At 53.9% G+C, this 49139-nt stretch carries 44 protein-coding genes, 1 rRNA gene and 1 other RNA gene (1 of these 46 only partly in view); 24 read left to right on the top strand and 22 right to left on the bottom strand.

Translation table 11 applies throughout. The features are described from left to right. A 16S ribosomal RNA gene (locus E0L35_RS16870) occupies nt 1-117 on the bottom strand; the annotation flags it as partial. Between the two features lie 420 nt (nt 118-537). Between E0L35_RS16870 and E0L35_RS16865 the strand changes: the two genes are divergently transcribed. Beyond that, nucleotides 538-1710 (top strand): aspartate carbamoyltransferase, encoded by a 1173-nt coding sequence (locus E0L35_RS16865; RefSeq protein ID WP_138800908.1) that lies wholly within the window; start codon nt 538-540, stop codon nt 1708-1710. Between the two features lie 38 nt (nt 1711-1748). Here E0L35_RS16865 and ruvX read toward each other — a convergent pair whose 3' ends face one another. From ruvX to E0L35_RS16845, 4 genes are all read right to left on the bottom strand, one after another. Beyond that, the gene (gene ruvX, locus E0L35_RS16860; protein ID WP_022520995.1) at nt 1749-2204 is read right to left on the bottom strand and encodes a Holliday junction resolvase RuvX; all 456 of its coding nucleotides are present in this window, start codon (nt 2202-2204) and stop codon (nt 1749-1751) included. Continuing rightward, complete coding sequence (locus tag E0L35_RS16855; RefSeq protein ID WP_027958466.1) at nt 2204-2761, bottom strand: YqgE/AlgH family protein; 558 nt, start codon at nt 2759-2761, stop codon at nt 2204-2206. Before E0L35_RS16855 ends, ruvX begins: the two co-directional genes overlap by 1 nt. A gap of 72 nt (nt 2762-2833) precedes the next feature. After that, nucleotides 2834-3790: a glutathione synthase gene (gene gshB, locus E0L35_RS16850; RefSeq protein ID WP_027958467.1), complete on the bottom strand. Its 957-nt coding sequence runs from the start codon at nt 3788-3790 to the stop codon at nt 2834-2836. A gap of 77 nt (nt 3791-3867) precedes the next feature. Then, a complete protein-coding gene (locus E0L35_RS16845) occupies nt 3868-4560 on the bottom strand; it encodes a S1-like domain-containing RNA-binding protein (protein WP_138800907.1) in 693 nt (230 codons plus the stop codon). Between the two features lie 438 nt (nt 4561-4998). On the opposite strand from E0L35_RS16845, the gene E0L35_RS16840 reads away from it, so the two are divergent. Then, a complete protein-coding gene (locus E0L35_RS16840; protein ID WP_138800906.1) occupies nt 4999-6627 on the top strand; it encodes a sodium:solute symporter in 1629 nt (542 codons plus the stop codon). Then, the gene (locus E0L35_RS16835) at nt 6620-7168 is read left to right on the top strand and encodes a hypothetical protein (protein WP_138800905.1); all 549 of its coding nucleotides are present in this window, start codon (nt 6620-6622) and stop codon (nt 7166-7168) included. The genes E0L35_RS16840 and E0L35_RS16835 overlap by 8 nt, the downstream gene beginning before the upstream one ends. Before the next feature lie 25 nt (nt 7169-7193). On the opposite strand, the gene E0L35_RS16830 is transcribed toward E0L35_RS16835, so the two are convergent. Genes E0L35_RS16830 through E0L35_RS16820 form a run of 3 tightly spaced genes read right to left on the bottom strand, consistent with a single transcriptional unit; the run spans nt 7194 to nt 8938 of the window. Further along, the gene (locus E0L35_RS16830) at nt 7194-7970 is read right to left on the bottom strand and encodes a 16S rRNA (uracil(1498)-N(3))-methyltransferase (protein WP_138800904.1); all 777 of its coding nucleotides are present in this window, start codon (nt 7968-7970) and stop codon (nt 7194-7196) included. Nucleotides 7971-7973: 3 nt separating this feature from the next. Beyond that, a complete protein-coding gene (gene secB, locus E0L35_RS16825; protein WP_027958471.1) occupies nt 7974-8474 on the bottom strand; it encodes a protein-export chaperone SecB in 501 nt (166 codons plus the stop codon). Nucleotides 8475-8515: 41 nt separating this feature from the next. Beyond that, complete coding sequence (locus E0L35_RS16820) at nt 8516-8938, bottom strand: rhodanese-like domain-containing protein (RefSeq protein ID WP_027958472.1); 423 nt, start codon at nt 8936-8938, stop codon at nt 8516-8518. A 367-nt stretch (nt 8939-9305) separates the two neighbouring features. Here E0L35_RS16820 and gpmI point away from each other — a divergent pair, with 367 nt between their 5' ends. The 3 genes from gpmI to E0L35_RS16805 all read left to right on the top strand — a co-directional run bounded on the left by gpmI (nt 9306) and on the right by E0L35_RS16805 (nt 13448). Continuing rightward, nucleotides 9306-10883: a 2,3-bisphosphoglycerate-independent phosphoglycerate mutase gene (gene gpmI / locus E0L35_RS16815; protein WP_138800903.1), complete on the top strand. Its 1578-nt coding sequence runs from the start codon at nt 9306-9308 to the stop codon at nt 10881-10883. Between the two features lie 23 nt (nt 10884-10906). After that, nucleotides 10907-12025 (top strand): peptidoglycan DD-metalloendopeptidase family protein, encoded by a 1119-nt coding sequence (locus tag E0L35_RS16810; RefSeq protein WP_236614921.1) that lies wholly within the window; start codon nt 10907-10909, stop codon nt 12023-12025. A gap of 106 nt (nt 12026-12131) precedes the next feature. Continuing rightward, nucleotides 12132-13448, top strand: a complete 1317-nt coding sequence (locus tag E0L35_RS16805) for a S41 family peptidase (RefSeq protein WP_138800901.1) — start codon at nt 12132-12134, stop codon at nt 13446-13448. Nucleotides 13449-13460: 12 nt separating this feature from the next. Here the strand turns inward: E0L35_RS16805 and E0L35_RS16800 are convergent, their stop codons facing one another. The 4 genes from E0L35_RS16800 to E0L35_RS16785 form a co-directional block, all read right to left on the bottom strand. Continuing rightward, complete coding sequence (locus E0L35_RS16800; RefSeq protein ID WP_138800900.1) at nt 13461-14741, bottom strand: UbiH/UbiF/VisC/COQ6 family ubiquinone biosynthesis hydroxylase; 1281 nt, start codon at nt 14739-14741, stop codon at nt 13461-13463. A gap of 35 nt (nt 14742-14776) precedes the next feature. After that, nucleotides 14777-16006, bottom strand: coding sequence for a 2-octaprenyl-6-methoxyphenyl hydroxylase (ubiH, locus tag E0L35_RS16795; RefSeq protein WP_138800899.1), 1230 nt, complete (start codon nt 16004-16006; stop codon nt 14777-14779). A gap of 94 nt (nt 16007-16100) precedes the next feature. Next, a complete protein-coding gene (gene pepP, locus E0L35_RS16790) occupies nt 16101-17441 on the bottom strand; it encodes a Xaa-Pro aminopeptidase (protein WP_053857153.1) in 1341 nt (446 codons plus the stop codon). Nucleotides 17442-17481: 40 nt separating this feature from the next. Continuing rightward, nucleotides 17482-18060 (bottom strand): YecA family protein, encoded by a 579-nt coding sequence (locus E0L35_RS16785; RefSeq protein ID WP_022521010.1) that lies wholly within the window; start codon nt 18058-18060, stop codon nt 17482-17484. Nucleotides 18061-18241: 181 nt separating this feature from the next. Between E0L35_RS16785 and E0L35_RS16780 the strand changes: the two genes are divergently transcribed. From E0L35_RS16780 to E0L35_RS16770, 3 genes are all read left to right on the top strand, one after another. After that, nucleotides 18242-18541 (top strand): cell division protein ZapA, encoded by a 300-nt coding sequence (locus E0L35_RS16780; protein ID WP_022521011.1) that lies wholly within the window; start codon nt 18242-18244, stop codon nt 18539-18541. Nucleotides 18542-18633: 92 nt separating this feature from the next. After that, a non-coding RNA gene (ssrS, locus tag E0L35_RS16775) (6S RNA) lies at nt 18634-18816 on the top strand. A gap of 47 nt (nt 18817-18863) precedes the next feature. Further along, the gene (locus E0L35_RS16770; RefSeq protein ID WP_009286373.1) at nt 18864-19520 is read left to right on the top strand and encodes a 5-formyltetrahydrofolate cyclo-ligase; all 657 of its coding nucleotides are present in this window, start codon (nt 18864-18866) and stop codon (nt 19518-19520) included. 403 nt (nt 19521-19923) lie between these two features. Here the strand turns inward: E0L35_RS16770 and ilvA are convergent, their stop codons facing one another. Continuing rightward, the gene (gene ilvA / locus E0L35_RS16765; RefSeq protein WP_009286372.1) at nt 19924-21438 is read right to left on the bottom strand and encodes a threonine ammonia-lyase, biosynthetic; all 1515 of its coding nucleotides are present in this window, start codon (nt 21436-21438) and stop codon (nt 19924-19926) included. A gap of 175 nt (nt 21439-21613) precedes the next feature. Here ilvA and rpiA point away from each other — a divergent pair, with 175 nt between their 5' ends. Further along, a complete protein-coding gene (gene rpiA, locus E0L35_RS16760; RefSeq protein WP_027958479.1) occupies nt 21614-22288 on the top strand; it encodes a ribose-5-phosphate isomerase RpiA in 675 nt (224 codons plus the stop codon). Between the two features lie 23 nt (nt 22289-22311). On the opposite strand, the gene waaA is transcribed toward rpiA, so the two are convergent. The 3 genes from waaA to E0L35_RS16745 are packed head-to-tail and all read right to left on the bottom strand — an operon-like array spanning nt 22312 to nt 26132. Then, nucleotides 22312-23604 (bottom strand): lipid IV(A) 3-deoxy-D-manno-octulosonic acid transferase, encoded by a 1293-nt coding sequence (waaA, locus tag E0L35_RS16755; protein ID WP_138800898.1) that lies wholly within the window; start codon nt 23602-23604, stop codon nt 22312-22314. Between the two features lie 10 nt (nt 23605-23614). Then, nucleotides 23615-25045, bottom strand: coding sequence for a bifunctional D-glycero-beta-D-manno-heptose-7-phosphate kinase/D-glycero-beta-D-manno-heptose 1-phosphate adenylyltransferase HldE (hldE, locus tag E0L35_RS16750; RefSeq protein WP_138800897.1), 1431 nt, complete (start codon nt 25043-25045; stop codon nt 23615-23617). Further along, nucleotides 25035-26132, bottom strand: coding sequence for a glycosyltransferase family 9 protein (locus tag E0L35_RS16745; RefSeq protein ID WP_053856930.1), 1098 nt, complete (start codon nt 26130-26132; stop codon nt 25035-25037). Before E0L35_RS16745 ends, hldE begins: the two co-directional genes overlap by 11 nt. Here E0L35_RS16745 and E0L35_RS16740 point away from each other — a divergent pair. The 8 genes from E0L35_RS16740 to E0L35_RS16705 all read left to right on the top strand — a co-directional run bounded on the left by E0L35_RS16740 (nt 26131) and on the right by E0L35_RS16705 (nt 34966). Continuing rightward, nucleotides 26131-26850 (top strand): 3-deoxy-D-manno-octulosonic acid kinase, encoded by a 720-nt coding sequence (locus tag E0L35_RS16740; protein WP_022521015.1) that lies wholly within the window; start codon nt 26131-26133, stop codon nt 26848-26850. The two genes, E0L35_RS16745 and E0L35_RS16740, sit on opposite strands and share 2 nt — an antisense overlap. Nucleotides 26851-26952: 102 nt before the next feature. Further along, complete coding sequence (locus E0L35_RS16735) at nt 26953-28326, top strand: O-antigen ligase family protein (protein ID WP_022521016.1); 1374 nt, start codon at nt 26953-26955, stop codon at nt 28324-28326. Further along, nucleotides 28323-29267, top strand: a complete 945-nt coding sequence (locus E0L35_RS16730) for a glycosyltransferase family 8 protein (protein WP_138800896.1) — start codon at nt 28323-28325, stop codon at nt 29265-29267. Before E0L35_RS16735 ends, E0L35_RS16730 begins: the two co-directional genes overlap by 4 nt. Next, complete coding sequence (locus E0L35_RS16725) at nt 29264-30418, top strand: glycosyltransferase (RefSeq protein WP_138800895.1); 1155 nt, start codon at nt 29264-29266, stop codon at nt 30416-30418. The genes E0L35_RS16730 and E0L35_RS16725 overlap by 4 nt, the downstream gene beginning before the upstream one ends. Further along, nucleotides 30415-31197 (top strand): glycosyltransferase family 2 protein, encoded by a 783-nt coding sequence (locus E0L35_RS16720; RefSeq protein WP_138800894.1) that lies wholly within the window; start codon nt 30415-30417, stop codon nt 31195-31197. The genes E0L35_RS16725 and E0L35_RS16720 overlap by 4 nt, the downstream gene beginning before the upstream one ends. 3 nt (nt 31198-31200) lie before the next feature. Beyond that, entirely contained in the window at nt 31201-32238 is a 1038-nt protein-coding gene (locus E0L35_RS16715) for a glycosyltransferase family 4 protein (protein ID WP_171051177.1), read from the top strand. Beyond that, nucleotides 32238-33215, top strand: a complete 978-nt coding sequence (locus E0L35_RS16710; RefSeq protein ID WP_022521021.1) for a glycosyl transferase family 90 — start codon at nt 32238-32240, stop codon at nt 33213-33215. The genes E0L35_RS16715 and E0L35_RS16710 overlap by 1 nt, the downstream gene beginning before the upstream one ends. A 170-nt stretch (nt 33216-33385) precedes the next feature. After that, nucleotides 33386-34966 (top strand): sulfatase-like hydrolase/transferase, encoded by a 1581-nt coding sequence (locus E0L35_RS16705; RefSeq protein ID WP_101148389.1) that lies wholly within the window; start codon nt 33386-33388, stop codon nt 34964-34966. On the opposite strand, the gene waaF is transcribed toward E0L35_RS16705, so the two are convergent. Both waaF and rfaD read right to left on the bottom strand, forming a co-directional pair. Continuing rightward, entirely contained in the window at nt 34956-35999 is a 1044-nt protein-coding gene (waaF, locus tag E0L35_RS16700) for a lipopolysaccharide heptosyltransferase II (protein ID WP_022521022.1), read from the bottom strand. The two genes, E0L35_RS16705 and waaF, sit on opposite strands and share 11 nt — an antisense overlap. Continuing rightward, a complete protein-coding gene (gene rfaD / locus E0L35_RS16695; protein WP_138800892.1) occupies nt 35992-36948 on the bottom strand; it encodes an ADP-glyceromanno-heptose 6-epimerase in 957 nt (318 codons plus the stop codon). Before rfaD ends, waaF begins: the two co-directional genes overlap by 8 nt. A gap of 109 nt (nt 36949-37057) precedes the next feature. Between rfaD and glyQ the strand changes: the two genes are divergently transcribed. From glyQ to gmhB, 3 genes are all read left to right on the top strand, one after another. Then, entirely contained in the window at nt 37058-38029 is a 972-nt protein-coding gene (gene glyQ / locus E0L35_RS16690; protein WP_022521024.1) for a glycine--tRNA ligase subunit alpha, read from the top strand. Next, complete coding sequence (gene glyS / locus E0L35_RS16685) at nt 38029-40095, top strand: glycine--tRNA ligase subunit beta (RefSeq protein ID WP_138800891.1); 2067 nt, start codon at nt 38029-38031, stop codon at nt 40093-40095. The genes glyQ and glyS overlap by 1 nt, the downstream gene beginning before the upstream one ends. 169 nt (nt 40096-40264) lie before the next feature. After that, the gene (gmhB, locus tag E0L35_RS16680) at nt 40265-40813 is read left to right on the top strand and encodes a D-glycero-beta-D-manno-heptose 1,7-bisphosphate 7-phosphatase (RefSeq protein ID WP_138800890.1); all 549 of its coding nucleotides are present in this window, start codon (nt 40265-40267) and stop codon (nt 40811-40813) included. 250 nt (nt 40814-41063) lie between these two features. On the opposite strand, the gene gyrB is transcribed toward gmhB, so the two are convergent. From gyrB to dnaA, 4 genes are all read right to left on the bottom strand, one after another. Next, complete coding sequence (gyrB, locus tag E0L35_RS16675) at nt 41064-43484, bottom strand: DNA topoisomerase (ATP-hydrolyzing) subunit B (RefSeq protein WP_009286362.1); 2421 nt, start codon at nt 43482-43484, stop codon at nt 41064-41066. A 57-nt stretch (nt 43485-43541) separates the two neighbouring features. Next, complete coding sequence (gene recF, locus E0L35_RS16670; RefSeq protein WP_022521027.1) at nt 43542-44645, bottom strand: DNA replication/repair protein RecF; 1104 nt, start codon at nt 44643-44645, stop codon at nt 43542-43544. Between the two features lie 125 nt (nt 44646-44770). Continuing rightward, nucleotides 44771-45874, bottom strand: a complete 1104-nt coding sequence (dnaN, locus tag E0L35_RS16665; RefSeq protein WP_022521028.1) for a DNA polymerase III subunit beta — start codon at nt 45872-45874, stop codon at nt 44771-44773. A gap of 60 nt (nt 45875-45934) precedes the next feature. Beyond that, nucleotides 45935-47401: a chromosomal replication initiator protein DnaA gene (dnaA, locus tag E0L35_RS16660; protein ID WP_022521029.1), complete on the bottom strand. Its 1467-nt coding sequence runs from the start codon at nt 47399-47401 to the stop codon at nt 45935-45937. A gap of 532 nt (nt 47402-47933) precedes the next feature. Here dnaA and rpmH point away from each other — a divergent pair. The 3 genes from rpmH to yidC all read left to right on the top strand — a co-directional run. Beyond that, the gene (rpmH, locus tag E0L35_RS16655) at nt 47934-48068 is read left to right on the top strand and encodes a 50S ribosomal protein L34 (RefSeq protein ID WP_008959105.1); all 135 of its coding nucleotides are present in this window, start codon (nt 47934-47936) and stop codon (nt 48066-48068) included. 7 nt (nt 48069-48075) lie between these two features. Continuing rightward, complete coding sequence (rnpA, locus tag E0L35_RS16650; protein WP_027958493.1) at nt 48076-48474, top strand: ribonuclease P protein component; 399 nt, start codon at nt 48076-48078, stop codon at nt 48472-48474. A 121-nt stretch (nt 48475-48595) separates the two neighbouring features. After that, nucleotides 48596-49139, top strand: partial view of a membrane protein insertase YidC gene (yidC, locus tag E0L35_RS16645; protein WP_009286358.1) — the start only. 1145 nt of this gene lie beyond the right edge of the window; the window shows 544 of its 1689 coding nt (coding positions 1-544); its start codon is at nt 48596-48598; its stop codon lies beyond the right edge, outside the window.

Below are 49139 nucleotides of genomic sequence, written 5' to 3'. Positions count from 1 at the left end.
TACTCACCCGTCCGCCGCTCGTCAGCATCTAGCAAGCTAGATCTGTTACCGCTCGACTTGCATGTGTTAGGCCTGCCGCCAGCGTTCAATCTGAGCCATGATCAAACTCTTCAGTTTAAGATCTATGTGATCCTTACATGTCACCCGAGGGCAACAAAAGCGGATCAAACTTGGCTCAAGGTTCAAACGAATTCATTCAAAACAGATATCAAAGGACGAATCCTTTAAAACCTTATTGCTTGAGTCGCTTGCCTTGATATTCGGTGATTTGCCACCAACATCAGCAAGCGCCCACATGAATTACCTGATCAAATTGTTAAAGAGCTGTTTCGCTGCTTGATTGCTGTGAAAGCAACCGGGCTGCCGTTGACTTGGCTTGCCTCAGCGAGGAAGGCGTATTCTACGCATTTCCTGGTGGTTGTCAAGGACGTTGTTTTCGATGCAAACCTGACCACATCCAAAACCGCTAACTCATTGACAAACCGAAGCTTTTACACTTCATTCACCGCTGGTAACGCTTGGCGTCCCCGGCAGCGGATGCGTACTTTACGGATTCGCTGCCGGGTTGGCAAGCGGTTTTGTAGAAAAATTACAGATTGTCCGCCATGCGTGAATGAAAGCCCTTCGGCACTACCCTCATTGGCGGTTACACTAGCGCTATCTACCACCTTACTGAGGTCCGCCATGAGCCACCACCTGCTAACTGTCGACTCATTAAACCGCGAAAGCGTTGATCATTTACTGCGTGTGGCTGCACGCATGGAGCCAATTGCTCAGCGGCGCCAAGTGACACGAGTGTTGGAAGGGGCGGTACTCGGCAACCTGTTTTTTGAAGCCAGCACCCGTACGCGGGTAAGCTTCAATGCTGCCTTTTGTCGTTTAGGTGGCAGCGTATGTGACACCACGGGCTTCACTTTCTCCTCTATGGCGAAGGGAGAGTCACTATATGACACCAGCCGTGTAATGAGTGGCTACTGCGACGCCATTGTAATGCGCCACCCCGACCAGGGCTCGGTGGCTGAGTTTGCCGCGGCGACGAATGTACCGGTTATTAATGGTGGCGACGGCCCCGGGGAGCACCCCAGCCAAGCACTACTTGACCTTTATACGATTGCTAAAGAGTTTCAGCGCCTAGGTAAATCACTGACCGGTGCGCATATTTTACTCACCGGCGACTTGAAGTACGGCCGTACCGTACATTCACTGATTAAGCTTTTATCCCTCTATGACCCGCTGCGCATTACCCTGGTGTCGCCGCCGGGCCTTGAGATGCCTTCCAAGCTGATTGACTTAGTAGCCTCTCGCGGCCACCGCATTGAGCAGCGCGATTCTCTCGCTAGTGATTTTGCCGATTTAGATGTGGTGTACACCACACGGATACAGAAGGAACGCTTTACCGACGAGATGAATGAGAGCTTTCAGGGGCTCTCTGACGACTTTATGGTTAACCGCGATTTTCTCGATCACCGCTGCAGCCAAAGCACCATTGTGATGCACCCGCTACCCAGGGATAGCCGCCCCGGCGCGAATGATTTAAACGTCGACCTTAACGGCGATCCGCGTCTGGCGATTTTCCGCCAAACCGATAACGGTATCCCCATGCGAATGGCGATTTTCGCGACACTGCTCAATGTCGATGAGCTAATCGAAAAAGAGCTACGCCCCGTGCGCTGGTACGTACCCACCCAAACGGGCACGCTGGATCGTTAAAGCGCAAAAGTTTAAGGGTAGGAATTTCAAGGTAGAACTTATAGAGAAAGGCGCCCGCCAGGCAAGCCTTCCTGGTGGGCGAACCAGCCTTCAAGAATAAGAATAGCCGCAATGCCATCGACACTGTCTTGACGATAATTGCCTTTATGGCCCGCCTCGCGAGCGATTAGCTTAGCTTCTCGCGTGGTGCCACGCTCATCGACCATTTCACACGGTTTACCAAAACGGCCATGCAAACGATTACCGAACTTGCGAGCGCGAGTGCTCATATCTGACTCGCTACCGTCCATATTCAACGGTAATCCCACCACTAACAGATCCGGCTGCCACTCGTTAAGTAGCCGTGACACGACATTCCAATCGGGAATCCCATCCCTTGCCGTCAGCGGAGTGAGCTCGCGCGCACTGCGCAGCAGCTCGTTGCCCACCGCCACACCAATACGCCGAGTGCCGTAGTCAAAGGCCAGGATTAAGCGCTGCCCCGCTTCGGCCATCAGGCGTGCCCCGCGTCTCGGGTCATTAGGTTAAGATCAATACCGAGTAAACCAGCCGCCGCGGTTAAGCGCTCAACGGGCGGGGTATTGAAGAGCACGTTGCTCTCGGCTTCTACCGTTAGCCAGCTGTTCTCCTTCAACTCCTCTTCCAATTGCCCGACTTCCCAGCCCGCGCAGCCTAAGCAGACTAAAAAGTGCTCTGGCCCCTCGCCAGCGGCAAAGGCCTGAAGAATATCCAGCGAGGTGGTCAGCGCAATACCGTCCTCCACCTGGATACTCGAGTCCCACTGCTGGCTATCGCCGACATGCAGAATGAAGCCACGGTCTTTATGCATAGGCCCGCCATAATAAACCGGCGCATTACGATGTGGGCTTGTTTCACCGCCTAATTCCAGCTGATCAAACAGCGCCTCAAGCGTGATCTCTAACGGTCGGTTAGTAATCACCCCCATGCAGCCGTTGTTATCGTGATCGCAAAGATAGATCAGACTACCGGCAAAATTAGGATCTTCTAAATGCGGCATAGCCATTAGAAAGTGATGTTTCAAACTTTGCATGCGTCTCCCACTGCCTGCTGGCATCTCAGCAGACATAGCGTAATAAGTGTCATTATAAGAGTGAAGCCGTGCCTAGGCTAAGCGGCGCTCGATGGCATCCAGCAGTAAACCGGCAATATTGGTGCCCCGCTGATCATCAATTTCACGCACACAGGTGGGGCTGGTGACGTTGATTTCAGTAATATAGTCACCGATGACATCGAGGCCGACAAACATTAAGCCTTTGTCCCGAATCATGGGCTGTACCTGCTGAATTAGCCAGCGATCACGATCAGTAAGCTCGCGACTCACGCCCCGCCCTCCGGCAGCTAGATTGCCACGAGTCTCGCCCGCAGAGGGTATACGCGCCAGTCCAAAAGGAACGGGCTCACCATCGACTAACAGAATACGCGTATCGCCATTCTTAATTTCCGGCAGGTAGCGCTGGGCCATAATTTGCCGCTGCCCGCGCAAGGTAAGCTGCTCAATGACCGCGCCGATATTACGGCCTTCCGGGCCAATATGAAAAATGCCGGTACCGCCCATGCCATCCAGTGGCTTGAAGATTACATCGCCGTGCTCCGCATGGAAGGCGCGCAGTACATCGTCGCGGCTGGCCACAAGCGTCGGCGCGCAGCACTGAGGAAACTGTTGCGCAAACAGCTTTTCATTACACTGCAACAGCGCTGCCGTGGGGTTAACCACCAGCACACCCTCACGCTCAGCAAAACCTAATAAATGCACGGCGTTAGTGAAATCGGCATCGACGGGCGGATCTTTACGCATCAGCACCACATCCAGCTCAACCATTGGACGCGCAGAGGGCTCGCCCAGGTCGTACCAGTGGTTCGGATCACGATGCACCGTTAACGGCCGCATACGTGCGTAGGCTTGCCCTGCATTCAAGAAAAGGTCTTCCTGCTCCATATAGTGCAGGGTGTAACCGCGCTCCTGGGCGGCCCATAGCATGGCCATGGTGGTGTCTTTCTTGTAAGCAATGTCGCTGATGGGATCCATCACAACGCCGAGATGCAGATTTGATTGGCTCATCGGGGGCACTATCCAAACATAAACAATAGAGGCCCAGTATGCCGTACTGCCCGCTAGGCTCCAACTGCCCCAGCTAACTACTCGCCGAGCGCGCTAGGCACTATGCGAATAGCATTAGGCTCCAGAGTGATTAACTGCTGCTTATAAAGCCGCCCAATGGCTTGTTTATAAGCACTTTTACTCACCCCTAAGCGTGCTTTAACTTCATGGGCAGGGCTTTTATCCCCGAGTGCCAAATAGCCGCCGCTTTCACGTAGCGCCTGCATAATTTTGTCACCGACTACATCTAAACGCGCAGCGCCTGGCGGTAGCAGCGAGATATTGAGGCGGCCATCTTCACGACGCTGCTTCACATAGCCTTTAACGGATTGGCCACGGCGCAATGGCTGAGTGACGTCGTCCTGGTAAATTAGCCCCCAGTAGCGGTGATTCACCGCCACCTTCATCCCCAGGTCAGTTCGCTCCGCCACCACTACGGCGACTTCGTCGCCCTTTTCCATGGCCCAGGCGTCATCGGTCAAAAAACGATCCAGCTTCATCGACGCCACTGGCCGCCCCTGGTCGTCGCTGTACAGCATAACCAGAACACGTTTACCGGGATCAGGGCGAAAATGCTGCTCGCTAAACGGTAGCAACACATCTTTTGGCTGCCCCCACTGCAAAAACGCGCCGATGTTATTGACGGCCGTAACCGTTAGGTACGCCACTTCTCCCAACTGGGCGGCTGCATCGCTGGCGGATCGGGGGGATGAGTGTGACTCACGCACCATGGGTAACGTCCTTCAAGAAAATAGACCAACATTATGGTGCCTGACACCCACAGGGCAAAGCGAGATAGCATTTTTTAGTGGTTGAAAGCATGCCTGACGCCTGAAAAAGCAAACACTCCACAACCTGCTACTCTCAAAAACACTAGGGCCTGTTGACGTTTCACTCACGGCCGCGCTGGTGCCCGTTTTTATTCGCGGCAAGGCAGGAGGAGAGATGTTTGGTTATTCCAAATGAACGACGACTAACGCCGCCGCGGATAAAAACGGGCCCAGCCCTTCGGGTTGCACCACAAAGCGCGCCATACGGCGTTGCAAAACTTGAAAAGGGAACCACCCTTCCCTGCATTTTGCGCCTTGTCTGGCGCGCTTTGTGGTGCAACGCGGTTCGCGATGAAACGTCAACAGGCCCTAGACAAAATTAGGCGTAGAGGAGCGAACATGGAAGGGTTCACGCTTTTTGATACGATCGTTTTGATTGGTTACATCAGCTTAATCGCCTGGATTGGTTCACGCTTCGGCAAAGATCAGCATAACCCCGAAGACTATTTTCTAGGCGGTCGCAAAATCCCCGGCTGGGCCATCGGTCTTTCGGTCATGGCAACCCAAGCCAGCGCGATCACCTTTATCGGGGCGCCGGGCTGGGGCTTCGAGGGAGGCCTTGAACGCCTGGTGACGTTTATCAATGTGCCCTTGGCCATGATCGTGTTGATTTTGGTGCTGGTACCTATTTTCCACCGCGCGGGCATCTATAGTATCTACGAACTGCTGGAGCGTCGTTTCGGCCCAGCGACGCGTACCCTTACCGCCCTGCTGTTTCTGATTGCCCGCGGCCTAGCCACTGGCGTGGTGCTCTATGCGCCAGCGCTCGTGCTTGCGGTGGTGACCGGTTGGAGCGTGAACCTCACCATTATCATTATGGCGGTACTGGCGATCAGCTATACCGTGCTGGGCGGTATCAGCGCGGTGATCTGGACTGACGTGGTGCAAATGTTCGTGCTCTGGCTTGGCGCGCTGTTAAGCATCTTCTTTTTAGTGACCAGCCTGCCTGGCGGTTGGGGCGATGTCTTCGAGTTTGGCGCGGCCAGCGGGATGTTCAACGCCATCGATTTGTCCTTCGACCCCAGCGTGACCTACTCGCTATGGGCCGGACTGTTCGGTGGCTTTTTCCTGCATGTGGCCTACTTCGGCACCGACCAGAGCCAAATCCAGCGAGTGCTCTCAAGCCCATCAGTGCTCGATGCTCAGCGCTCGCTGCTGATTGGCGGCTACCTGCTGATTCCGCAGATGCTGCTGTTTCTATTTATTGGCGTCATCTTGGCCACCTATTACCAGCAGCATGGGCTAACACCACCCGAAGATCTTAATGAGCTGCTACCCCGCTATGTCGTCAGCGCCTTTCCCTCAGGCATGGCCGGACTTGTCATTGCCGGGGTATTTGCCGCGGCGATGTCGAGTCTCGACTCGGCGCTCAACTCACTTTCAGCGGTGACCGTGCGGGATTTTTATAGTCGCTACATCAAACCTAATGCCAGCGATGCTCACTATCTGAAAGCATCACGAGTGGCCACCATATTTTGGGGGCTTTATGCCACCCTGTTTGCTTTCTTCGCCGGTAATCTTGGCCCTGTGATCGAGGCGGTCAACCAAATCGGCTCGTGGTTTTACGGGGCGCTACTGGGTACCTTCCTATTGGCTATTTTTAGCCACCGCTCCAACGCACGGGGAGCGATGGCCGGACTGATTGCCGGCATGCTCTCCGTATGGGCCGTCTCTGCGCTCCTCAATATCTCATGGCTGTATAACAACACGGTGGGGGTAGCGGTTTCGATGAGCGTTGGCTATCTCGTCAGCCTAACAGCGCCCGCTCCCAGCCAAGATCAGCTAAGCGATGTGATGATGGCCGAAGCGGCGCCGGATATGCAGGCCGTATTGGCCGCGAGAGCCGATAACGCTCAGGTGATTGGTCAAGAGGCAAGGTTGACGCGCCGTCGCTGTATCGGCCTATTCGCTTGGTTTTGTCTCATACTGGGCATGCTAGCGCTGCTGCAGGGGTGGGCAAATGGCTGAACGCTTAACACTTGCGCGGCGGATTGAAGAAGATACTGCTAAACGGTGCTTACAGCGACTTGGCGCGACGGCTTGCGAACCTGCCTGGGTTGGCCTCTGGGCGACCGCACTTGGCCTGCCTAATGGCACGCCGGGGGCTTGGCTACTGTGTGCTAAGGAAATGCGCCGCGCACTGCTACTAGTGGGTGCCGAACTACCCACCCAGGTCGAAGAACCCAGCTCAGCACTTAACATTGATAGCGGTTTACCGCCAACGCCAGAAGCACTGAACCGGCTGTGGCTATGGGAGCGTATGGCGACACCACGTCACTGGCGAATCCAGGTGCTGGGTAGCACCCCGACGCCGATATGGCTGCCTTGCTGGCTGGGCTATGCACGCGGCCGGCAACACCGCTTGCTGGTGATCAGTGGGCTATCAGGTGAACCGCTGCCGATGCTTAAACCCATCGTGCTTAAGGGCCTTCAGCAGGCATATCGAAATGGGCCGGAATCAGAGACAAAGAGTTCAGGGGCAAGCGAACGAAGGGAAAAAGCAGTTTGATAAGGCCTTGGCAGGTAGTAAGTACTTACAAATCGCCAAAGTAGTGCTGCAGCAACGAAAGCGCCACCACCGGTGCCGTCTCCGTACGCAAAACCCGTGGGCCGAGAGTCAGCGGCGTAAAGTCAGCGGTTTGGGCAGCGGCGATATCACTCTCGCTTAAACCGCCTTCAGGGCCGATAAGCAGCGCTACCGAAGCCGGTCGGTCTTGGCGATCAAACGCATTGCCGGTCGCTAGATGCAGCATCAAGCGCAGCGGCTCTTGGCGCTCTTCAAGCCATGCTGATAACGGCATCGGTGAATTCACTTGGGGCACCACCGCACGTCCACTCTGCTCGCAGGCGCTGGCAGCCACTGCCTGCCAGTGGGCTAGCTTTTTATCTTCACGGTCGCCCTTTAAGCGCACATCACCGCGCTCGGTATACAGCGGAGTAATCGCCGCAACGCCCAACTCGACGGTCTTCTGGATGGCATAATCCATTCGGTCGCCTTTAGAGATGGCCTGGCCTAAATGGACAGACAGCGGCGATTCACCACTGCCCGACCATACCGCTTCGACCCGCACGAGCGCCTGCTTGCGGCTAACGTCCGCCAAGCGCACCCCCGCCTCGAGACCTTGGCCGTCAAATAGCACCAACGGTGCACCTTCGCCCATGCGCAACACGCGGGTGATGTGGCGCGCCGGGCCGTCAGGCAATGCAAGTTCTCTGCCTGCTACGAAAGCAGCAGGCACATAGAGACGTGGCATTTTGCCATGCAGGGCGTACCAATCAGCGGCGTGCGTTTCTGACATGGCTTTTGGCATCGCTTAGTGAGTGTTTTCGGCGGCTTGCTTAGCTTCGCGCTGCTTACGCTGAGCGTACATCGCTTCGAAGTTAACCGGTGCCAGCATCAGTGGCGGGAAACCACCACGGTTGACCAGGTTATCCACGCACTCGCGGGCGTAGGGGAACAGCAGGTTAGGGCAGAAGGCACCTAGGGTTTGATCCAACTGCGCACCTTCAATACCGGCAATACGGAAAAGGCCCGCCTGTTCTACTTCCGCCAGGAAAGAGGTGGTACCGGTTTCGTTGTCGTTCACCTGGGCAGTGACTTTGACCACCACTTCATACTGGTCATCAGCAATTTTAGTGCTGGTGGTATTAAGATCCAGGTTCACCTTAGGTTTGAACGCCTGCTTAAACACCGAGGGCGAATTGGGCGCTTCAAACGAAATATCTTTTACATAAATACGCTGCAGCGAGAATTTGAGCTGCGGTTTTTCGTCCGCCGCGGCACCAGCCTGCGGGGTGTTGTTATCTTCCGCCATGAGAAAACTCCTGATTGTTGATTAAATAAAGGTAGCGTTGCTTACTTTTTAACCACCGGAAGGCCGTCGCCTTGCCACTGCGCCATACCGCCTCTCAACTTGTAAGCACGCTCAAAGCCTGCTTTGGTGAGCTTGGCCTGTGCGGCGCCAGAACTCTGACCGTGCTTGCAAACCACGATGACCGGCTGGGCTTTTACTTTATCCAGTTCGCTCATGCGGCTATCGAGGTTGCTCTGCGGAATGTTGCGCGCCCCCGCGATATGCCCGGCTTTGAAGTCTTTGTTTTCACGGATATCCAGCACCACCGCGTCTTCGCGGTTGATAAGCTGAGTGGCCTGCGAGGCAGTCAGTGCATTCGTGGCGGCGCTGCGCGTTTCATAAATAATCCACGCTATCAGCACCAGCAAAAATGCCCCAACTAGCAGGGGGTGGTTCTGTACGAATTCGAACACCTGATCGATCATCGCGAACACAATCTCTTGGTCTATGCAGAAAAAAGCGGCCTAACCGCTGCCAAAACGCGACAAGTATACACGTCAGATAGCTTCCCGCGCAGGCCAGGAGGTTGTACGGCTTGGCCGATCGTCGCGAGAAGCACGGATTCTGATCCAAATTTATCGATCGGTTGAGGCGAATAGCGCGCTATTTAACGAAATCGATCGACTAAAGTTGGCCAAAATACCGGGATTCGCAGTGGATCAGTGTTAAGCCGGACAGCCTCCTAAATCATGACGCCTGGCAGTTGCCTGCGTTATGATGCCCCAAGCGTGCGCCTGTCGCGACCCCGAATTTTCGAGTCGTTCGGCTTGCCAATCTTAACGAGGTTTTTTTATGGATACTTCTCGCACCCCGCGCCCCGTGGCGCTGATTATTCTCGACGGCTACGGCCACAACCCCGAGAGCGACCATAATGCGGTGGCCGCTGCCCATACGCCGACGATGGATACACTGTGGGAAAGCCGCCCTCACGCCTTCGTTCACACCGATGGCCTTAACGTGGGGCTTCCCGATGGTCAGATGGGCAACTCTGAAGTCGGCCATATGAATATTGGTGCCGGACGTATCGTTTATCAGGACTTCACCCGTATCAGCAAGGCGATTGAAGATGGCGACCTGGATGTTAATGACAACCTCACCCAGCCAATTGACGAAGCTGTCGCCAATGGTCGGCCGGTACACTTAATTGGCTTGCTCTCCCCTGGCGGCGTCCACAGCCATGAAGACCACTTTATTGCCATGGCCGAGCTTGCGGCACGCCGTGGCGCCCAGCGTATTTTTATTCACGCCTTTCTCGATGGCCGCGATATGCCACCGCAGAGTGCGTTGGCGTCGATAGAGCGCGCCAATGCTCGCCTGGCCGAGCTGGTGGGGGCTGATAATGGCTTTGTGGCCTCGATTATTGGCCGGTTCTACGCCATGGATCGCGACAACCGCTGGGAGCGCGTCGAGCAGGCCTACCGCCTGCTCACCGAGGGCCAAGCGGAGTACTACGCCCCCAGCGCTGAAACCGCACTGCGTGACGCCTACCAGCGCGGTGAAACCGACGAATTCGTATCGGCTAGCAGCATACCGCTCAAAGATGGTTCTAAAGAAAATGCCATCACCCTGCAGGATGGCGATGCAGCGATTTTCCTTAACTTCCGCTCTGACCGCGCCCGTGAGTTAACTCGTGCCTTTGCCGAGCCGGATTTCAACGACTTCGAGCGGCGGGCATGCCCTAAGCTTGCAGGTAAAGGGCTGGTAATGATGACCCAGTACGCCGCTGACATTCCTGCGCCTGCCGCCTTCCCGCCATCTGATCTTAATGACACTCTGGGGGAGGTCGTCGCCAAGCGTGGCTTGAAGCAGCTGCGTATTGCCGAAACCGAAAAGTATCCCCACGTGACGTTCTTCTTTTCAGGCGGTAACGAAGCCGAGTACGAAGGCGAAGAGCGCATCCTCGTGCCCTCTCCCCGTGATGTGCGCACCTACGACGAAAAACCTGAAATGAGCGCCTTTGAGATTACCGATAAGCTTGTCGATGCCATTGACGGCGGCAGCTTCGACCTGATCGTTTGTAACTACGCCAACGGTGATATGGTCGGCCACACCGGCGACTTCAATGCGGCGGTAAAAGCCATTGAGACCGTCGATACCTGCGTGGGTCGTGTCGTTGAAGCCATCGAGCGTGCAGGCGGCGCCTGCTTAATTACCGCCGACCACGGTAATGCCGAACAGATGGTTCATCCCGAAACCGGCGCACCGCAAACCGCCCACACCACCTTTGTGGTGCCGCTTATTTACGTCGGCGAACGTGCGGCCTCGCTTGAAGAGGGCAAACTATGCGACCTGGCCCCCACGCTGTTGACCATGATGGATCAGAAACAGCCCGAGGCGATGACGGGTAAACCACTGATCCATTATAAGTAATGTCTAATCGGTGCTATTTGGCAATGACCCTCCTGCTGGCGATAAGTTATGCGCCAGCAGGCTTCGCCCAGCAGGATGAAAGTGCGGCGCGCCGGCAGTTGGATGCGATTGGCCAAGAGATCGAGTCCGTTGCCCAACGCCTCAGCGCCACTGGCGAGGCCCGCGATAGCGCCGAACGCGAGCTCAAGGAAGTCGAAACCAAGCTTGCCGAGACTCATCAGCGCTTAGACACGCTACAAGCTGAGCGCCGCCAGTTGAATGATGAAACGACCCAGCTCCGTCAACATCGTGACCGACTGGAGAGCGAGCGTGCCGATCAATATGCAGCCTTGGGCCAGCAGCTCTCAGCGCTTTACCGCCTTGGCCCAACGCCGCAGCTCAAACTGCTGCTTAACCAGGGCGACCCGTCCGAGCTTGATCGTATGCAGGCGTATATGAATCGGCTGACCGAAGCACGCAATCGCCGCTTAAATGCTATCGCCCGCCTCGATACGGCGCTCGCCGATACTCAGGAGGAACTAAGCGAGCGGCAGGCCCGCCTCGATACGCTGGCCGACGAGTTAGAAGAGCAAAGCGCGCTGTTAGCCCAACGCACCACCGAACGGCGAGGCGTTGTTTCCAATCTGGATGACCGCTACGGAAGCGAAGAGGAGCGGCTGGCCGACCTCAATCAGAGCCGCGAAGAGGCCGAAAGGGTACTCCGTAATATCCAGGCGGAGATGGCAAAACTTGCTGAACCCACGCCTACTACGCATATTGTAAGCACCCAAGGTGATTTGCCTTGGCCGGTACAGGGTTCAATCAGCAGTAGTTTTCACCATCGCGACGGCGTGCACTATAACGGTATTGTGATTCAGGCCAGCGCGGGCACCCCGGTCACTGCCGTACACACTGGCCGGGTGGTATTCGCTGACTGGATGCGGGGGTTTGGTAACTTGTTGATTATCGACCACGGTGACCAGATCATGACGCTGCATGCTCACCTGCAACAGTTTAGCGTCAGGCCTGGTCAGCAGGTCAGTCGCGGTGATGAAATTGGTCGCGTAGGTGATAGCGGTGGTCAAACCCGCGCGGCGCTCTACTTCGAAGTTCGCCGCGGGGGTGAACCAATTAATCCACAGCGTTGGATTGCGCGTCGCTGACGGGATAAGCTGCATGACTATTGATGTCTCAATGTTCATTTTCAACTAAACACTTTCCACGACAGGGTGCGCGCTATGGCGCCACCTATCGCCCTGCGGAGTCTGCATGACGCTATCAGTTACCGGGGTATCAGCCCCCGCCAAGCGCTTCTTGGCTACCCTGCTCCCGATTGCTTTACTGGCGGCCCCGCTACCGTTGCTCGCCCAGCCAGCCGGTAGCGGTGCAGTGGATGAGCCATCCTACGACCAACTACCCCTGGAAGATATTCAGACCTTCGCCGAGGTGTTTGAGCGCATTAAGCGTGCCTACGTTGAGGAGGTCGATGACAGTACGCTGCTGCGCAACGCTATGCGCGGCATGCTGAGCGAGCTAGATCCCCACTCCGCCTACTTGGATGAGGAGGAGTACCAGAGTCTGCGCGAGTCGACTCAGGGCGAATTTGGCGGCATCGGTATCGAGGTGGGCACCGAGAATGGTCAGCTCATGGTGATTACGCCTATCGACGACACCCCCGCTTCCCGCGCGGGGCTACTTTCTCGCGATATTATCGTCGCCATTGATGGCACCCCCACCGACAGCATGTCGCTGCAAGAGGCCGTCACCCTGATGCGCGGTGAGCCGGGCACCGATCTACGCATTAGCGTGCTGCGTTCAGGCGAAGATTCGCCGCGGGAATTTATTCTGACCCGCGAGGTTATTCGCAGCGAAAGCGTTAAACATGAGCTGCTCGAGCCCGGTTATGGCTACCTGCGCGTTAGTCAGTTTCAGTCGCGCACACCGGAACAGGCGCGCGATGCGCTTGAGCTTATGGCTCGCGAACAGCCTTTAGAAGGGTTGATACTCGATTTACGTAATAACCCCGGTGGGGTGCTACAGGCCGCCGTCGGCATTGCCGACCTGTTCCTGGATGAGGGCTTGATCGTGTATACCGAGGGGCGCCTCTCAGATACCGAAATGTCGTTCTCCGCCTCACCCACCACGCCCGCTGCCGACGTCCCGCTGGTCGTCTTAATCAATGGCGGCAGTGCGTCAGCGGCGGAAATTGTCGCCGGGGCGCTGCAGGATCAGCGGCGTGGCGTGATTATGGGCACCGATAGTTTTGGTAAGGGTTCAGTGCAGCAGATTATGCCACTCGGTAATGGCGAAGGACTCAAACTTACCACGGCGCTCTACTACACCCCCAACGGACGCTCCATTCAGGCCCAAGGCATTGAGCCTGATGTGGACGTCGTCCGCGGTCGTTTGGAGGTCGCCGAGGGCCGCCGGGAGATACGCGAAGCCGATCTCGAGGGCCACCTAAGCGCTCAGCAGGCGCCACGGGATCGCCAGGAAATGGCCGAGCGGCTACTCAATGATTACCAGCTCAGCGAAGCGCTCAATCTGCTTAAAGCACTCAACGTAGTTGACCGTCAGCGGCGTTGACGACAACCTGATTTAACGACAGCTAAGCGGCAGGCGGCCGCGTTCCCCGGTCGCCTGCCGCATCAATACCCGCTTCAATGGCACCAACTGGTTCATACCACTCATTCCCAAATTACGCACCAGCGTCAACGCCGGGTCGTGGCTGCCAAACAGCACTTTAAAGCCCTTCATCAGCCCCAGCATGGCGCTGTTATCAAAGCGCCGCCGGCGCTCATAACGCCTCAAGGTGCTTAACTCTCCCCAAGGCGCGCCGCGCTGCCAGGCATGCACCACTTCTTCTGCCAAGACCGCTGCATCCATAAGGCCTAAATTGACGCCCTGGCCCGCCAGCGGATGAATGCTGTGGGCAGCGTCCCCCACCAGTGCAAAATGCGGCTGCACATAGTGACGGGCATGGCGCTGCACTAACGGAAAACGGTGGGCCTTATCGCAGGCCGTCACCTCACCTAGGCGATAGCCAAATGCTCTACCCAGCGCCTTCCCAAGCGCTTCGCGAGGCAATTCACTAAGCTCAGCGGCGTGCTCCGGCGTGGTCGACCATACGATGGAGCAGTAATGGTCATTCCCTTCCAAGGTTAACGGCAGAAATGCCAGTGGGCGACCATCAATAAACGCTTGCCGAGCCGCCCCACCATGGGGCTTGGCGCACTTAACGGTGGTTACCACAGCCTCCTGCTGCATATCGTCACTGGCCACCTCAATACCGGCCATTTCGCGTAGCACCGAGTGGGCACCATCTGCGGCGATGATTAACGGCGCATGTAGCTGTCGCCCATCGTCAAGTATCAGCCAGTCGCCACTTGAGGCTTGCTTTGAAGGATATGAGCTTGGGCGCTGCAGCGCCTGTAGGCGAGCGCCAAAAAATGGGGTGACATTGGGATGGTCAACGACCTGGCTATTGAGCGCGGCCAGCGTGACCGCGTTCTCAACGATATGGCCCAGCACCGCGACACCCGCCTCGTCGGCAGAAAAGGCAATTTCACCACTGCCTTCGGCATCCCATACCTGCATGCCTTGGTAAGGAGTCACTCGGGTTTTCTGCATCGCAGGCCAAGCGCCCAAATGGGTTAGCAAACGCTGAGAGACCGGCGTTAACGCGCTAACCCGCGGGGCTGGCAGCACGCTAGTAGCATCTTCAAGGCTTAACGGCGCGGGCTTTGCCTCAACAAGCGCTACCTGCATGCCTGCCTGGGCTAACAGCGCGCAGAGCGCGGTACCGACCATACCACCGCCAACAATAATCGCTTCAAAGCTTTCCACCGACGGCTTCGCAATAGATGAGTCCGTATGCATAGCGTTCCCTTGTTCGTGGGCTAGGATGTATAAGCTTAACGTTCTAAGCCCATGGCGCGGCGAGCCAGCCCTCGCCGCAAGGGCCCAACCAGATTCAAACCTATTAACCCCGCGGCCCGAGCATGGGGCAGCAGCGGGAAGGAGAGCCCGAACAGCCGCACCAGCCCGTCGCTAAAGCGAATCACATTGGCGCGGTCTCGGGAGCGCTGCTTTTCAAAGGCTTGCAGCGTACTCATATCGCCCAACGGCCGCTTGGCCTGCTCACCCTGCTCCAGGGCCTCGACAAGATCCATTACCCCACGCAGGGCTAAGTTGAACCCCTGCCCCGCGACCGGGTGCAAGGCATGAGCAGCGTTACCCAATACCGCCAGCCCTGGACGCACCGGTTCTTCAGCGGTGACCAGTGAAAGCGGATAGGCGTGTCGGGTGCCTACCTGGGTAAAGCGACCCACTCGATCACCAAAGGCACGTTGAAGTTGCAACAGAAATTCACGCTCGGGAAGCGCCATACGCGCTGTTTCACTGCCAGTGGGGTGCGTCCAGATCAACTCCATGGCCTGGCCGGGGAGCGGCAACAGCGCCATTGGTCCTTGGGAGGTAAAGCGCTCATAAGCGACGCCCATGTGGGGCTGGCTTACCCCCACGTGGGCGATCAGCGCCGTCTGTTGGTAAGACTCATGGCGGCTGCCAATGCCTAACTGCTCTTTAAGACCAGAGCGTCCCCCATCTGCCAATACCGTTAGTCCTGCCGTCAACTGGCTACCGTCTGAGAGCTGCAGATCATGCCCATTAGCCACGGGAGTAAGTTGCTCAACCTTCGCCGGGCAGTGCCACTCCAGCGGTAGTTGGGCAAGCCGTTGGTGCAGCACACGTCCCATCCACGCATTGGGGATGACATGCCCCAGCGCGGCGACACCCAGCTCGTCAGCACTCAGCCGTGTCGCTCCTAAGCGGCCGCGCTCACTGATGTGAATGCGTTTGATAGGCGTGGCCTCACTCCGCATCGCTTCCCACACACCCAGCTGCTGGAAGCGTTGGGCTGAACCTTCTGCAATCGCACTGGCCCGGGCATCAAAACTGGGCTGCCAAGTCGTTTCCTGTGGCTGAACAGCCATCGGAGCCGACTCAATGATCGCCACGCGCCAGCCATAGCGCTCAATCAGCGGCGCCAGGGCGCAGCCTAAGCTGGCGCCTACCAGCCCCCCGCCCACAATTACAATGTCATGCGTCGGCATTCCCTTAACCGCCTGATTAGACTGCTGCATTGGCTTCTCCCGGCCACGACGCCACTTCATAAAGAGGTAATAATAATTTCGTAACGTAATTTACATAAAGGCCACTGAAGACATTGAGAGCTGGTTACTTTTTAGCCATCAATACCTCAATTTCGTCGACCTGTTTAGGCACGTCTGCGGTCAGCACTTCATGACCTTCGTTAGTGACGACCACATTGTCTTCAATACGAATACCAATACCCTGGTAGGCGTCAGGAATATCGTCATCGCTAGGGATATACAGGCCAGGCTCCACGGTGAGCACCATGCCTGCGACCAGTGGCCGAGGTGTTTGCTCATTCAGCCGGTAGGTACCGACATCGTGTACGTCCAGCCCCAACCAGTGTGACGTTGAGTGCAGGTAAAAGCGTCGATAACTCTCGTCATCGATACGCGCCTGTACATCACCTTCCAGCAGACCAAGCTCAATCAGCCCAGCAGTTAGGTCATGCACCACGCCCTGGTGTATATCAGCAAGGGTGGCCCCCGGCTGAACCGCACTCACAGCGCGCTGCTGGGCATCGAGTACGACCTGGTAGAGCGCCCGCTGGGCATCATTAAACCGCCCGGAGACCGGGAATGTGCGGGTGATATCACCAGCATATAACTCAAACTCGGCCCCCGCATCGATAAGCACCAAGCCGTCTTCACACAGCGGTGCGCTGTTTTCAATATAGTGCAGTACGCAGGCGTTGGCACCGCTACCTACAATCGTACTGTAGGCAGGGCCACTGGCCCCATGCCAGACAAACTCATGCTCTAACTCGGCCTGGAGCTGAAATTCGCTCAGCCCTGGGCGCGCCACCTGCATGGCGCGCCGGTGAGCATGGGCAGATATCAGCGCCGCATGTCTGAGCAGGGCAATTTCAGCATCGCTTTTGATTAGCCGCATGGCGTGAACCAACGGGTTGATATCCAGCCAACCTTTTAGCGGTGGCCGACCGCGTCTAAGCCCGACCAGGGCTTCATGTAAAGCATCTTCAGCCATGCTGACAGCTTCAGCATTGTCTAGCGGCAGATAAAGTAGCTCACGACCTGCCAACAGTTCAGGTAGCCGCTCATCACGTACTGCGTTTTCAAACGCCTGATCGATGCCGTAATCAGCGACCACGCCTTCGGCACCCAAACGGCGCCCTGTCCAGGCTTCCATGGTGGGGTCGCGATCCTGACAGAACACCACGCTTTCACCTTCAGCGCGTCCTGGTAGCAGCAACAGCAGTGCATCTGGTTCGTGTATGCCCGTCAGGTAGTAAAAATCGCTGTTCTGACGGAAGGCAAATTCACTATCCCGTGAACGGGTCATCAGTCCGGCACCGGGGAGCACCACCGCTGCGTTATCCGGCAGCTGGGCCATTAAGGCGTCACGGCGGTGGCGGTACTCGCCCATACTGATCGCAGGGGGGCGAGGTAACAACGTAGGCAACACAGGGTCGGACAGCATAGCGGCTCCTATCTAGGCAACGGGATTAGTGAACGGGTGCGTCAGTTTGCTCGACTTGCGGCATACCGGGGTGCTGCTCGGTATACAGCAGCATAGCGGCCATGCGGGCATGCTCGGTAAGCGCAAACAGATCGTTTTCGTTTTCGGGGCTGTCGTCGATATCGGTATCTATCCGACCCAGCGCCTGCAAGTCATCAATCGCCTCACGGAGCGCCTGAGACCAACGCTCGCGCAGCTCGTTGTCGGCCACTTCATCGACCACCTCAATAAAGCCCAGCGTCCACTCTTTAAGACCCTGCGCCTGCTCGCCCAGGGAGAACAGCTCGTCGGGTAGCAGTGGGGTATAGTCCAGGTCGCTGGCGCTAAGCGCCTCTACGGTTTGCCGCCGCCAGCCTAATAGCCGCTCGGCACTTGCCTGATCGCGGGGCTGCTCAACACCAAGGCTCTGGCAGACTTCGTCCAACCAAGCCTCTGCATTCACATCGCGTAACGCCAGCAGCGCACATAAGCGGCCATCCAAAAACGCCGGCGACTGCATGCTGCCATGGAGAAGAAAGACATCTGCGACATCGGAGAAGTCCTGACGCTCATCAATCAATGACATAGTATTTAATAACCTCGTATTTATTGGGCGTGTGGGGGATAGGGTGGCGGCAATGGTACGAGATGCACTCGCCCGCGCGTTGACCGCGCACAAGTGCCTCTCTTATAGTGAGTGACACCTATCTTCCTATGCTGTGATGTTAACGCATTGGGCCCCTTGCTGGCCCGTGCTGGAGTCTTTGATGAGCAACGCCAAGCGGCCAACCAAAGAAATAACCCTATTAGGGCGCGGCTATATCATTGCCTGCGACACGGGCGAAGAAGCCAAACTTGATCGCGCCGCGCGCTACTTAGACCGCGCCATGCAGGGTATCAATGCCCAAAGCAGCGTGCTGGGGAGTGAGCGTGTGGCGATCATGGCGGCCCTCAATATCACCCACGAACTTCTTGAAGCCATGGATGAGCACCGTGCCGGTGAAGAGAGCCTGAACCGTTTAAATGAGCGCCTTGAGCGGGCATTATCCAAAACGCGCCAGTCTTAGGCTTTACCTGAAAGCGCTGTCAACGATCTAAAGACTCGGCGAACGTTTAACCCAGACCTTTGGCATTAGCCGTCGCTCTGTTAGGATGGCGGGGTTCTCTGGGGTGTACGCCAGTCGTTATAGTCCCTCGAGCCTATGCGTAATACCCAGGGGGCCAAATGCTAGCCAGGCCCGTGTGCATGTCCGTGCGTCGGAAAGCCTGACGGTCTGGCTGCGGCCACCCACCTGAACCAGTAGGTTCAGGGCCAGAATGACAGCGGCACTCTGGAGAACACCCAAAGTCTAGGCTATGCGAAAATATAGAGGATAAAAGAATATCTGCATGGAAAGCCTCTATCTGGACGACGATAAGCGCGCGCTCCGCCGCTCTTTACGTCACCAACGCCGAGCCCTTTCTGAGCATGAGCAACGCCTTGCGGCACAGCGCTTGTGCCAACGATTGAAAACCCTGCCTGAAATACGCCGCGCACGGCGCTTAAGTCTTTATCTGCCTGTCAACGGCGAAATCGATCCTACCCCGCTTATTCCCTGGCTACGTCAGCGTAACGTCAATATTTATCTCCCGGTTTTACGTCCGTTTAGCGCTAACCGCCTGTGGTTTGTTGCCTACCGTCCTGACACCCCAATGATAAAAAACCGTTTTGGTATTTGGGAGCCTGACGTGAGATTCAGTGCCCAGCGGCGTAATCGGCTGCCCACTTGGGCGCTAGATACGCTGATTGTGCCGCTAGTCGGATTTGATGCTAATGCAAACCGCATGGGCATGGGGGGTGGATTTTACGACCGCAGCTTAGCGTTCATGCACCGCCCCGGCCCATCGCCTACTTTGATTGGCGTCGCCCATGCCTGCCAACAGGTGGCTTCTCTGCCTGTGGAGCCATGGGATGTGCCTTTACAGGTGGTGGTCAGTGACCAAGGCTACGTTCGCCGGCAATCGCTGTCCTTAAAAACTGGCCATAAAAAAGGGCTGACCCCATAAAGGATCAGCCCCTCTCATCTGCTATCTGTCACCTTGCGGGGAATTAGCTTCCCGACAACGCCTGCGCATAGCCGGTAGCCAGCACTCCTAATGCAAATACCACCATCAACGCCATTACCATATCAGGCTTCTTCCGCCGCATGCCGCTTCTCCAACACCTTTACCGTTGCCGAATGTGCTAAATCCACCACACTTTACGGTTTCAAAAGGGTGGCAGATTTGCTTAATTTCGTTCACGACTATAGGGCTATTAGGCCATCGTTGACAACTAGTTTAGCGACCTTTTTTAGCCTCATTTCTGAGGATTAAGTTACGTTATGTTACTAGCAGCTCTGACGTTAAAGGTAAGCAACCACTTACACACAACTATTTACGCACGTCTTATGCTTACCGCAGGGCAGCGCTAAGCCATAAATAATCGGTAGGCCGGATTATCGCTTTCACGCCAGTAACGGTAGCCGATGGCATCTAAGTACTCTGCCACATGAGTACGGTCACCGTTTGGGACTTGCATTCCCACCAACACTCGGCCGTAGGCAGCGCCATGGTTGCGATAATGAAATAGCGAGATGTTCCAGTCGTGTGGCAACTGCGTCAAAAAGTTCATCAGCGCACCGGGGCGCTCGGGGAACTCAAAACGGTATACCTCTTCTTCGAAACGTTCGCTGGGGCGGCCACCACTTAGGTGACGAATATGCAGTTTCGCCAGCTCATTGTCAGTCAAGTCTTCTACTTGATAGCCACTCTCACGCAGCTTGTCGATCACTGCCTGTCGATCTTCACCGCCGGGCTTAACCTGCACGCCTACATAGATATGCGCTTCACTGCTGTCAGCGTAGCGATAGCTAAACTCGGTCACCATACGCTTGCCTAGCGTGCGGCAAAACTTCTTAAAGCTACCGGGTTTCTCGGCAATGGTCACCGCCAGGATCGCTTCACGCTGCTCGCCTAGTTCCGTGCGCTCGGCAATGTGCTGTAGGCGATCAAAATTGGTATTGGCGCCTGAGTTAATGCACAGCAGCGTCTCGCCTTCGGCACCGGTCTGCTGCACGTATTTTTTTAGCCCTGCCAGCGAGAGCGCGCCAGAGGTTTCCGCCACGGCACGGGTATCTTCAAAAATATCTTTCACCGCTGCACACATTTCATCGGTATTGACGGTGATAACGCCGTCAATCAGATCTTTGATCAACGAAAACGGCACCTCGCCAATTTGTGCCACCGCGACGCCTTCGGCAAATACACCCACTTGCTCGAGCACCACACGCTCACCCGCCTCTAAGGCGGCTTTGAGGCAGGCGCTGTCTTCGGCTTCGACACCGATTACTTTGATATCCGGGCGGAGGTACTTCACATAGGCCGCGACACCGGCGATCAAACCACCGCCGCCAACCGGCACGAAGATGGCGTCTAAGCGCCCAGCGTGTTGGCGCAGAATTTCCACGCCGATGGTGCCTTGACCGGCCACCACATCAATATCGTCAAACGGCGGAATATAGGTGTAACCGTGCTCTTTGATCAGCTCTTGAGCATGCTCGGCTGCAGCAGCGAAGGCATCCCCTTTGAGGATGACCTTGGCGCCCCGGGCGCGCACCGCCTGCACTTTGATATCGGGGGTAATACGCGGCATCACAATGACGGCTTTGACACCCATCAGCTTCGCGGCCATGGCCAGCCCTTGAGCATGGTTACCGGCGGAAGCGGCAATCACGCCTTTATCTTTTTGATCCTGGGTGAGCTGCGCCATTTTGTTATAAGCGCCACGGATTTTGAACGAAAACACCGGCTGTAGATCTTCGCGCTTAATCAAAATCTGGTTGTTGAAACGACGCGACAAAAAGGGTGCAGGGGAAATCGGGGTCTCACAAGCGGCTTCATAAACGCGGGCTTGGAGGATCTTTTTGACGGTTGCTTCGAGCATGCGGGTATCCCAAGGGAAGAACGTGAACGGACAAAGCTTTTATTGGTAGCAGATTACGTATAGCGGCGTCTAGCCGCGTTTCCATCGGCAGGCAACGTTTAGGCCGTTATACTAACGCCACTACCTCTTTTCTCTAACTCTCCTCTGACTCACAAGGCTATTTATGAACCAAGCTATGAACCAGGATGAATTAAAGGCCGCCGTGGCGGACGCCGCCATTGCAGAAATTAAATCTCAGTTGGAAAAGGATACCATCTTAGGCATTGGCACCGGCTCCACGGCTAACCTGTTTATTGATCGCCTGGGGCCCCTGCGCCATCATTTTAAAGGCGCGGTGGCGAGCTCTAAGGCAAGTGCCGAGCGCCTTGAGAAACTGGGCATTGAAGTTTTTGAGCTCAATAGCGTTGGCACAGTTCCTTTTTACATCGACGGTGCAGACGAAGTAAATGCTAACTTACATATGATTAAAGGCGGCGGTGCTGCGCTTACCCGCGAGAAAATCGTGGCTGCCTGTGCCGAACGCTTTATCTGCATTGCTGATGGCTCAAAGTACGTGCCTCAGTTAGGTCATTTTCCGCTGCCGGTAGAAGTCATCCCCATGGCCCGCTCCTATGTCGCCCGCGAGCTGGTAGCGCTTGGTGCAGAGCCGGTTTATCGCCAGGGAGTAGTCACCGACAATGGCAACCAAATTATCGACTGCTTTGAATTTATGATCGAAGACCCGGTAGCCATGGAGGCGCGCATCAACGCTATCGTCGGTGTTGTGACCAATGGCCTTTTTGCCGCCCGCGGCGCTGATGTGCTGCTGCTGGGCAAAGAAGATGGTGTGGAGCGCATAGCGCTTAAATAAAGATTCTTCGATACAGGCACTGGCTAACGAGACAGTAACGACGCCAATCCTGTCAGGGTGCGATCAAGTGCGCCTTTTTGCGTCTCAATCACCGCGCGGCCAGCGCGCCCAGCCTGTTGGGCGCGCTCAGGGTTAGCAAAGTAGTCCGCCAAGGCATCTGCCAGGGCATCCGAGCTATCGACCAGCGTTAGCGCACCTGCCGCTTGAAGCGGTTCAGCGACATCGGCGAAGTTCTCAATTGAGGAACCGCTAAGCACCGGCCTACCGAGCGCCGCTGGTTCAAGCACATTGTGCCCGCCCAACGGCACTAGGCTGCCCCCCACAAAGGCCACACGACCTGCTGCATAAAGAACGGCCAGTTCACCGAGCGTATCCCCCAGGTAAACCTGAGTTTTCTTTGTGGCAGGCTGCTGTAGGCTGCGGCGGCTTAGTGTCCAGCTTTCTGTTTGGCAAAGCTTAGCCACCTCTTCAAAGCGCTGGGGGTGACGGGGCACCAGCACCAGCAACGCGCTCGGATAGCGCTTAAGTAGCTGACGATGGGCTTGAAGCACAAGTGCTTCTTCGCCGTCTCGGGTGGAGCCCGCTACCCAAATCGGACGCCCTCCCCATTCTTGAAGTAATCGCTCACTCTCTTCAGACACCTTATCTTGGCAAGCTATTTCAAATTTCAGCGAACCAACGATGCGAGTAATATCCATGCCGCAGCCAAGGGCATTAAAGCGTTCGGCATCTGCCGGTGATTTTGCGGCTAGCCAGCTAATATTGGCGAGCGTGCTGGCCATTAGCGGGCGCAGGCGTTGGTAGCGCTTAAAGGCGCGGGGCGATAGGCGACCATTCACCACTGCCACCGGCACACCCTGCTGGCGACAGGCGTGGATCAGGTTGGGCCACAGCTCGGTTTCAAACAGGATCGCAAGTTCGGGCTGAACGCTGCGTACAAAGCGTCTGGCAGCACCGGGAAAATCCAACGGTAGGAAGCGATGGGTAAGCCTTGCTTGATCGCTTGGGGTTTGCTCGCTAATAAGCGCTTGAGACTGCTGAGCACCTGTCGCAGTCATGGTAGTGAGCAGCAGGCTATGCGTTGGATAACGCGCTAGCAGCCCCTCAATCAACGGTCGAGCGGCGCGTACTTCTCCCACCGAGGCACAGTGCAGCCAAATACGTGGCGCGGAAGGCAGCGGTTCGAGGCGTAAACCCAGCCGCTGAAGGCGTGAGTAAGTGGGTACTTGCTCACGCCATATGCGCCAGCTAATCAGCGGTGAGAGCGCATACAGTGCCGCTGAGTAGGCAAGCCGAGGCCAGGCAGGTGAAGACATCAGAGGTTTCTTAGCGTTCACGATCTAGAATCGAACTAATCATCGCCGAGGTCGAAACGCCATCTTCAAAGCCCAGTACTTTAACCTCACCACCATTAGCGATAACGGCCGCGCCCCCGGCGATATCTTCTGGACGATAATCGCCACCTTTGACCAAGATATCGGGTAGCACCGCTTCGATCAGCGCCTGAGGGGTGTCGTCACTGAACGGCACAACCCAATCGACAGCCCCTAACCCCGCCAACACCTGCATCCGCCGGTTAAGCGGATTAATCGGACGTTTGGGCCCTTTCAGGCGACCAATAGAGGCGTCGTCGTTAACCGCGACGATTAAACGGTCACCCAGACGTTTAGCCTGCTCCAGGTAGGCGACGTGGCCCGCATGCAAAATATCAAAGCAGCCGTTGGTCATGACCACCCGCTCACCGCGTAGCTGGGCAGCACGCACCGCCTCGATCAATACATTCGGTTCAATCACCCCAAACTCGGCCAGCTTATCGCCGTGTAAGGCAGTGTAGAGCTCGGCGATAGAGAGCGTGGCCGTGCCCGGTTTGGCCACTACCAACCCTGCCCCCAAATTAGCCAGCATCATTGCTTCGGGAAAGGCGTGGCCTGCCGCTAGCGCTAGCCCCATTAAGCCAATAACGGTATCGCCTGCCCCTGTTACATCGAAAACTTCCTGAGCGCGGGTGGGTAGGTGTAGCGGCGCATGCCCTTCACGAATCAGCGTCATGCCTTTTTCGCTGCGAGTAATCAGCAACGCTTCCAGCTCCAACTCAGCACGTAGCGCTTCACCCCGTCGGGATAACTCGGCATCGGACGCACAATGGCCCACCACGGCTTCAAATTCGGTCAGATTGGGAGTGATTAAACTTGCCCCACGGTATTTGCTGAAATCCTGCCCTTTCGGATCGATTAGCACGCGCTTGCCCTGAGCTCTTGCGTTGGCTATCAGGTTCTCCACTTGGTTCAGCGTGCCTTTGCCGTAGTCGGAAAGGATCACTACGTCGCAGTCGGGGAGCACCTTTTCTACCTGAGTCACCAGCTCACTGGTATCGACACTGTCCAAGCGCTGCTCGAAATCCAGGCGCAACAACTGCTGGTTACGACTCATCACACGCAGCTTGGTAATCGTGGGTATCTCAACGCTACGTTGAAAGTAAGTACTCACACCTGAAGCAACCAAACTAGCTTGTAGAATCTGCGCGTTGTCATCGTCTCCGATCACACCCGCCAGCACCGCGTGGCCGCCCAGGGAGGTAATGTTCAGCGCCACATTAGCCGCTCCGCCTGGGCGGTCTTCAACATCTTCTACCCGAACTACTGGCACAGGCGCTTCGGGGGAAATCCGCGAGGTACCTCCATGCCAATAGCGGTCAAGCATGACATCGCCGACCACAAGTACACGGGCATGTTCTAACGCGGTTAAATCAATCTTCATCGGTGCTCCCTGCGCTGGCAGTCAAAGCGGTATGCGCCAGCAATGTATCCAGTTTAGCGATAACGTCGTCTGCTTTAATCAGCATCATGGCGCTTGGGTGACGCACCCGTTGGCCCCAGCTCACCTCGTCTACCGACTTATGCAGATAAGTACGTACCGCGTCTGGGTAAGCGTTGACCGCAAAATCGCGCCACAGATAGGGTGCGGCACGCTGGGGATTGGTCGATGCATAAAGACCCAATGCCGGCGTTCCCATGGCATTGGCCATATGGATAGGGCCGGTATCCGGCGCTATCACCGCTTGGGCTTGATCGATCAGCGCTAAAACCCCTTTCAATGAGGTGCCGCCGATGGCGTTAATGACACTGGCTGGCTGACAGAGTGCTTCAATTTGCTCGCCTATTTCACGCTCCAGAGCACTGCCGCCACCGGTCAATACGCTTTTAAGACCGTGCTGCACCCAAGCGTGTTCAATCACGCTCGCGTAGCCCTCTACCGACCAGTTGCGAAAATTACGCAGGCGAACGTTGCTACACGGGTTAATGACGAGGTAAGGGGTCTCACCGCTGATCACCTGAGCCTCATTACGTGCCGTATCGGGCACAGGTAAATCCCACGCTAAGCGGTCATCCTCTACCCCGAGCACCCGGGCGAAGTCCATAAAGGACTCCAACACATGGGCATTGGGGTGCGGCGCAAGCTGATGCTGGGTAAACCAGTGCTGAGCATCTTTGGCACGCGCCTTGTCATAGCCCACGCGTACGTCGGCCTTCAGCCCAAGCGACAGCACGCTGGCCCGAATGGCCTGCTGCATATGTAGCAACACATCGAAGCGCGTATCGGCAAGCTGCCGCCATAACGCGCGCATTCCGGCAATACCTGTCGACTTGTCGTAAACAACGAACTCGACCCCGGAAAGCCCCGCCAGTAGACTGTGCTCCCCCTTACCGATAATCCAGGTAATGCGCGCATCGGGCCACTGGCGCTGCAACGCCCGCACCGTGGGCACGAGATTGCACACATCTCCTAGGGCGGAGAGGCGCAAAATGGCAATGTGGTTAGGCTGAACAGGCAGAGAGGGCTTCATGCGCTTAGCGGCACTCCGGCAGAGAAATTGGCTGATTTTACATGATGTAGACAGTTTATGTGACGGGCCGGGAACACACCAAATTGATCCAGACTTATTCACGCGCGATTACTGGCGTGAGCGCGGATTAATTGTGGGCGAAGCACCAGGCCGGGGCAGCAGTCTGTTTTTACAGGCAACGCCGACCGAGCAGTGGGTATTAAGGCCCTATTGCCGGGGGGGCATGGCGGCCAAACTCAGTGAGAAACGCTACCTATGGACTGGCGCTGAGCGCACCCGGGCATTTCGTGAACTGCGCTTAACCGCCACGCTTTTTGGGCAAGGGCTGCCGGTACCTCGCCCCGTAGCAAGCTGTGTTACTCGCTATGGGCTTACGTATGAAGCCGCGTTGATTACCGTGCGCATTGCTGGTGCCAAAGCATTCGCTGAGCTACTCGTCAACGATCTTGTGGATGAAGCGTTGTTAAAGCGTGTAGGTGCTATGATTTACCGCTTTCATCAAGCGGGGCTTGATCATGTTGACCTGAACGCCCGCAATATTTTGATCGACCCCAGTGGCACACCTTGGTTGATTGACCTTGATCGCTGCCGCCTCCGTGCGGCGGGAAAGTGGCAGGAAAAGAATTTAGCTCGCTTAGAGCGCTCGCTAAGAAAGTTTTCTGCCATCTCCCACAGTTCAGAATTAATGGGCAGCATTCGACAAGGTTACTGTAGTTAAATTTTTATCGCGACTTGTTAAAACAGCTTTTAAAATACCGGCCAGTTCACCAATGAACATTAATTTTTCATAGATGCAGCAAACAACTGAGAAACTGAGTATATGTTAAGAAAGATCCCTTCAAGCTTATGGGAAACACATTATTTTGGAAAAACGCCCCTACCCTTAATAGCGATAGGCGTATTAACTACGTTGTTTTATATTTTTTCAAAGCCTCACTTTGATGATTTTAGCGACTTCAATAAATTAGTACTATCTCTCTCTGGTTTAATTAGCATTAAAATTTATGCCGCACCAGTATGGAAACACCCTGTTTTTCATATGTTTTGGTGGGCCTTACTGTTAGCAGTGTGTCATTGGTTTTTTTTAACACTGGCACTTCCTGATCTGGCAGGTGACTACCCTAAACTGGATCACATTGCCCGACTGTTCGTATTTATTATATTTGCATGGTGGCTTGCTGGCAGCACACAGAACACGCTACTTTTCTGGAGTATTGCTAGCGCAGCTGTCGTATTGGCGCCATGGATCGCTGGCGATGGCCTCGCTGATTTTCAGCGTGGTTTTCTCGGCGAACGCATTGGGTTTGGTATTCGTAACGTTCAGCATTCAGCGATGTTTTTCGGCACAGTACTGCTTGGATTGCTTATTTTTTTACCACGGCTATTAAGGGCCCCTCTACAACACTATGGCAAACTAAGTTTATGGGTGCTCGCTTTTATTATCATTATAGCTGGCGTTATCATTTCACAAACTCGCGCCACTTGGCTAGGTGTGATAGCAGGCTTATTAACGGCACTTTTCTTAATCTTTATTGAGCATCGGAAAAGTTTTTCAAAAAAATATCTACTCATATTTTTTATTTTATCAGCATGCCTGGCGATTCTTATTATTACCAATAGCTCTTTAGTCATTGAAAGAGCTACTGCAGAATTGGATACCATTCAGGCACTACTGAGAGGTGACTGGAGTTCTGTTCCCCTATCAACCAGTGAAGTACGCTCTAGTGTAGGAGAGCGACTATATAGTTGGCGCGCCGCGATCGATATGATTGCCCAACGCCCCTTGCTAGGCTGGGGTGAGCAAGGCATTGATTATCTATTTGATAACATCCAATATAATCAAGCACACTATCAAGCTTTAAATTTTGGTCATCTACATAACCTCTATCTTGAAATCACACTACAGTATGGCTTGTTAGGTCTAGCTGCTTACTTTTATCTACTAGGGTGGTTTATAACAAACGCACGGCTTGCTTGGAAGCGTGGCGACATGCCGGGTGATGTACTGCTATTTTTCTATGCTTTTTTATGCTTTTGGAGCGTGATTAATCTTTTTGAATCATATTTGATATTTTGGACAGGTGTATTTCTGTTTAATGTTGTTATGGCGGGCGGCCTCGTCCATATATGGAAACCCACATTGCGCACTAACAGTTCAACACCCTCTGTTATATCAGGAAAGGATCGCAAATGATTGATATTGTCCTGTGCTCCGATGAGGCTTATATAGATAAAGCCGCTGCCGTGATAGCGTCAACCGTTTGTCACAGCGAGACACCTGAGGCGCTGCATTTCTATATATTAGGATACAAACTATCTGCAAGTACTCATCAAAAGCTGCACAACTGGTTTACGACACTGCCTGCTGAGCTAACGATCATTGAAGCTGAGAATAGTCGCTGGCCCGAGTTAACATTGGGCCGTTTTGGGCCCGCCGCCATGCTGCGTCTAGGCATGCACAACTGGCTGCCACCAAGCTGCCAGAAAGTTATTTATTTAGACTGTGACCTTGTAGTGCTAGACGATATCGCCAACTTGTTGGCATTCGACATACAGGGCGCTCCCATCGCTAGTGTGGCTAATCTACAAGGAACCGAGCAGAGTCGAATGGGCCTTGGTTATCAACACTATTTTAATTCCGGCGTCCTTCTGGTGGATCTAGAAGGGTGGAAAGCTCGCAATGTGCTAGATCAAGTAGAGCAAATATTAAAGCAGCACGATTACACCTTAAGTTATCCCGATCAGGACGCATTAAATCTCATTTTCCAAGACTGGTATCGACTACCCATGCGCTGGAATATGCAGCCGTACGCTTATCCGGCCGTAGAAAAAAAAGCAGCTCACTATGCTGATTGGCAGAAGGAACTTGAACACGCTATCCGTGAACCCGCGATCATACATTTTATTGGCGCACGTAAACCATGGCACGCCGACAGCCGCCACCCACTTGCCTATTTGTATCGGCACTATCTTTCGTTAACACCGTGGCAGCCATCTGTACAAGCTACTCGACCTTCCCTGCAACGACGTCTGAAGCAAATGCTGGCGTGGTTTAAGAATCGGCGGCGCCGCCAGCGATTGCATTGCCACCCTGTGATGCAACTTCCGCCCCACCAAAAGGACTCGCCCACATGAAGGTATTGATTGTCGTGCGTACGTTAAAAATTGGTGGCATGGAACGGGTTGCGGTAAACCTTGCTGACGCCTTTGCGGAACACGGCCATGAGAGCCATTTGATGTACTTTAAGCCGCGCCCCCCTCAGTTAGAACCAAGCAATGAGCAAGTCAAAGTTCACCATTTCGCACTGTCTCGTGCCATGTGGACATCGGGTGTGGGTGGCATTATTGAGGTGGTAGCACGCCTGCTCAATAGCGTGTTAAGGAAAAGCTATTTTTTATTATCAGGCTGGTGGGGTGGAAAACTTTTTCGTCGCGAAGTACGTCGCCTTGAGCGCCAATATGGCACTTTTGATCGGATTATTTTCCGCGGTATTGGTACCTTTGAAACGGTATGGTCCTTCCAAGACCCCCGCGCCTGTTATGTTCTGGAAAATATCGTCAAAACTACCTCAGGCCATGCCCCTTGGCTAGAGCGACTAAAAGCACGCTGTCTATTTCATAACAAACACTTAGTAACCGTATCCCACGGCGTCGAAAAGCAAATCGCCACTGCTATGCAGACGCTACAAGTCAAACCATCCTCGCTGAGAACCATCACCAATCCATGCCCTTTAGAGTCTATCCGAAAGGCCATGTGCGAAGACTTTCCGGAGCGGCCCAATTCTCCATATCTACTCAATGTAGCCCGCTTGGTACCGCAGAAAAACCATCACCTTCTACTGCGGGCGTACGCCAAGATGCGCACAACGCTTCCGCTGGTGATTGTCGGCGAGGGGCCACTGCGCAAAGAACTGGAAGCACTAGCCGTTGAGCTGGGTATTGCGGCACGGGTTACTTTTACCGGTCGCCAACTAAACCCTTACCCTTGGATGCATCATGCTCGCCTATTCATCTTGAGCTCTGCCCACGAAGGTCTTGGCATCGTATTACTTGAAGCGCTGGCCTGCCAAACGCCGATTGTCTCGGTCGATTGCCCAGGCGGGGTACGTGATATTATGACCGGTGAGCTGGAAGCTTATCTGTGTGAAATGACACCGGAGGCGTTAGCAGCCCGTGTCGATGCCATTCTTGATGCTGACGGCTATGCTATTGATGAACGTTGGCTGGAACGTTTTTCTCCAGCGCACATTACTACTGCCTTTTTGCAAGAGATGCCTGCTTCATGATATCGGCTAATATTATTACCTTTAACGAAGAAGCCAATATTGCGGACTGTATTGCTTCCGCTCGCCAAGTATGTGAAGACATCGTTGTGGTGGATTCAGGCAGCCAGGACCGCACCACCGCTATCGCGCGTGAGTTAGGTGCCAAGGTGGTTCAACAAGCCTATTTAGGTGACGGCGTTCAAAAAAATATCGCGCTAGCGCACGTAAAGTACGACTGGGTGCTCAGCTTAGACGCCGATGAACGCCTAACCCCGGAGATGGTCGAAGCGATTGGACAACTAGACCTAGCTGCAACCGAGCATGACGCCTTTGCCTTTCGTCGCCGCAATATGATTGGCTCACGCTGGATTAGAGTCTGTGGCTGGTATCCCGATTACTGTATTCGGCTCTACAACCGGCACCATGCTCGCTTTGCTGATGTAAAACAGCATGCCAGCATAGGGGCTGCCAACCCCAAGCGACTTAACGCAGATATAGTGCATTACTCCTTTGCTAACTTAGGTCAGTTATTTGCCAAGCCAGGGCGAAACTTCAGCGGTCGTGCGGCCAAAATCATGTTTCAAAAGGGGAAGCGGGCAAACGCTTTTTCACCGTTTGCACATGGCCTGAATGCCTTCGTACGCAAATATATATTTCAGCGAGGCTTCATGGGCGGAGTAGATGGCATGACCGTTGCGATCAGCGCAGGTCTCAATAGCTACTTGAAGTATGCCAAGCTACTCGAATATCAACGCGATCCCAAAGTGCTTGAAGCGGAAGACTTTAATAAGGTTTGGTGATTGATGCATATTACTCATGTAAATTTGGCGCGTGGTTTTCGCGGTGGAGAGCGTCAAACTGAGTTATTAATTAAAACGTTAGCAGAGCATGCACCAAACGATATTGCACAAACGCTGGTTTGCCGTCGAGACTCGCCCATGCGCCAGCACCTGCAGAGTGTAGCGCGACTCAACTTTCAAGCAGCCAATCACCAGTTAGCGGGGCATTTTGATCTCGGCGGGACACAGCTTGTACATGCCCACGATGCAAAAGGCGTTCATTGGGCTTACTTACACTACCGTTTAAAAGGCACGCCCTATTTAATTACACGCCGTGTCGACTCGCCCGTCAAACGTAAGTGGTTTAATCAGCAGTGTTACTCTCAAGCATCCGCCAGGGTTGCCCTCTCCCACGTCATAAAGCGTCTGCTGGAAGACAATCAGTGTGGCGACGTTACCTTGATACCCAGTGCCTATGCGCGCTTAACGCCCTCGCCTGAGGCGACCAAAAGTTTTCGCAATGATTTTGCCGATAAATTTTTGGTCGGTCATGCAGGCGCCATGGTTGACCGTCATAAAGGTCAGCGAGTGCTATTGCAGGCTGCGCAGAAGCTTGAGCATCAAGCGCCTGATATACAGTTTATTTTTCTAGGTGACGGTGAAGATGCAGAAACGCTAAAAGCAGAATCCTCGTCACTTAGCAATGTTTCCTGGCTGGGATTTAAAAGCAATATTGCCGACTATCTAGCTGGCCTGGATGTGTTTGCATTTCCTTCACGCAATGAAGGCCTGGGCTCTGTGCTGCTGGATGTCATGCAGCTAGGCGTTCCTGTCATTGCTACCAAGGTTGGCGGCATACCCGATATCGTCAAGCACGAACAAACGGGGTTGCTGATACCGTCCGGCGACGCCGATGCAATGGCTAACGACATTATGCGATTAAGGCAGGATCCCGCTCTTCGGCAACGATTGGCCCAAGGAGCCACTGAACGTTTAGATCATTATAGCCCTCAGTCAATGACTGCAGCGTACTGGCACCTCTATCAAACAATAGTGAGTTAATGATTATGCTTGCAGCTTCTGCAAAAGCGCATAAAAATCTTCATAAACTAGGCTTTTATGCGCAACATACCGTTCACCGCCTAATTCCCAGTACGTTTCTGCAACGGCAAAGATTAAATTTACTTCGCTCATTAAAGCAATTGTCAAAAGAGGAGCAGCAGCAGCTACTTCTCCGAGTTAACTACTGTAATCAACTGGAAAACAACGTTGAACTGCCTAAGGAGGCTATAAGTTTATCTAGTTTCAAACGCGAGAAAAGCGGCACTTATTACTTGGATTTGCTCAGTGTGTTGCGCTATTTTCCGCCTGAACTACGCTTCTGCCATCGCTTTGGTGATGTAACCACCGTGCCGGATGCACCTACCTTAGTGAAAAGCCGGCCCATTAATGACCACAATCAAAACTCAGTTTTACTTAAGTTAAACCGTGTTCGTCATTACTACACGGTGAAAGATCCTCACCGCTATGATGACAAGCTTGACCTTGTGGTATGGCGTGGTTCTTGTCATCAAGAACATCGGCGACAATTCATTCGAGACTTTTATGATCACCCGCTATGTAATGTGGGCGATATTCACAAAAATGCGCAAGGTCAGCCCTGGCATAGCCAATTTATGTCGGTACTGGAGCAACTGAAATATAAGTTCGTACTCAGTATCGAAGGCAAAGATGTTGCAACGAATCTCAAATGGATAATGGCCTCTAATTCACTCTGTTTTATGCGACTACCGCGCTTTGAAACATGGTTTATGGAAGGCACTTTGTTACCTGACTATCACTATGTGCAGCTCAAAGATGATTACTCAGACCTTGAGGAGAAAGTCACCTATTACCTTGAAAACCCCGTGGCGGCAAAAAAAATTATCGGTAATGCTAACCGCTACTTCGCTCAATTTATGAATGCTGATAAAGAACGCTTGATGGGTCTTTTGGTTATGCAGAAATATTTCGAGCGCACCCATCAACTTCTCCCGTAGTAGCCGTTATCATCAGAGCTATCAATTTTCTGTAACATCTCCTTTTTCACTGTTTATATTAGGTAAATGTCATCATACGTTATCGCTCTTTCATTGCATGGGATACCGCTAGGCTAGCCACCATTGCATTGACACTAATTGGCCTCAGCCTGGGTTACACGGTCACGGTAATGACCCGTCTGCCCTGGTGGACGCTATTTTTAGTAGCGGCCGCATGGATTGGTGTGGGGCTTAAGCTGCGCTGGGGCCAGCCTGCCAATGCTCGCTATCGTAAAATGTGGCCCTGGTCGCTTGTACCGTTAAGTCTTTGGGGTGTGTACGTTTACTTGGCGGACAGCTTTGGCATTGTCGATTTGGGTGCGGTGTTTTTTCACCTCCAGGCAGGCATAGCCAAGCATGGTGGCGCAGGCAAAATGATTTCCGCGGTGCTCTATACGTTAATAATGATTGGCGTACTGGCGGCCGTGACGTGGCTATCACGCCACGACCAGCGCTGGCGGTTAGCCGAGCGCTTTTTCGCTATTATATTATTGGCTAGCAACCCGCTACTTTATGGCATAAGCCAACGCAGCGCGGCCATTGTCACTGATGACGGCGCCTGGCTGGATCGACGCTACAAGCCGCCCCCTGCCGAGGAACTTAGGGACGCCCCTAACTTACTCATTCTGTATTTGGAAAGCATAGAGCGTACCTACTCTAATGACATATTTGGGGATGCCTACGCCAGTCTCAACGCCCTAGGGGAACGAGGTGCCGTTTTTGAGGGCGTGCGCCAGATGGATAATACGGGCTGGACAATGGCGGGCATGATTGCCAGCCAGTGCGGCGTGCCATTGATGCCTGCTGGACTCCTTCACGACAGCCAGTTCGAGCCTCTTTCCAAGGTTGTTCCCGGGGTCGATTGTCTCGGCGACATTCTTGCTGCACAGGGCTACCAACTAAGCTATCTAGGCGGTGCTAGCACACAATTCGCGGGTAAAGGACTATTCTATCGCGGCCACCAATTCGATACGGTGAAAGGACGTGAAGATTTAGAGCCCCTGCTAGAGAATCCTGAGTATGTAAATAGCTGGGGCCTGTATGACGACACGCTGTATGACATCACCGCCGATGAGATCCGGCATTTAGATAGCCAGAATAGCGGCCCCTGGGGTGTAATTAGCCTCAATCTGGCGGGTCATGCGCCTAATGGTTATCCCTCCCAGTCGTGCGTGGAACGTCAAGGAGAGTTTGACGGCCAGGATATTCTTTATTCGGTGGAATGCGCGACTTGGCTGGCTCAAGATTTGGTTGAACGGTTGGATTCTGAGGGTCTTCTCGATAATACCTTGGTGGTCATACTGAGCGACCATCTGACGATGCGCGTTTCTGTGTGGGATCAATTGACCGCGCTAGACCGCGACAACACGCTGATAATGCTCGGCAACGATATCGAGCCACAGCGTATTCGCCGAGACGCTACCATGCTGGATGTTTTCCCCACGATACTCGATGCGCTGGGCTTTAGTTTAGAGCGCGACCGCGCTGGATTGGGCACTTCGCTTTTCAGTAATAATCGTACGCTGGTAGAGGCCCACGGTATCGAAGTGCTTAATGAGCGTTTACGGGAAGAGACGGCGCTTCAGCACCGCCTTTGGGAGGGCATTTCCCCTCAGCGGCGTGAGTCCGACGAGCCTTCTCAAGAAGTTACTCAAGAGCAAACCCTAGAGACGCCTGCTGACGCGGCAGACGAAGTCGAGCTCATCCATTAACGATCACGCTCTCCCACTGATGAGCCGCGTGAATCTGTTGGTAGACTTGCTCAACGCTGAGCAGATTCAGGCAATTGGTATGCCCCAACGGGCAGGTACGCTGAAAGCAGGGAGAGCAAGAGAGCGCTAGGTAGTGAATGACGGCGTTATCAGTCAGCGGCGGCGTGTAGGCGGGCGATGAGGAGCCATACAGCGCATGGACACGAACACCTACCGCTGCAGCCACATGCATTAACCCCGAGTCGTTGGTGACTACCTGCCGGCAATCCGCCAACAGATCGACCGCATCAGCCAGCTGCGTCTTACCACACAGGTTATGGGCATGGGAAAGCCCCTGTGTGATCTCCTCGCCCGCCGGGTGATCCTTTGCCCCCCCGAGTACGCGTACTTCAAACCCCTCTTCCACCAGCCGTTTGGCTAACTTGTGGAAGTAGCTGACCGGCCACTGCTTGGCAGGGCCGTACTCAGCGCCCGGCATCATGCCAATCGCCGTGCGGGAAGAAAGCGAGTGGTTCAGGCGTAAATTGACCAGATTATCGCGATCAATCTGCAGGCGTGGCTTGGGCAGCACAAAATCACCCCTAGCTGCTTCTTCCAGGGGTAGGCCCAAGGAAACAAAGCGCTTTACCGTTTGATTCAGCACCTGTTTGTCGAGTTTACGGCGCTCTTTGAGAAGCCCATAGCGATGTTCGCCTAAAAAACCTATTCGCTCGGGAATGCGTGCCATGAAGGGTACCAAAGCTGCCTTCCACGAGCGTGGTAGTACAATGGCACGATCAAAACGCCCACGCAGGCGGTTGGCGAGTTCACGGCGGCTGGCCAAGCCAAATTCACCGTGCCCCACTGCCAGCGGCAGCACTTCATCCACTTCGGGCATACGCTCTAAAATAGGCTGTGACCACTTTGGTGCAACCACCCCTATCGTCGCGCCTGGCTGGCGGGCTTTTAAGGTCATAAACAGGCTTTGTGCCATGACCATGTCACCGACCCACGAAGGGCCAATCACCAGCAAGCGCTGAGCTGAATTAGCCATTTAACCACCCCAAGTAGGCCTTCACCCCTTGAGCAACGGTTTTAAACTCAACATCGCAGCCGCTCTCACGTAGCTGACCAATGTCAGCTCGGGTATAGCTCTGATAGCGTCCTTTGAGTTCTTCGGGGAAGGCAATGTAGTCGATCTCACCTTTACCGTAAAAGTCGATAACCGCCTCGCCAATGGCTTTAAAAGGTTCAGCCCGACCAGTGCCAAGATTGAAGATTCCTGACTTGTCAGGATGATCCAAAAACCAAAGATTCACATCGACTACATCGCCCACATAAACAAAGTCACGACTCTGCATGCCTGCCTCGTAGCCGTCATAGCCGCCAAACAGCTTGAGCGTTTCACCATTACGAATTTGCAAGTGGTTGTGATAGGCCACACTGGCCATTTTGCCCTTGTGCTGTTCACGGGGGCCATAGACATTAAAGTAACGAAAGCCCACTACTTGAGTGGTTAACTCGCTCCAGCGCGAACGCACGTGCTGATCAAACAGCAGCTTGGAATAGCCGTAAACGTTAAGCGGCTTTTCGCACTCGGGTACCTCTTTAAATACCTCGCTGCCGCCATAGGTGGCGGCTGACGAGGCGTATAAAAAAGGAATACTCTGCTGCTCGCAGTAATTAAGCAGCACTTTGGAGTACTCGAAGTTATTCTCCATCATGTAGTGGCCATCCCATTCGGTGGTATCCGAGCAGGCGCCCTCGTGGAAAATCGCATCTATCTTGGGCAGGTCAACGCTTTCGCCTTTTAGCGCAACTTTTACCCTGGCGAGGAAATCATCTTTATCGAGATAATCAGCCAGCGTGCAGTCGGCCAAATTGACGAATTTGGTACCATCGCGTAGATCGTCAACGACCATCACATCGTTTCGACCGCGGGCGTTCAATGCTTTAACTATGTTGGCCCCGATAAAACCGGCACCGCCTGTTACCACAATCATACTGTTCTCCTTACCTAAAGCAGCTTGTTGGCATACGTGCCTATAACCCATCTGCCTAGGATTGTATACTTGACGCCTTATGAATTCATGGCCAACGGTGCTTTCCGCGATGAGTGTCTCGACAAACCAATCGACACCCGATGTGTCGACCTTTCAAGGCTTGATCCTTGCTCTGCAGCAGTACTGGGCAGAACAGGGTTGTGTCATCCTTCAGCCGCTCGATATGGAAGTCGGCGCGGGCACCTTCCACCCCGCTACCTTCCTGCGGGCGATTGGTCCCGAAACCTGGAATGCTGCCTATGTACAGCCTTCCCGCCGCCCTACTGACGGCCGCTATGGCGAGAACCCTAACCGCCTTCAGCACTACTACCAATTCCAGGTGGTGATGAAGCCATCGCCAAGCAACTTGCAGGATCTCTACCTGGGCTCACTCAAACGCCTGGGTCTTGATCCGCTGGTTCACGATGTGCGCTTTGTCGAAGATAACTGGGAATCTCCTACTTTGGGCGCCTGGGGCCTGGGCTGGGAAATCTGGTTAAACGGCATGGAAGTGACCCAGTTTACCTACTTTCAGCAGGCCGGTGGCATCGAATGCTATCCGGTCACCGGCGAACTGACCTATGGGCTTGAGCGCATCGCCATGTACCTGCAGGACGTCGACAGTGTGTATGACCTCGTCTGGGCCATTGCCCCCGATGGCAGCAAAGTGACTTATGGCGATGTCTATCTGCAAAACGAGCGCGAACAGTCCGCCTACAATTTCGAACATGCCGATGTCGATCAGCTATTTGCTAACTTTGACCATCAGGAAAAAGAGTGCAGCAAGCTGCTCGCTGCCAGCTTGCCGCTGCCGGCCTACGAACAAGTCCTGAAGGCATCACACACGTTCAACCTATTAGATGCCCGTCACGCTATCTCGGTCACCGAGCGTCAACGCTTTATCCTGCGCGTTCGCACCATGGCCCGGGATGTTGCCACTGCTTACTTTGAGTCGCGTAAGGCCGAAGGTTTCCCCATGGCGCCAGAAATTCTTCGCCGAGAACTGTTACAAGAGCTACTCGCCGATCAGGGAGAGGACTAATGGCTGTTAATACGCTTTTACTAGAACTAGGTGCAGAAGAGCTGCCGCCCACGGCCCTGGACGCTCTTTCCGATGCGTTCGCCGCGAGCATCGAGAAAGGCCTGCAAGAAGCCGATGTTCCCTTCACCAACGTTACCGCTTTTGCGACACCACGGCGTTTAGCGGTACAGGTGCATGAACTGGCCGACAAACAGCCTGATCGTGACGTTGAGCGCCGTGGCCCAGCGCTGGCGGCTGCCTTTAAGGATGGCGTTGCCACTAAAGCCGCGGAAGGCTTTGCCCGCTCTTGCGGTGTAAGCGTCGACGAGCTGATTCATTTAGAAACCGATAAAGGTACTTGGTTAGGTTTTCGTGAGCAGCAGCAGGGAGAATCTATTCAAGCGCTGCTGCCTGAGATTATCCGCAAATCAATCAGCACCCTCCCTGTGCCTAAAAACATGCGCTGGGGCGCTTCACGGGTTGAGTTTTCCCGTCCCGTTCATTGGCTGGTAGCCATTTACGGTAGCGACGTAGTGGCCGCCGAGGCACTTGGCCTAAAGGCTAGCTGCACGACCTACGGTCACCGCTTCCACGCCCCTGATGCCATTCAGTTGGCGCACGCTGATGAGTATGTGGCTACCCTGGAAAATGCCTATGTACTGGTGGATCGTGAGCAACGCCGCGAGCGCATCCGCGAACAGGTATTAGCAGAGGCCGAAGTGCAGGAGGCCAATGCGGTTATCGACGAAGAGCTTCTGGTAGAAGTGAGCGGCTTGGTGGAATGGCCAGTCGCCCTTACCGGCAGCTTTGATGAGCGCTTTCTGAAAGTGCCCGCCGAGTGCTTGATCTCTTCGATGAAGGCTAACCAGAAATATTTTCACCTGTTGGACGACGCTGGCAAGCTGAAACCGCTATTTATCACCATTGCCAATATCGACAGCGCTGACCCCGACCAGGTCATTGCCGGTAACGAGAAAGTCATTCGTCCGCGCTTAGCCGATGCAGCGTTTTTCTACGACACCGATCGCAAGTACACATTAGCGTCACGCATCCCACAGTTAGAGAGCGTGGTATTCCAGCAGCAGCTAGGCACCCTGGCGGATAAAGCTCGCCGCAGTTCGGTTATTGCGACATTTATTGCCGAACGTATCAATGGCGACGTGGCTCACGCTCAGCGCGCCGTGGCACTCGCCAAGTGCGACCTTGTGACGGAGATGGTGCTCGAATTCCCTGAACTTCAGGGCATTATGGGACGCTACTATGCGCAGCAAGATGGCGAACCCGCGGAGGTTGCCCAAGCCCTTGAAGAGCAGTACCTGCCCCGCTTTGCTACTGATGCGATTCCCCAAAGTGCTACAGGCAAGGCATTAGCCCTGGCGGATCGACTGGATACCCTGGTAGGCATCTTCGGGATAGGCCAACGCCCAACCGGTGCGAAAGATCCTTTCGCTTTACGTCGTGCTTCGATTGGCGTGCTTAACATTCTGGTCAAAGGCGAGCTGGATCTTGACCTGCGCGAGCTGCTTACGGTTGCCTCTGAGCAGCACCAGGGCCTCCCCAAAGCTGACGGGCTGGTTGAGGACGTGCTGACGTACATGTTGGATCGCTTCCGCGCCTGGGGCCAGGATGAAGGCATCAGCGCAGAAATGTACCTTGCTGTTCGTGCGCGCCCAGTCACAAACCCGCTCGACTTCGCTCGCCGCCTGCGCGCTGTGAAGGCCTTTGCCCAGCGTGACGAAGCCACAGCGCTGGCGGCGGCTAACAAGCGCGTTTCGAATATTTTAAGCAAGCAGGAGCATGACGGCAGCACACAGGTCGATCAACACTTGCTGCAGGAAGATGCCGAGCGGGCACTGTTCGACGCTGTGACAGGTAGCCAAGCACAGGTGGCACCCCTATTTGCTGCGGGTGACTACCAGCGTGCACTCGACGCACTTGCCACACTGCGAGATCCAGTAGATGCCTTCTTTGACCAAGTAATGGTGATGGCGGATGACCCGGCTATTCAGCGTAATCGGTTAGCGCTTCTTGCAAGCCTTCAAGCGCTGTTTTTAGAAGTCGCCGATATTTCGCTGCTCCCTCAGTAGTCGTCGACTAATGGATCGCAAATCCCCAAGCCCAGCCCTAACGGCTGGGCTTTTTTTATTGTTTGGGGAGTACGTGTTTCACGTGAAACATCTTTGTTAGATCGGGGTAAAATAGTCTTAAATCTCGCGGGCAGAAAGTATCGCCGACAACCGTACCAATAGGATCACTATGCTAAGTGCCGATAACCTTGTCATCCTGGATCGAGACGGCGTCATCAACCATGACTCTGATAACTACATCAAATCTCTCGAGGAGTGGGTACCCTACCCCTCTTCAATCACTGCCATTGCCCGCCTCACCCGCGAGGGATACACCGTTGCCGTCGCAACGAATCAATCCGGGATTGCCCGAGGCTATTATGATGAAGCAACCCTCCATACGATGCATGAACACTTAATTTCGTTAGTAGAAGCGGAAGGCGGGCATATTGCTCATATTGCTTACTGCCCCCATGGGCCAAATGATAATTGCCAATGCCGTAAACCATTGCCAGGAATGCTAATACAGATCCAGCAGATCCTGGGACTAGAAAGTTTAACGGGAAGCTGGATGGTCGGTGATAGCCTTCGCGATCTCCGGGCGGGCGAAGCCGTAGGTTGCGAAACAGCGCTGGTGAGAACTGGGAAGGGAAGTAAAACGGAGCAAGCAGGCGCTGGTCTTGAAAAGACCAATATCTTCGATGATTTAGCGCAATTTGTTGAATGGCTCATTAAATAGCTAAGCGACACCGAGCTGGTAGTCATGATCGCTCTGCGTTGCATGAGTAACTGTTGCATGAGAAATTTGGCTGAAACTAACTACCCTCTTCTGCTACACGTATCCTGATCCTGCCAATCTATCTATCAATAAAAAAAGCGTCGCTATGAATTTCATAGCGACGCCTGTCATAGTGGCATTAAACCATACTGAGGCTAATGATCGTTAAAGCAGTGTTTCACGTGAAACATCTTAACGAAAGCAATCCACCTTACACGTCTAAATTGGCCACCAACGCGTTGGTCTCAATAAAGTCACGGCGCGGTTCTACATCGTCACCCATCAAGGTGTTGAACATCATATCGGCACCCACGGCATCTTCGATCGTCACCCGCAGCATGCGGCGGCTATCGGGATCCATGGTGGTGTCCCAGAGCTGATCCGGGTTCATTTCACCCAAGCCTTTATAGCGCTGTACAGACAACCCGCGCTGGCCCTCTTGCATTAGCCACGCCAGTACTTCCGAGAAGTGCGATACCGGCTTCTGCCGCTCGCCACGAGCAATAAAGGCGCCCTCTTCCAGGAAGCCATCCAGGGTTTCGCCCAGCTCAGCGATACCGCGATAGTCGGCGCTTTCAAAGAAGTCGAGGCCCCACCTATACTCAGTCGTCACACCGTGAGCAACCAGCGAGACGGTAGGTAGGAAAAGCCCGCGCTCAGAATCTTCGTGAAGATGGAAGTGGTAACGGGGCCCGCCTTCATAGGCAACCATGTCATCCATGATCTTCTGGAGTTCATCAATCCAGTTCTGCATGGTCACACGATCTTTCAGGCTCTCTTCACCTTTCAGTGCCGAAGCATGAACGATTTGCTTAAGTACTTCATTAGGATAAACCCGCGACAAGCGATCAATCCGCTTCATCACGTTGCGGTACTGGTTCACTAACGCTTCAAGCTGTGAGCCGGAAATACCCGGTGCATTAGCGTTAACATGCAGGCCGGCACCGTCCAAGGCCGTGGTGGTTAAATAATCCACCATCGCCTGTTCATCTTTCAGGTAAAGCTCTTGCTTGCCGCGCTTAATTTTATAAAGTGGTGGTTGAGCGATGAAGATATGACCACGCTCAATCAACTCCGGCATCTGACGGAAGAAGAACGTCAACAGCAGCGTACGAATGTGCGATCCATCGACATCGGCATCGGTCATGATAATAACCGAGTGGTAACGCAACTTATCGGGGTTAAACTCTTCACGGCCAATGCCGCAACCCAGGGCAGTGATAAGCGTGCCCACTTCTGCAGAGGAGAGCATTTTGTCGAAACGTGCTTTTTCCACGTTCAGAATTTTACCTTTAAGCGGCAAGATAGCCTGTGTACGGCGGTCACGGCCCTGTTTGGCACTGCCACCTGCCGAGTCACCCTCCACCAAGTAAAGCTCTGACTGACTGGGGTCTTTTTCTTGGCAATCCGCCAACTTGCCAGGTAAACCGGCAATATCCAGCGCGCCTTTGCGGCGGGTCATATCCCGCGCTTTGCGTGCCGCCTCACGTGCACGCGCGGCATCCAGCATCTTATTGACGATCGCCTTGGCTTCGTTAGGCTTTTCAACAAGATACTCGGAAAAGAGACGGCTCATTTCCTGCTCAACCGCTGTCTTCACTTCGCTGGAGACCAGCTTATCTTTTGTTTGAGACGAAAACTTAGGATCCGGGACTTTAACTGAAATAATAGCTGTTAGCCCCTCACGAGCATCATCTCCCGTGGTATTCACCTTGGCTTTTTTCAGCAGGTTTTCAGCTTCAATATAGTTATTGAGCGTACGGGTAAGCCCTGCCCGGAACCCCGCCAAGTGCGCCCCGCCGTCTCGCTGCGGAATATTATTGGTGTAGCAGAAAATATTTTCAGTGAAGGCTTCGCTCCACTGCATGGCTACCTCTACTTCAACGCCGTCATCACGAACAGCGTTAAAGTGGAATACCGGATTAATCACACTCTTATTGGTATTGAGGTGATCAACAAAGGCTCTCAAGCCACCTTCGTAGTGAAACAGCTCCTCTTTGCCGCTGCGCTCATCCAGTAAACGGATAGCCACACCAGAGTTCAAGAAGGATAGTTCGCGAAGTCGTTTGGCTAAAATATCAAAATGAAACTCGATATTGCCAAAGGTTTCTGGCGATGGGCGGAAGTGAACCCGGGTACCGCTTTTTTCGGTTTTGCCCACAACGCCCAATGGTGCTTGAGGAACACCGTGACGGTACATTTGTTCGAACACTTCACCCTGACGCCAAATCGTTAAGCGCAGCTCAGCGGAAAGCGCATTGACAACAGAAACACCGACGCCGTGCAACCCACCGGAAACCTTGTAGGAGTTATCGTCGAATTTACCGCCTGCGTGCAGAACCGTCATAATAACTTCTGCAGCGGAAACACCTTCCCCTTCATGAAGCTCGGTAGGTACGCCACGGCCGTTATCACTCACGGTGACCGACTCATCCGGGTGGATGACAACGCGAATTTCACTGCAATGCCCAGCCAACGCCTCGTCGATGGAGTTATCCACCAATTCGAAGACCATGTGGTGGAGCCCAGTACCGTCGTCGGTGTCACCAATATACATACCTGGCCGCTTACGCACCGCGTCCAGCCCCTTGAGCACCTTGATGCTTGATGAATCGTAAGCCTGCTCGCTCATTGACCACTCCGTTGTGAAGTCTGTCTCATCCTGTATCGTCCTACCCTTCTTCCTGCGCTAGCTGACTTTCTCTAAACCACTAAACCCCTCCTTGCAATGTTTCACGTGAAACATATTTACGGGGGTATCAGTTCGCCAGGCATTCTTCAATGCAGAAGGTTCGACACTGGTAATAAATGCTTGGCACTGCATATCTTCGAGTAAACCACAAAACTGGTAACGATTTTGCTCGTCAAGTTCTGCGGGCAAATCATCGATAAGATAAATACAGTGCCGCTGTGCTGTTCTTTCCAGAAACCGCCCTTGGGCAAGCTTTAATGCACTCACCACTAACTTTTGCTGGCCTCTGGAAAGCACTTCTACAGCAGGCTGTTTGTTTATCCTGATACGTAAGTCAGCGCGCTGCGGACCTTGCTGAGTAAACCCCATCTGCTGATCAGTTGGCCGACTATCATGTAACACAGTCGCAAGAGTTCGATCTTTATCCCAACCTCTGGCGTAGTGAAGCGACAATCCCGGCAAGGGAAGCAACACCTTAAGTGTCTCTTCAAAGACAGGCAAAAAGTCACTAAACCAAGCACGGCGTAACGAGTCCATCTGTTCACCCCAAAGGGCTAGTTCATGCTCCCACACCGCCATTTCCTGAGGTAGTATTCTACCACGCCTGAGCAGTGCATTCCGATGTTTCAACGCACGCCGGGTGCGCTTCCAGATTGCTAAAAAGTCATGTTTCACGTGAAACACGCCCCAGTCGAGAAACTCACGACGTCCGGCTGGAGAACCTTCAAGCAATCGAAAAGCATCAGGGTTAATTAATTGAAGCGGCATAGCCTCTACCAGTTCCGCCAACCGAGCGTTTTTATCTCCCTTTAAACGAAGCTCCAGCTCCCGCTGAGCTCTTAAACGACGCACACCAAGGGTAACCTCAGGCTCACCACTTAAACGTCCGTACAGCGTCATATACGGCTCATCCGTTTGGATCGCGTTTTTTAACTGGCGAGTACGAAAAGAGCGGCCCATGCCAAGAATATGTACCCCCTCCAACAGACTGGTTTTACCGCTGCCATTAGCACCGCTAATGACGTTGATATGCGAAGAGGGCGTCATCTCAACCGGCCTGAGATTGCGCAAAGCGTGGAAATTAAGCAGTGTCAGGCTCATCCTATTATCACCACTTAAAATATCCTCGAAAAAAGGGAGTATTCCAACGCGTTAGCGGCGCTTCTGCTACCAGAAGCGCCGCTAACGTAGCTTGCTTACGTATTGCTGTTACCCGCCCAAAGCGTTTACAGGCGCATCGGCATAACGACATAAAGCGCATCACCGCCGCCGGGCTCTTCCAGCAGCGCGCTACTATTGGGATCAGCCAGGGTAATCTGCACGCGATCTTCATTTAGCACTGTTAGTACATCAACTAAATAGCCGACGTTAAAACCAACTTCCATTGCCCCGCCGTTATACTCAACGGCGATATTCTCCTCCGCTTCCTCCTGCTCGGGGTTGTTGGCCATTACCTTAAGGTTGTTCTCTTCAAGATAAAGGCGCACACCACGGTACTTCTCATTAGAGAGGATAGCAGTACGTGAAAGTACTTGGCGAAGCTCCGCACGCTCGGCAATCAATACTTTATCGCCATTGCGCGGCACGACACGCTCATAGTCAGGAAATTTACCGTCGATTAACTTGGAGGTGAAGGTAAAGTCGCCTGTATGAGCACGCACATGACTGGAGCCAAGCGTCAGGCTGACAGGCTCATCGCTATCGTCTAGCAAGCGCGACAGCTCTAAAATCCCCTTCCGGGGCACAATCAGCTTTTGAGACTGGCTCACAGAGACCTCGATTGGCCGCGAGCACATCGCCAAACGGTGCCCGTCAGTAGCGACCGTGCGAAGCAAATTGCTTTGAATTTCCAGCAGCATACCGTTGAGGTAGTACCGCACATCCTGCTGCGCCATGGCAAACGAGGTCGCTTCTATCAGGTGCTTTAGGGTACCGCGGGGTACGCTAATCTCCTGGCTGCCGTCCGCATCTTCGATATTGGGGAATTCAGCGACCGGGAGCGTCGACAACGTAAAACGTGAACGGCCACTGCGTAGTACCGCGCGGCCCTCTTCAACGGCGAGCTGAATGTCGGACTGATCGGGCAATGATTTGCAGATATCCATCAGCTTACGCGCTGGCACTGTCGCGGAGCCCGCCTGATCGACCTGGCTTGCCACCGTGCGGCCCACGAGCTCGACTTCTAAGTCAGTACCGGTGAGCGACACCTGGTCACCCTCTACCTGAATCAGCACATTAGACAGTACTGGCAGCGTTTGACGGCGCTCAACAACACCAGCGACCAGAGTCAGCGGACGTAGCAGCGCCTCTCGGGAAATCGAAAATTTCATCAATACTCCGGTTCTATATCCTGAAAGACCTGCGTATAACAGGCCCGTCCCATGGAATGATTAACTGGTCAACAGGCGCAGTAAATTCTTGTAATCCTCACGAATATCCGCGCTCTCTTCCTGCAATGATTTCACTTTTCGGCAAGCGTGCAACACCGTTGTGTGGTCACGCCCGCCAAAGGCATCGCCAATCTCAGGTAAGCTGTGATTGGTGAGCTCTTTAGCAAGCGCCATCGCCACCTGACGAGGGCGGGCAACTGAGCGTGAACGGCGCTTCGAAAGCAGATCCGCCACCTTAATCTTGTAATATTCGGCGACCGTACGCTGAATATTATCTACCCCTACCTGCTTATCCTGAAGCGCTAACAGATCTTTCAGAGACTCACGAATAAAGTCTTGGGTAATCGTTTTACCCATAAAGTGCGAATCAGCAATGACTTTTTTCAGCGCACCTTCCAATTCGCGCACGTTGGAACGAATTTTTTGCGCAATGAAGAAAGCCGCATCGTGAGGCAAATCGACCTTAGCCTGGTCGGCCTTTTTCATCAAGATGGCCACACGGGTTTCAAGCTCAGGCGGCTCTATCGCGACCGTAAGCCCCCAACCAAAGCGTGATTTAAGGCGCTCCTCTACCCCACTGATCTCTTTAGGATAACGATCAGAGGTCAGGATCATTTGCTGACCACCTTCTAATAACGCATTGAAGGTATGAAAAAATTCTTCTTGAGAGCGCTCTTTTCCAGCAAAAAACTGAATGTCATCAATAAGTAACGCATCAACACTGCGATAAAAACGCTTAAAATCATTAATCGCATTAAGCTGGAGCGCTTTAACCATATCGGCGACAAACCGCTCTGAGTGCAGGTATACCACCCGGGCATTTTCACGCCGGGTTGCCAATGCGTTCCCCACTGCATGCATTAAGTGGGTTTTACCCAAGCCTACGCCGCCGTATAAAAACAAGGGGTTATAAGCGCCACCAGGGTTTTCAGACACCTGGCGGGAGGCAGCACGAGCCAACTGGTTAGACTTACCTTCCACGAACGTATCGAAAGTAAAATTCGGATTGAGCCCGCTGCCATGTTTCAGACTGCCTTCTACCTGTACCTGACGTTCATTATTACGCCGACTCGGCGCTTCATCGCGCAGCCTATCGATTTCGCGCTCATCGGCAATATCGCCGCGTGGCGGCGTATGTACCGCTGGCGATGCTGGCCGCGACGGCGAAGCCGATACAGGATTACCTAAATCACGATGCTGAGGGGCCTGGGCTGCCAAACGGCGACTACCCACCGTCAGGCTGACCTTTGGCGGCTTGGCCGGTGCGAGTTCACGCATCAGCTCACTAATCCGCTTGGCATACTTATCGCTCACCCAATCGCGCACAAAACGATTCGGCGCCAATAAGCGCAGCTCGTTGGACTCTCCTTCTTCTGCCTGCAGCGGGCGTATCCAGGTATTGAACTGCTGTGAATTCAGCTCATCCTGCAGGTTGTCCAGGCACTGTTGCCAAAGCGTCAGTGACACTCATCTCACCATCGGTTGAAAACGGCCGACCATTGTAGCGCCCAAAGCCTCGGTTATCCACACGGGTTTAGCCCTCAATATTGGCCTGTGGACAACTAGCGATGAGCCCATGGGAAAACCTTGTGGAGGGACGGGGATAATCCTTAAATACGTGCCTACACACGGGTTAATCACATCTCGCCAACACCTTGTAGACGGCTTATACGGGACTTACACACAGATTTTTTATTGTTATAGGTAATTGAAAAATATCGTTTAAAACCACTTATCCACAAATAGTATCCCCACTATTAATAACAACAGGTTTAGAACTACCTATTAGTAATAATAGTGACTTTATTAATGGCTACTCTTTCCGTATCAAGCACGCTGGTTGAGGCGTGATAACGCTTTTATGCAAGGAAAAATTGCACCCAGCAGAGGAAGTCTCTACAATTTCCGGTCTTGAATTGAATCTCCCCGGCTAGTTCCTCACTGGACCGGGCTTTTTGGAATTCACTTTCCGTCCTAAACCACGTGGGAATAACGAGTTATGAAACGCACTTTTCAACCTAGCGTTCTCAAGCGCAAGCGCGCGCATGGCTTCCGTGCTCGTATGGCAACCAAAAACGGTCGCGCCGTCCTCGCACGTCGCCGTGCCAAGGGCCGCAAGCGTCTGAGCGCCTGATCTCAGATTGCGTGTACCGCAACAAGGCTTTCCCCGGCAATTACGGTTACTAAATGCTGGGGACTTTAGTCACGTGTTTGAGCAAGCCGACCTGAAAGTGCATGGCAAAGGTATGATGGCGTTAGTTCGCTTTAGTACTCGGGGACACCCCCGCCTTGGACTGGTGGTCAGCAAAAAAAATGTTAAGCGCGCCGTAGATCGCAACCGTTTCAAGCGTCTGGTTCGAGAATCCGTTCGCCTTCGTCAAGATCACCTACCCTCTGTGGATATAGTGGTACTTGCGCGACGTGGCGTTCAGGATCTCGATAACGACACCTTGCATCGCCAGTTACACGGCATGTGGAAACGACTACAGCGTGACGCACAGGCGGTGATCGCAGCACCAACGCCTAAGCGTGACACGTGACCTTTGGTGCACCCCTCGCCGCTCGACCTCGGCCTGCCAACTGGCAGGCTTTCGTGTGTCAAGAGTCGAGTAAATGACACTGCGCCATTAGCATGTTCACCACCCAGCGGGCAGAACCCTCATGGACGTAAAACGACTTTTATTACTGATTCCACTAGCCGTACTCGCTTACTTGCTAGTCGTCCAGTGGAATCAGGATTACGGGCAGCCGAATTACGATTCAGTGCCTGAAACGACGCAACGCAGCAATTCCACGTCTCCTAGCAATGCTGAAGATGGAGAAAGCGGCTTAGCGGTGCCGAGCACGTCTTCACAGCAAAGTGCGGTAGGTGAAGGTATTCCTGATACCGAAAGCGAGACATCAAGCCGCGACTTCATTGCCGTGACCACCGATGTTCTGGATGTGCGTATTGATCCACACGGTGGCGATATTGTTTATGCCGCGTTACCGCAGCACAAACTCTCTCTGGATTCAGACCGTAACTATGTGCTGTTATCCGATAACAGCAGCCGTAGTTACGTGGCTCGCTCAGGCCTGCAGCTCGATGGCCAAGCCAGCCGTATCGCGTTCACGCCTGAAAACTCGGAGTATCGTTTAGGCGATAACGATGACGAGCTAAGCGTTGATCTAACCGCTGATGTTAACGGCGTTGAGGTCATTAAGC

Origin of the sequence: Halomonas sp. ATBC28 (genome assembly GCF_005937175.1) — a bacterium.
GTDB lineage: Bacteria > Pseudomonadota > Gammaproteobacteria > Pseudomonadales > Halomonadaceae > Vreelandella > Vreelandella titanicae.
The sequence above is the reverse complement of the archived record's forward strand: the minus strand, read 5'-3'. Positions and strand labels throughout refer to the sequence as shown.

Excerpts from the sequence above, each read along its gene's own strand:
- E0L35_RS16780 (WP_022521011.1), top strand. The coding sequence starts at position 18,242 with ATGAGCAACGCCAAGCGGCCAACCAAAGAAATAACCCTATTAGGGCGC.
- dnaN (WP_022521028.1), bottom strand. The coding sequence starts at position 45,874 with ATGAAATTTTCGATTTCCCGAGAGGCGCTGCTACGTCCGCTGACTCTG.
- recF (WP_022521027.1), bottom strand. The coding sequence starts at position 44,645 with ATGAGCCTGACACTGCTTAATTTCCACGCTTTGCGCAATCTCAGGCCG.
- E0L35_RS16770 (WP_009286373.1), top strand. The coding sequence starts at position 18,864 with ATGGAAAGCCTCTATCTGGACGACGATAAGCGCGCGCTCCGCCGCTCT.
- E0L35_RS16745 (WP_053856930.1), bottom strand. The coding sequence starts at position 26,132 with ATGAAGCCCTCTCTGCCTGTTCAGCCTAACCACATTGCCATTTTGCGC.
- E0L35_RS16800 (WP_138800900.1), bottom strand. The coding sequence starts at position 14,741 with ATGCATACGGACTCATCTATTGCGAAGCCGTCGGTGGAAAGCTTTGAA.
- E0L35_RS16855 (WP_027958466.1), bottom strand. The coding sequence starts at position 2,761 with ATGCAAAGTTTGAAACATCACTTTCTAATGGCTATGCCGCATTTAGAA.
- secB (WP_027958471.1), bottom strand. The coding sequence starts at position 8,474 with ATGGCGGAAGATAACAACACCCCGCAGGCTGGTGCCGCGGCGGACGAA.
- E0L35_RS16840 (WP_138800906.1), top strand. The coding sequence starts at position 4,999 with ATGGAAGGGTTCACGCTTTTTGATACGATCGTTTTGATTGGTTACATC.
- rfaD (WP_138800892.1), bottom strand. The coding sequence starts at position 36,948 with ATGATTGTGGTAACAGGCGGTGCCGGTTTTATCGGGGCCAACATAGTT.
- E0L35_RS16810 (WP_236614921.1), top strand. The coding sequence starts at position 10,907 with ATGACCCTCCTGCTGGCGATAAGTTATGCGCCAGCAGGCTTCGCCCAG.
- E0L35_RS16865 (WP_138800908.1), top strand. The coding sequence starts at position 538 with ATGCGTACTTTACGGATTCGCTGCCGGGTTGGCAAGCGGTTTTGTAGA.
- rpiA (WP_027958479.1), top strand. The coding sequence starts at position 21,614 with ATGAACCAGGATGAATTAAAGGCCGCCGTGGCGGACGCCGCCATTGCA.
- waaF (WP_022521022.1), bottom strand. The coding sequence starts at position 35,999 with ATGGCTAATTCAGCTCAGCGCTTGCTGGTGATTGGCCCTTCGTGGGTC.
- ruvX (WP_022520995.1), bottom strand. The coding sequence starts at position 2,204 with ATGGCCGAAGCGGGGCAGCGCTTAATCCTGGCCTTTGACTACGGCACT.
- E0L35_RS16710 (WP_022521021.1), top strand. The coding sequence starts at position 32,238 with ATGATTATGCTTGCAGCTTCTGCAAAAGCGCATAAAAATCTTCATAAA.
- rpmH (WP_008959105.1), top strand. The coding sequence starts at position 47,934 with ATGAAACGCACTTTTCAACCTAGCGTTCTCAAGCGCAAGCGCGCGCAT.
- E0L35_RS16715 (WP_171051177.1), top strand. The coding sequence starts at position 31,201 with ATGCATATTACTCATGTAAATTTGGCGCGTGGTTTTCGCGGTGGAGAG.
- E0L35_RS16705 (WP_101148389.1), top strand. The coding sequence starts at position 33,386 with ATGACCCGTCTGCCCTGGTGGACGCTATTTTTAGTAGCGGCCGCATGG.
- E0L35_RS16830 (WP_138800904.1), bottom strand. The coding sequence starts at position 7,970 with ATGCCAAAAGCCATGTCAGAAACGCACGCCGCTGATTGGTACGCCCTG.
- ilvA (WP_009286372.1), bottom strand. The coding sequence starts at position 21,438 with ATGCTCGAAGCAACCGTCAAAAAGATCCTCCAAGCCCGCGTTTATGAA.
- E0L35_RS16845 (WP_138800907.1), bottom strand. The coding sequence starts at position 4,560 with ATGGTGCGTGAGTCACACTCATCCCCCCGATCCGCCAGCGATGCAGCC.
- E0L35_RS16740 (WP_022521015.1), top strand. The coding sequence starts at position 26,131 with ATGCGCTTAGCGGCACTCCGGCAGAGAAATTGGCTGATTTTACATGAT.
- E0L35_RS16730 (WP_138800896.1), top strand. The coding sequence starts at position 28,323 with ATGATTGATATTGTCCTGTGCTCCGATGAGGCTTATATAGATAAAGCC.
- E0L35_RS16835 (WP_138800905.1), top strand. The coding sequence starts at position 6,620 with ATGGCTGAACGCTTAACACTTGCGCGGCGGATTGAAGAAGATACTGCT.
- E0L35_RS16735 (WP_022521016.1), top strand. The coding sequence starts at position 26,953 with ATGTTAAGAAAGATCCCTTCAAGCTTATGGGAAACACATTATTTTGGA.
- waaA (WP_138800898.1), bottom strand. The coding sequence starts at position 23,604 with ATGTCTTCACCTGCCTGGCCTCGGCTTGCCTACTCAGCGGCACTGTAT.
- hldE (WP_138800897.1), bottom strand. The coding sequence starts at position 25,045 with ATGAAGATTGATTTAACCGCGTTAGAACATGCCCGTGTACTTGTGGTC.
- E0L35_RS16805 (WP_138800901.1), top strand. The coding sequence starts at position 12,132 with ATGACGCTATCAGTTACCGGGGTATCAGCCCCCGCCAAGCGCTTCTTG.
- glyQ (WP_022521024.1), top strand. The coding sequence starts at position 37,058 with ATGAGTGTCTCGACAAACCAATCGACACCCGATGTGTCGACCTTTCAA.
- gpmI (WP_138800903.1), top strand. The coding sequence starts at position 9,306 with ATGGATACTTCTCGCACCCCGCGCCCCGTGGCGCTGATTATTCTCGAC.
- E0L35_RS16725 (WP_138800895.1), top strand. The coding sequence starts at position 29,264 with ATGAAGGTATTGATTGTCGTGCGTACGTTAAAAATTGGTGGCATGGAA.
- ubiH (WP_138800899.1), bottom strand. The coding sequence starts at position 16,006 with ATGCAGCAGTCTAATCAGGCGGTTAAGGGAATGCCGACGCATGACATT.
- gshB (WP_027958467.1), bottom strand. The coding sequence starts at position 3,790 with ATGAGCCAATCAAATCTGCATCTCGGCGTTGTGATGGATCCCATCAGC.
- glyS (WP_138800891.1), top strand. The coding sequence starts at position 38,029 with ATGGCTGTTAATACGCTTTTACTAGAACTAGGTGCAGAAGAGCTGCCG.
- E0L35_RS16820 (WP_027958472.1), bottom strand. The coding sequence starts at position 8,938 with ATGATCGATCAGGTGTTCGAATTCGTACAGAACCACCCCCTGCTAGTT.
- gmhB (WP_138800890.1), top strand. The coding sequence starts at position 40,265 with ATGCTAAGTGCCGATAACCTTGTCATCCTGGATCGAGACGGCGTCATC.
- E0L35_RS16720 (WP_138800894.1), top strand. The coding sequence starts at position 30,415 with ATGATATCGGCTAATATTATTACCTTTAACGAAGAAGCCAATATTGCG.
- gyrB (WP_009286362.1), bottom strand. The coding sequence starts at position 43,484 with ATGAGCGAGCAGGCTTACGATTCATCAAGCATCAAGGTGCTCAAGGGG.
- E0L35_RS16785 (WP_022521010.1), bottom strand. The coding sequence starts at position 18,060 with ATGTCATTGATTGATGAGCGTCAGGACTTCTCCGATGTCGCAGATGTC.